Source organism: Comamonas testosteroni ATCC 11996, assembly GCF_000241525.1.
GTDB classification, from domain to species: Bacteria; Pseudomonadota; Gammaproteobacteria; order Burkholderiales; family Burkholderiaceae_C; genus Comamonas; species Comamonas testosteroni.
This window is the reverse complement of record NZ_AHIL01000049.1, coordinates 57,313-113,327: the sequence shown is the minus strand read 5'-3', so window position 1 is coordinate 113,327 and position 56,015 is coordinate 57,313. Positions and strand designations below refer to the sequence as shown.

The following is a 56,015-nucleotide window of genomic DNA, read 5'->3' as shown; positions in this document are numbered from 1 at the left end:
AAGGCGGTTGCGACCCCGGGGACCAGATGGCGCGTTATGCGAACTGGTATCAGTGGGGCTACTGGAGTTCCACCGGTCAATGCTTTGACATCGGCATGGCAACGCGCGAGGCGATACAGCACTATCTGCGCACCGGCAATGCGCTGGCGGGAAGTGAAGATGCGCGCAGCGCCGGCAATGGCTCGCTGATGCGGCTGGCCCCGGTGGCCATGGCGTATGCCCATGACGAGCAAGAGGTGCAGGAGCGGGCGGCGCTGAGCTCTCGCACCACGCATGCGGCTGCCGAGTGTCTGGATGCCTGCCGTCTGTTCGCCGTGGCACTGAGCCGCGCCCTGCGGGGCGCAGACAAGGCGCAGGTGCTGGATCTGGCTGCGTTGCCGTTTGGCAGCCCGCGCATCGCCGAGATTGCACAAGGCAGCTGGCGCAGCAAAAGCCGCGAACAGATCCAGAGTTCGGGCTATGTGGTGCATAGTCTGGAAGCTGCTTTGTGGTGTTTTGACAGGCTCGATAGCTTTGAAGCCGTCGTGCTGGAGGCAGCCAACCTGGGTGACGATGCCGACACCACTGCGGCCATTGCTGGCCAGATTGCGGGTGCGTTCTGGGGGCGCAGCGGCATTCCTGCGCACTGGCTGGAAAGACTGCATCAGCAGGCCGATATTCGCGCGCTGGCGCAATCGATTTATGCGCTGAATCAGGGGCTGGCCCGATAGATCTTGCGTGACCATGCGCCCTTCGCGGGACCTGTTCACACCTTGCAAGTAGGTCGCAGGCCCTTGGTTGTTGCAGCGCAGGTCGCGAGAGCCGTACCGGGTCTGCGCGGTCTGCGGGTGCCTGTGGTCGTGGCCGTGGTGAACATCCAGGCCTCCAAAAAAGCTTGCCCGCCAGCCAGGAAAGTCCGGCGCAGCGTGCACCATCCCTGTCAACGCGGCACAATCAAGGCGCTGAGTTGGCGACGGTGCGAGAGCTAGGTCGGCAGCTTCAGCCGAAAGCCGAAATATCCCCCGTAGCCGGAGTCTGTGCTCAACGCCGAAAGAGCCGAGCCTGCTCGGGCTTGCTGGCAATTGCTCCAATGGAGTTCTGGTTCTTACACTCCAGAGATTGCCCCTTCGCTTGCACATTGAACTGGTATCGCAGGCTTTGCCGCTACGCTTGAGGCTTTGGCCTGGCGAAGGCTTGCATGCCACAGCCTTCCGCTTCATCAAGGAGAAAGCATGTCCATGACTGATCGCTCGGCCCAGAGCCGCCGTGTCCGCACCTCGTGTTCCCTGAGCCTGGCGCTGGTCGCTGTGTCCCTGACGTCCGCCCATGCAGCGGATGCGGAAAAGCCTCTGGTGGTGCGCATCGCCCATGGCGGCCCAGTCTCGGGTCCTATCGCCGCCTTGGGCAAGGATGAGGAAAATGGCGTGCGCATGGCGATTGACGAGCTCAACGCCCGCAAGCTGCAACTGGGCGGCCGCCCCGTGCACTGGCAGCTGGAGGCAGGCGATGATGTGGGTGACCCCGGCCAGGCCACGGCGTTGGCACGCCGTTTCTGCGACAAGAAGGTGGCGGCAGTGGTGGGGCATCTTCAGTCGGGCACCACGCTGCCCGCAGCCAAGATCTACAACGACTGCGGCATTCCCAATATCACCCCGGCAGCCACCAATCCCGCGATTACCGAGGCCGGCTATGACGACACCTTCCGTGTCATCGCCAATGACCGGGCCATGGTCAATGCCTTGCTGGACTATGCCGTCAAGCATCAGGGCGTCAAACGCATCGCGATCGTGGATGATCGAACTGCCTATGGACAGGGCATCGTCAAGCTGTTTGAGGCCGCAGCGGCCGAGCGCGACGTGCAGATTGTCGACAAGCAGTACACCAGCGACAAGGCCACGCAGTTTTCGCCCATTCTCACGGCCATCAAAGGCCGTAAACCCGATGCGATCTTCTTCGGCGGCCTCGATGCGCAGGCTGCTCTCATGCTGCGTCAGATGTCGCAGCTGGCCATGAATCAGGTGAAGTTCCTGGGCGGTGATGCGCAATGTTCGGAGCGCCTGCCCGCCATGGCTGACAAGGTGCCGGCGCTCAAGAATGTGGTTTGCGTGATGAGCGGCAGCTCTCTGGGCAATATGCCCGGTGGTCTGCTCTGGAAGCAGAAGTATGACCAGCGCTTTCCCGGCCAGTATCAGGTCTACAGCCCTTACGCTTATGACGCGACCATGGTGCTTGCGAAGGCCATGCTGAGTGCCGATTCAGCTCAGGCCGAGGCCTATCTGCCCCGCTTGCGCCAGACGCGTTACGAGGGGGTGACTGGCACGATTGCCTTTGATTCGCAAGGCGAGTTGCAAAGCCCGCGGGTCACGCTTTATGGCTATGACTCCGGCGAACGCAAGGAACTGGTGATCAGCGGTCATTGAGCGGTATCGGTGTTTCTCAAAGGAATATCCGTCAAGCCATTGACTGTCAGGCGCATATAGCTATGGATTTTGATACTTCCGTGCACGAACACTTCATGCGCGAGGCGCTGGAGCAGGCGCGCTGCGCCGCCGACTGTGGCGAAGTGCCGGTGGGGGCCGTGGTCGTCAAGGACGGGCAGGTCATAGGCCGTGGTCATAACCGCCCGCTCTCGGCCCAGGACCCCACGGCCCATGCCGAGGTGCTGGCCCTGCGCGAAGCAGCTCGGACTCTCGGCAATTACCGGCTTGACGGCTGCACGCTGTATGTGACGCTGGAGCCCTGCACCATGTGCAGCGGCGCCATGCTGCATGCGCGTGTGGACGCCGTGGTCTATGGCGCGCCCGAACCCAGGACCGGCGCCGCCGGATCGGTGCTCGACGTCTTCGGCTACGCCGCCATCAACCACCAGACGCGGGTGCTGCGCGGCGTGCTGGCAGCGCAATGCTCGGCACTGATGGCAGAGTTCTTCCAGCTGCGACGCCTGGAAAAAAAGGCGCAGCAGCCGCACCCGCTCAGGGACTGGGCGCTGCGAAATGCCGATGAGGCGTTTGCCGGCCTGCCCGCCTGGCCCTGGCAGCCGCAGTGGCGCAGCGACCTGCCGGCGTTGCAGGGGCTGCGTCTGGCGGTGGTCGATGAAGGGCCAGAGGATGCCGCACTGACCTGGCTGTGTCTGCATGGCAGCCCGGGCTGGGGCTATGGCTTCCGGCATCTGCTGCCCGATTTGCTCGCTGCCGGTCATCGCGTGGTGGTGCCCGATCTGCCGGGTTTTGGCCGCAGCGACCAGCCCAAGAAGGACAAACGGCACAGCGCGCCTTGGCATTTGCAAATCATCGCCGAGCTGATCGAAGCGCTCAATCTGCGGCGGCTGGTACTGGTCGGGCAGGGCGATGGCGGCCGCCTGGGTCTGGCTGCAGCGCAAGCCCTGCCAGAGCGCTTTGCCGGTGCCTGGCTCATCGATACCTGGCCGCTGAACACGCAGCCGCAGCAGCGTCAGCAATGGTTTGAACAGGCTGCGCGCAAGCCCGGTTGGGATGTGGCCAGTGCCATGGCCGAATTGGACGGGAGCAGCAATGCCGAAGAGGCCTGCGCCTGGAATGCACCGTTTGCGCAGCCTGGCCATCGGGCCGCACTCAAGGCCTGGCCGCGCCTGCAGACCGAGCTGGCTGCGCCGCCCGCCGATCTGCTGCAGCAATGGGCGCAGGCCGACAGGCTGTGGCTGCAGCCCGCAGTCACGCAGCAGCCCGTGTCTGCTGCGCAATGGCAGGCAGCCTGGCTGCAGGCCGTGCCGCAACTGGCGGCGCAGACCAGGGTCTGGCGGCAAACCCAGCCTGGCGCTCCGGTTCCTGCTGCACAGCAGGGCGGCGGTGCAGCGGCTGTGGAATACTTTGCGCCGTAGCCCGATCGGCCAGGCCGGCGGAGCAAGCATCTGAACTAGGACTTATGCAAACAAGAATGCAGCAAGGGCTCGCCTTCTGAGGCAGTCGCCCGGCCTGAACCTGTTTTGCGTAAGTCGTATGGACTTCTGAATCTGCGGATTCACCCACTTTCACGGAGCATGCGGCCGATGGCCGCATGAAAAGGCTTTGGCAACCTCGCGCAAATCCCCAGCATCCACTACAGCACCTCAGCAGCAAGATCCCCACCACCACGTCCACTCTCACGGGCAGGAGCCGGACCAGCAGGCTCATGTGCATGACGAGCACTGCAGCCATGAGCATGGTCACCACGATCATCAGGACCATGTGCACAGCGCCGATGGCAGCTGCTGCGGCCATGATCACAGCCATGGCGGCAAGCATGTCTACATCTATTCGCCCTCGGGGGCGGTGCGCGACAAGGCAGCCTTCAAACGCGGCGTCAAGCAACTGGAGGCCCTGGGCCACGAGGTGGAGATCGATGCCGATGCGCTGGCCAGCAGCCAGCGCTTTGCGGGTGATGACGCCACCCGCCTGGCGGCTATCCATCGTGCCGCCGCCAGTGGGGCAGATGTGGCGCTGATTTCGCGCGGCGGCTACGGTCTCACGCGCATCCTGCCGGGCATCAAGTACAAGACCGTGGCCAAGGCGATTGCGGGTGGCACCAAGTTTGTCGGTCTCAGCGACTTCACGGCTTTTCAGCTGGCCATGCTGGCACAGACCGGCTCGGTCACCTGGGCGGGGCCCGCGCTCAACGCCGACTTCGGCGTGGACAGCAAAAAGACAGGCGAGCCCGTGGACGACATCATGCTGGACTGCTTCGAGGACCTGCTCAGCGGCCAGGGCGAGGGCGCGGGCTGGCAGATGCCCAGGATTGGCGAGCTGCCCAATGGCAAGCCCCAGCTCAAGGACTTCTATGTTCCCGGCGGAGCCACCTTGTGGGGCGGCAATCTGGCGGTGCTGGTGTCCCTGCTGGGCACGCCTTACTTCCCGCAGGTCGATGGCGGCATTCTGTTCATCGAAGACGTGGGCGAGCATCCCTACCGGATCGAGCGCATGCTGACGCAGCTGCTGCTGGCGGGCGTGCTGCAAAAGCAAAAAGCCATCGTCTTTGGCCAGTTCACCGAATTCAAGCTCACCACGCATGACAAGGGCTTCAAGCTGCAGACCGTCATCGACTGGCTGCGCATGCAGCTCAAGCGCCCCGTGCTGCAAGGTCTGCCCTTCGGCCATGTGCCCACCAAGGTGCTGCTGCCCGTGGGCGCGCAGGTGTCGCTGTCCGTGGAAGGGCGGGATGCGCTGATCTACTGGGGACATGTCTGACGGCAGACCGCCGCTGAGGCTGCAGGGGGCGTTGCCAGCATGGCCTGTGCCTTGTGCGGGGTCTAAGAGAACTCTGTTTTGATAGCTATCAACGTAGACTGCATAACGTCTGAGTGTTGATTTTGCTTGTACTTTGGATATCGGGAAGGACGCACGCATGGGCAAGGCTGCACTGCAGTGGAGCGAGGAAATGCTGGCCCGCCTGGGCCAGGAAAAAGACTCGGTGCTGGCCGAGCGCTGGGGCACCTCGGCCAAGACGGTCAACCTCAAGCGCAATGCGCTGGGCATTCCGGCTTTCGGGCATTTCCAGTGGACGCAGCCAGCGCTTGCTTTGTTGGGCCGGGAAGCGGACGCCGAGGTGGCTAAGCAGCTGGGCATCAGCAAGGCCAGCGTGGTGGCCAAGCGCACCGAGCTGGGCATTGCCTCGGTGACGGGCGCTGCTGCCAGCAGCGCTTTTGACTGGAGCGACGAGGCCGTGGCTTTGCTCGGTACCGCGTCCGATGCCAGGGTAGCCGAGCAACTGGGCCTGAGCCGCCTGACGGTCTACAACGCTCGCATCGCCAGAGGGATTGCTGCCGCAGGCCGGGCGGCGGGCAAGAGCCCGGAGCCATGAATCCGACTGCCGCGCCAGTGGCCGATCTTGCGGCAAACCGGCCGCAGACTCTGCTGCGCGCGGTATTGCTGGGCTGGCTGTGGCTGGCGGCCCTGGCCGGCTTTTCCCATCTGCTGACGCGCTTGCCGCCCTGGGGCTGGCTGCTGGCAGTCTTGCTGCTGGTGCTGCTGCCGGCCTGGGGGCATTGGCTGCTTCTGATGCTGCGCAAAAAGCTGCTGCGCATGCAGTTTGCGCCACAAGGGCATATCGGCCGCTGGCTCGGCGGCGGTTGGTGGCCGGCGTGCAAGGCATTGGCACTGGCCTTGCTGCTGTGCACCAGTTCACTCTGGCAGGCCTGGTTTCTGGCGCCCTGGGAATGGGCGCTGCTGGCGCTGGCCCCCTTGCTTTATGCCTTGCTGGCCTGTGGCATGCAGGCGGGATTGAAGCGAGAGTTTTCATCCACGGCCTTTGCCTGGGCCTTCACTCAGCGCGCTGCTACTTGGTTGCTGCTGGTGCTTCTGGGTGGTGGCTGGCTCTATGGCATGGCCAGCCAGCAGGATATGGGACGGACACTGGCGGCCGGCATGGCGCCTGAAGCGCTGAATCTTGCTCTGGCCCAGATTCATGCCGCGCCCTCGGGGCTGGTGCGCTGGGGGCTGGATGCCCTGCTGGCCGTGCAGCTGGCCAGTGGCGCCATGGCCGACCTGCCCCAGTTGCCCGCGCTGCGCCTGTTGCTGCTGGCGCTGTTCGGTCCGGTAGGCGTGCTGCTGTGCCTGGGGCGCGCCATGCAGGGGGCATCGGCTTCTTCGGCCCTCCTGCTGCAGGCCAGGCCTTCGGGGGCAGTGCGCGATGCCGCCTCTTCGCCGGCCGCACCTACGCCGGCCGCACCTTTGCTGGCCCTGGTTGCCGTGCTGGTGCTGGGCATTCTGGTACAGACCACGGCCGCCCTTGACGGTCTGGCCCGTGCGCAGGAGAGCCCGCTGGCGCTCAAGCGCCTGCCCGAGTGCGAGCGCATCGGGCAGCAGCTCTACAGCCTTGGCACGCTGGACGCCACACGCCAGCAGGTTCTGCAACTGCTGGGCCGGGCCCAGGCCGGACAGGCCCTGTGCCAGAGCATCCCGCAGATGAACCGGCAGCTGGATGCCGCCGTCGAGCGCTATCTGGACTGGTATTTCAGTCTGGGGGCGGAGTGGGGACGCATCCTCAGTCTGCTCACGGGCGATGTGAGCCAGTTTCTGCAGAACAAGCTCAGCGAAACCCTGGGAGCCACGCCAGGACTGGAGGGCTGGGTGCAGACTCTGCAAAAGCAGGCACTGACCAGCGGCGCTGCTCTGGCCGAGGGCCAGCAGCGCATCGAGGAAACCCTGGCGCGTCATCATCTGGCCCTGAGTCCCGAGCAATGTCTGGTGCGTGCCGAGGTGGCCAGCCTGCCTGCGCTGGAGTTGTTGGGCGATGCACGCCAGCGGCTGACGGCCAGCGCCCTGGTGGGCACGGGGGGCGGTGCTTTTGCCGCAGCCGTTGCGGGCAAAGCCATGGCCAAGGCCTCGATGAAGGCGGCCAGCAAGGTGCTGGCCAAGGCCGCTGCCAAGCAGGGTCTGGGCAAGGCCGGGGCAGCGGTAGCCGGTGCGGCCGTGGGCTCCGTCGTTCCCGGTGTCGGCACCGCCGTGGGGGCCGTGGCGGGAGCGGTCGCCGGTGTGGTGCTGGGCGTGGGGATTGATTGGGCGGCACTGTATGCCGAAGAACTGCTCACGCGCGATGCCATGCGCGCCGATCTGCGTGCTGCGCTGGGTGAGCAGCTGCAAGGCCTGAGCCGGGCCATGGGCTGTCCCTAGTCGACTCCGCAGTCGGCCCGGCGCTGCGCCAGAAGCCGCGAAAACCTGTGCTGCGGGTGCTGTCTAGGGCTGCATTCCCGCGAGCGCAGGCGTACAGTGAAGTTTCGCTGCAGGAGTTGCATATGCTCAATTACTCCCTCATGAAACCCGAAGGCATCTTGCTGCTGGAGCCCCATGGGCCTCTGACCGAGCAGGATTTCGACGGCGTCAGCCAGGATGTGGACGATTTCCTGGCCGAGCATCCCAAACTGCATGGGGTGATGATCCAGTCCAAGGACTTTCCCGGCTGGGAAAACTGGGCCGGCTTCAGCGCCCATATGGGCTTTGTCAGAGACCATCGCCATCAGGTGGAGCAGATCGCTCTGGTGACCGACAGTCATCTGGCGGGCATGGCCGAGTTCGTTGGCAGGCATTTCACGCATGCCGAGGTCAGGCATTTCCCGTTTACCGAAGATGCCATGGCCATGCAGTGGCTGCATGCGGCCTGAGTCGCCTGTCTGAAGCAGTCCGGCAACTCTGCCGCCGAGCTGCGGCAGAGTTGCCTGGATCATCCTAGCCCTGTTTTCGGTGGCCGGTCGTCGCGGTCGCTGCGGCCGCCGCCTGCTGCGGGGCCTGTGCGTAGCGCTTGAACTCCATGGTGTAGGTGGCGCGGCCCTGAGTCATGGAGCGCAGATGCGTGGCATAGCCGAACATTTCCGATAGCGGCACCTCGGCCCTGATGGTCTTGCCGTCGCCCGCCATGTCGTCCATGCCCTGCACGGCGCCGCGGCGCGAGGACAGATTGCCCATCACGGCGCCTGCGTATTCTTCGGGCGTCTCCACCTCGACGGCCATGATGGGCTCAAGAATCACCGGGTCGGCTCTCTTGCAGGCTTCCTTGAAGCCCAGGATGGCGGCCATGCGGAAGGCCTGCTCCGAGGAGTCAACCTCGTGATAGGAGCCGAAGGTCAGCCGCACCCGCACATCGACCACGGGGTAGCCGGCCAGAACACCAGAGTTCATGGCTTCGCGCAGGCCTTTTTCCACGGCGGGGATGAATTCGCGCGGAATCACTCCACCCTTGATTTCGTCGACGAATTCAAAGCCCTTGCCCGATTCCAGCGGCTCCACGGTCAGCACCACATGGCCGTACTGGCCCTTGCCGCCGGACTGGCGCACGAACCTGCCGTCCACATCGCTGACTTTCTTGCGAATGGTTTCACGGTAGGCCACCTGGGGCTTTCCCACATTGGCGGCCACATTGAATTCGCGTTTCATGCGGTCGACGATGATTTCCAGGTGCAACTCGCCCATGCCGGCAATGATGGTCTGGCCCGATTCCTCGTCGCTGCTGACCCTGAAGGACGGGTCTTCGGCTGCGAGGCGTGCCAGTGCCTGGCCCATTTTTTCCTGATCGGCCTTGCTCCTGGGCTCCACGGCCTGGGCGATCACAGGTTCGGGGAAGGAGATTTTTTCGAGCACGATGGGCGCTTGCGGATCGCACAGCGTCTCGCCTGTGCTCACGTCCTTGAGACCCACGCAGGCCGCAATGTCACCTGCGCGGATTTCGTCGATCTCCTGGCGTGCGTTGGCATGCATCTGCACGATGCGGCCTATGCGCTCCTTTTTGCCCCGGGTCGGGTTGTAGACCAGATCGCCCTTGGCCAGCACGCCCGAGTAAACACGCACAAAGGTCAACTGGCCCACGAAAGGGTCGGTCATGAGCTTGAAGGCCAGGGCGGCGAATTTCTCGTCATCGCTGGCATGGCGTATGAGCGTGGCACTGGCGCTGTCGTCTTCGCTATGCCCTTCGATAGCCGGAACATCGAGCGGCGAAGGCATGAGCTCGACAATCGCGTCAAGCAGACGCTGTACGCCCCGGTTCTTGAAGGCCGAACCGCAGAGCATGGGCTGAATTTCGGTGGCAATGGTGCGCAGCCTCAGGCCGGTGATGATGTCCTCGGTATCGAGGTCGCCGCTGTCCAGGTATTTCTCTGTCAGGGCTTCATTGGCCTCGGCAGCGGCCTCCACCATCTTCTGGCGCCATTCCTGTGCACTGGCCAAAAGCGCTTCAGGGATTTCCTGGTACTCGAATTTCACCCCTTGCGACTCGTCATCCCAGAAGATGGCCTTCATCTTGATGAGATCGACGAGGCCGTGAAAATCGGCCTCGGCCCCGATGGGAATGACGATGGGCACGGGGTGGGCCTTGAGGCGGTCCACCATCATCTGGCGCACACGAAAGAAGTCGGCACCCACGCGGTCCATCTTGTTGACGAAGGCCAGGCGCGGCACCTTGTACTTGTTGGCCTGGCGCCAGACGGTCTCCGACTGCGGCTGCACGCCGCCCACGGAGTCGTAGACCATGACAGCGCCGTCGAGCACGCGCATGGAGCGTTCCACTTCAATCGTGAAGTCCACGTGGCCGGGGGTGTCGATGATGTTGATGCGATGGGCCGGGAAGTTGTGCTCCATGCCCGACCAGAAGGCCGTGGTGGCCGCCGAGGTGATGGTGATGCCGCGTTCCTGTTCCTGCTCCATCCAGTCCATGGTGGCAGCGCCGTCATGGACTTCGCCCAGCTTGTGGTTGACCCCGGTATAGAACAGTATGCGCTCGGTGGTGGTGGTCTTGCCGGCATCGATATGCGCGGAGATGCCGATATTGCGATAGCGCTCTATGGGCGTGTGGCGAGCCATGATGACCTCCCTGAAACACAGTTCTGAAACTGAAGCGCCGGCACCATGGTGGCGGAGCCGGCAAGCAGAGGAAACGCATCGGAAATACTAGAGAGATGGCTACAAGCTCACTGCCAGAGTGGGTATGGCCCGCGGCATAAAACAGAAAAGGCAGGCTAGGGCACAAGGCCTGTAGCCTGGCGGGCACCCGGCTTTACCTACATTGAAGAACAAGGACTTGTGAATATGACAGAGCAGAGCATTCAGACAGCCGCCCACAAGATGGTCTACATCCTGGTGGTGGAGCAAAGCTTGCGTGCCGGCGAGGGCATGAGCGAGAAAGCGCTTGCTGCCGACCTGCAAAGACACGGCATAGGCGAGGGAGAGCGCCAGTCAGCGCTGGACTGGGCCGTTGGCAAGGGCTGGCTGGAGAAAGCCGAAGGCGACGAGGTGCGCCTGACCGAAGCCGGCTTTGACATGAATTTCACGCAGTAGCGGCAGGCGTCGGGCAGTGGTTGCCGCCCCGACGCCGGGCCATCCACCCGGCGTCTATTCCAGATAGACGCCTTTTTCCTTTTTGCGTGCCCGCATGCCAGTGCGCAGGAACAGTTCGCTGCCGCCTTGCACGGCCAGGGGCTGGCCGGGCTTGCCGCCGTCCTGGGCCAGGTGGGCATCGGCGCGCGCATTCCAGTGCTCCAGAAGATCCTGCAGGGCAAGGCGCTCCGCCTCGTTCAGCTGCGGGTGCTGCTCCAGGAACTCCTGCAGATACTGGCGCGCATCCTGCTCCAGCTGCTCGCGCGTGGTCGCCAGCGAGATATAGCTGATGTCATCGTCGCGTCCGCTGGTATGCGTGCCCAGCAGATAGCAGCCAATATAGTCGCCCCGGGGCTGACCCACGGCCGGGTCCTGGCTGAGTTTCTTGAACAGGCTGAAGGGCCACATGCGTTGAATTCCTTGGGGCTGACGCAAACAGGGAAGCTCGACGGGCATTTCCATCGACAGAAAACCATGCCTGATCCGAGTCTGCGTAAGTCGTTTACCTAACACCGGGCCAGAGCCCAAACAGGTATTGTCGCCCATGGCTGGACGCGATCAGCATGTGGATGTTGCGCACCGGACGCATTACAAGAGGCGATATGGGAGACATCACTTTGGCGGCAGAACCTTGCGCCCACCCCTGGCTCAGGCGCACATGGCATCTGGCGGCTGCGGCCTGCGGACTGGTTTTGCTGGCAGGGGCCGCCTTGGCGGTCTATGGCGTGCGGGCCCAGCCGCGCCTGGATGGCAAGCTGGTCCTCGAAGGGCTTGAGCGCAGCGTGTGGGTCAGGCGCGACGAGTCCGATGTCACGCATATCAGCGCTCAGTCGCCGCAGGATGTCTGGCGGGCCCTGGGCTATGTCCATGCGCAGGAGCGTGGCTGGCAGCTGGAGTTCAATCGCCGTCTCATGCAGGGGCGGTTGTCGGAGACTCTGGGCCCGGCCACGCTGGAGCTGGACAAGCTGATGCGTGCTCTCGATATTCATGGCGTGGCGCGTCGCCAGTACGTGGCGCTGCCGCCCTCGGTGCAGGAGGCCTTGCAGGCCTACAGCCAGGGTATCGCCGCCTTCTACGCCAGGCCCTCGCAGGCTGCAGCGCCGGAGTTCCTGCTGCTGGGCACCAGGGCCGGAGCAGGAGGGCCATCGATCTGGGAGCCTGAAGACACCGTGGGCTGGGCGCTGATGATGGCGCTGGACCTGGGCGGCAACTGGGGCAACGAGTTCGCGCGGCTGAATCTGCTGCAGGTCCTGAGCACCGAGCAGCTGTGGCAACTGATGCCGGCCTATCCGGGCGAGCAGCCCGCGACGGCGGTGGATCTGGCCAGCCTGTACCGCCAGCTCGGTGTCTACCGGGAGGCGGATGCCCAGCCCAAGGTCTCGGCACCCGCCGGGCAGATGCAATCAGCCTTGCAGCAATGGGCGGCCTCCATGGCGAGGGATATGGGCACGAATGACGGACTGGGCAGCAATAACTGGGTGGTGGCCGGCAGCAAGACCCGAAGCGGCAAGCCCTTGCTGGCCAACGATCCGCATCTGGGGCTGAGCGCTCCGGCCATCTGGTATTTCGCGCGCCTTCAGTCGCCACAGGGTCGGGCCGGCGACGGCAGCGTCCTGAGCGCGCTGGATGTGACGGGTGCCACCTTGCCGGGCATGCCCTTTGTGGTGCTGGGCCGCACGGCGCAGGTGGCCTGGGGCTTTACCAACACCAACCCCGATGTGCAGGACCTGTATCTGGAGCAGATCAACCCGGCCGATGCCAGCCAGTACCGCACACCCAGTGGTTGGGAAAAATTTGCCGTGCGCGAGGAGGTCTTCAAGGTCAAGGGCCAGGGCGATGTCAGGGTGACGCTGCGCAGCACGCGCCACGGCCCCGTGATCAGCGATGCGCAGCAGCAATACGGCAAGGTCATCAACACCGATCGCTATGCGCTGGCCCTGCGCTGGGCGGCGCTGGACACGGACAACCGCACGGTGGAGGCCGGCCTCAGGGCCAACGGGGCGCAGACCGTGGCCGAGCTGTTCGAGGCGTTTTCCATCTACCACTCGCCCATGCAAAGCATTGTGGCGGCCGATGTGCAGGGGCATATCGGCTTCAAGGCCGCCGGCAGGGTGCCGGTGCGTGCGCCGGGCAATGACTTGCGCGGCGTGGCGCCGGCGCCGGGCTGGGATGCGCGCTATGACTGGCAGGGCTGGCTGGGGTACGAGCAGACGCCGCAGGACGATGGCGGCACGCGGGGCTTTGTGGCTACGGCCAACCAGCGCGTGACGGAAGCGGGCTATGCACATTTCCTGACCCAGGACTGGAGCCTGCCCTATCGCCACCAGCGCATAGAGCAGTTGCTGGCGGCCGGCAGCCAGCACGATGTGGCCAGCATGGCGGCGATCCAGAACGATGTGCAGTCCCTGGCCACCCGGACCTTGCTGCCCGTGCTGCGCAAGGCGCAATCGAGCCACGCCCTGGCAGCGCAGGCGCAGCAACTGCTGGCGGGCTTTGATGGGCAGATGGAGCGGGACAGGCCCGAGCCGCTGATCTTCTCGGTCTGGGTCGACGAGCTGACGCGCGCCCTGGTGATTGCGCGCATCGGCGAGCAGCGCTTTGCCATGACCTACGGCAAGCGGGACTTCCGCGCCGGGCTGGAAGGAATGCTGGCGCGCAATGACGCCTGGTGGTGCGCGCCGCTGAGCTGCGAGCAACAGGCCGGCCAGGCGCTGACCCGCACGCTGGACAAGCTGCAGGCCGCTTACGGCGAGGACCCGCGCCGATGGCGCTGGGGCGCGGCGCACCCGGCGCTCAGCGCGCACAAGCCGCTGGGCTCGGTGGCAGCGCTGGCCGGCGTGTTCAATGTCAGTGTGGCCTCGGACGGTGACACCTATACCGTCAACGTCGGGCAGTACAACGCCAACCCCCAACCATCCGATGCCAAAGGCCCACTGGGCGGGCGCTTTGTCAGCCGCCACGCGCCTTCGCTGCGCGCCATCTACGACCTGGGCGATCCGGAGTCCTCGCAGTTCATCTACCAGACCGGGCAGAGCGGGCTGGCGCTGTCGGGTCGCTATGCCGACATGAGCCGGGAATGGGCCGACGGACGCTACCGCAAGCTGCAGATGCAGCCTCTGCGCTGGCGCCATGTGCTGGAACTGCAGGCCGGAAAGGGCGTGGAAAGCTATTGATAAGTGAGCTTGTAGCGTATGTCATATATTGATTTCAGATATAAATGATTCTGAAAACCAATGTTTACATGTGCTAAAGGCTCCTATAGAGATAGCAAAAACAGCCGCAGTCTCAGCAGTCGCAGTCTTTCAGCGCAAGAAATCCTCGATCAGGCCGGCCACGGCCACTGGCTGGTCGTGGTGCAGCATATGGCCCGCGTCCTGCACGCGGGCGATTTCGCATTGCGGGATGTGGCGAATGCGCTCGTGGTATTGCTCCAGCGTGTAGCGACCCTGGTGCCACTGGCCCAGGCTGTCGTCCGAGGCTTCGACCGACAAGGTGGGCGCGGTGATGGCGGCAAGGCAGGCCAGTGCTTCGTCCACGCGGTAGAGATAGGGGTTGGCGATCTTGTGCGCGGCGTCGCCCAGAATATGCCAGCGGCCCTGGGCATCGGGGGCCGACCAATGGTGAGCCAGCCATAGCGCCTTGTCGCGGGGCAGGCGGCGATTGGTTTTTTGCAGTCGGTTGGCAACGGCCTCCACGGTGTCGTAGGACGCAAGGCCCAGGCCGCCGGCACGCTGCTCGCGCAACTGGTCCATCCACTGGGCCAGACGCCCGGGGGCCTGGCCGGCCGTGGTCGGCGCCATGCCGAAGCCCTCGAGATTGACAAAGCGGCGAATGCGCTCAGGCCGCGCCCCCGCGTACATGCAGGAGATATTGCCCCCCATGCTGTGACCGACCAGGTCAATGGGCCGATCGGGCGAGACCTGCTCCAGCAGCATGTCCAGGTCGGCCAGATAGTCGGTGAAGTAGTAGCTGTCGCAGGGTTCGGCGCCGCGGCTCAGGCCGAAACCGCGCCAGTCGTGGGCCACGATGCGGCGGCCCTGCACAAAGGCGTCGCTGAAGGCGTCGACTACAAACTGGTAGGAGGCAGCCACATCCATCCAGCCATGGGCCAGCACCAGCACAGGCAGATCGGGATCGATTCCGGAAGCCGGCTCGGGCTCCCAGCTGCGCAGGTGGCACTGCATATTTCGCACGGGCAGCATCTGCGAGCGCCACTGGCGGCGCGGCTGATAGGGCGGGATATCGGTGAGCTGGCCGGTCAGCGTGGGGTTGTGCGTTGTCATATTGTCTCCGTTGTTTTGATTATTGCTGCGCTTGCAGCATGGCCCGTCGTGCACGGGACAGCTGTGTCAGCAAAAACAAGGTGTCGGCTCTGATCTTGCCCTGACCTTGTACTCTCAGGCCCTAAACTTGGAAGCATGACTTCTGCTGCATCCACTTCCCGTCTTTCCATGAATCCCGTTGCTCTGGGGCAGAGCGATCTGCGCGTCAGCCCCATCTGTCTGGGCACCATGACATTCGGCGAGCAAGTCGACGAGGCTGAAGCCTGGCGCATCATGGACCGCGGCGTGGAGCGCGGCGTGGATTTCTTCGACACGGCCGAGATGTATGCCGTGCCCGCTCGTGAGGCCACCTGTGGCGCGACGGAATCCATCATCGGCCGCTGGCTCAAGGCCCGCCCCGGCATGCGCGAGCAGATCACGCTGGCCAGCAAGGTGGCCGGCCCCTCGCGCGGCATGCCCTGGATCCGCGAAGGCTCGGGCCTGTCGGCGGATGACATTGTTCGCTCCTGCGACGCAAGCCTTGAGCGCCTGCAGACCGAGGTGATCGACCTCTACCAGATTCACTGGCCCGAGCGTCATGTGCCGGCCTTCGGCACCATGTATTACGACCCGCAGAAGGAAAGCTCGCTCACGCCCATCCACGAACAGTTGCAGGCGCTGGCCGGTCTGGTCAGGCAAGGCAAGATCCGCCACATCGGCCTGTCCAACGAGACGCCTTATGGCGTGCACGAGTTCGTGCGCCTGGCCGAGCAGCACGGACTGCCACGTGTGGCCGCAATCCAGAACCCTTACTGCCTGATCAACCGCAGCTATGAGAACGGGCTGGACGAAACCTGTCACCGCCTCGATGTATCGCTGCTGGCCTATTCGCCGCTGGCTTTCGGCCTGCTGACGGGCAAGTTCGACCAGTTTGCGCCGACCGAGGAGGGCGCGCCCAAGCAGGCACGTATCGCCAGGTATGAATCTGTGCAGAAGCAGCGCTGGGGTCGCCCCGATGCGCTGGCCGCCGCGCGCCGCTACAACACGCTGGCGCGCGAGCATGGCCTCACTCCCACGCAGCTGGCATTGGCCTTTTGCTACACCAAGTGGCAGGTGGCCAGCACCATCATCGGTGTGACTTCGGTGGCCCAGCTCGACGAGGATCTCGATGCCTGGGGAGTTGAGCTGTCTGCCGAGCTGCTGGCCGAAATCGACCGCATCCGCTGGGAGATGCGCGATCCCGCTGTCTGAGCGCTTTATTGAGGGAAAATGGCTGATGACCCATATGGGGCATGCGCTACTAGCTATCAAAATTGAATCATGGCAAAAAAAGACAAAAACGCCCATGTGAGCGAGACTCCGGCCACGCAGATGCTCAGGGCCCACAAGGTGGAGTTCACCGAGCACCCATATGACTACGTGGAGCATGGCGGCACCGAAGAATCAGCGCGTCAGCTGGGGCTGGACGAGCATGCGGTGGTCAAGACCCTGGTGATGCAGGATCAGGATGCCAAGCCGCTGATCGTGCTCATGCATGGCGATTGCAAGGTATCGACGAAGAACCTGGCGCGCCAGATCGGGGCCAAGAGCGTGGAGCCTTGCAAGCCCGAAGTGGCCAACCGCCACAGCGGCTATCTGGTGGGCGGCACCTCGCCGTTTGGCACCAAGCGGAAAATGCCGGTCTATATCGAGGAAACCATACTCGCGCTGCCACGCATCGCCATCAACGGCGGGCGGCGCGGCTATCTGGTGCAACTGGCCCCTGAGGTCTGCACCCGTCTGCTCGATGCCCGGCCGGTGCACTGCGCGCTGGCAGAATAGGGGGCTAGCCAGCCGGGGGCAGACGCCGACCGGCAAAAACGCAAACAACAAGGACTTACGCAAACCAGGATGCACAAGGGACATGACGGTCGACAAACCGCCATGCCTGATCCGGATTGCGCAAGTCGTGACAACAATCGGTGCCGTCGACCTTGGTTGGCGAGCCTAAGGGCCAGTCTCTGGCCGAGGAATTCCTTTGAACGCCCTCTATCCCGTTATTGCCGTCATCGCGGCCTATCTGATTGGTTCGCTGTCTTTCGCCGTCATCGTCAGCCGCGTCATGGGCCTGAACGATCCGCGCACCTATGGCAGCGGCAACCCCGGTGCCACCAATGTGCTGCGCTCGGGCAGCAAGGCGGCTGCGGCCGTCACGCTGCTGCTGGATGCGCTCAAGGGTCTGGTGCCTGTGGTTCTGGTCAAGGCCTTCGGAGAGCCGTTCGGTCTGGGTGACAGCACGGTGGCACTGGCCGGCCTGGCGGCCTTCCTGGGCCATCTGTACCCGGTGTTCTTCGGCTTCAAGGGTGGCAAGGGTGTGGCCACAGCATTGGGCGTGCTGCTGGGCATCAGCGGCTGGCTGGGTCTGGCAACGGCGCTGACCTGGGTCATAGTGGCCGTGTTCTTCCGCTATTCCTCCCTGGCCGCGCTGGTGGCATCGGTGTTTGCGCCCGTGTACTACGTGCTGTGCAGCGGCATTGTCTGGGATGCGGAAACGCCCATCACCGCCGCGATTGTCGTGATGGCGATCCTGCTGGTCTGGCGTCATCGCGAAAACATCCAGCGCCTGATCGCGGGCAAGGAGTCCAGGCTGGGACAGAAAAAGACCGAGAGCTCCAAGCCTGCAGAGGGCGCGGCCCGCAAGAGCAGCAAGAGCAAGCATCGCTAGGACGCGGCTGCTACATTTCGCCGAGGCCGCCTTCAGGCCTTTATCATTCAAGCGCAAGAAGCTCCTGATTAAATAGCAAAAAGATATGGCTTCCAGCCCATCGCAGCGCGACTACAGCGCTCCCTGTCCTGGTTGTGGCGCGCCGGTCCACTTCGCCAGTGCGCAATCGAGTTTTGCCGTCTGCGAGTTCTGTCGCAGCACGGTGCTGCGTGATGGCGAGACGCTCAAGCGCATTGGCTCCATGGCCGAGGTGTTCGAGGACTACAGCCCGCTGCAACTGGGCGCCTCGGGCATGGTCAAGCGCAACGGCAAACCCGAGCCCTTCACCCTCGTGGGCCGCGCGCAGTACAAAAGCGCGGCCGGCAGCTGGTCGGAATGGGTGGCTGCGCTCAGCAACGGCGAGCTGGCCTGGCTGAGCGAGGACAACGGCAGCTTTGTCTTTGCCGTGAACTGGCAGCCGCCGGGCTGGAACGTGACCGAGTTCCAGCAGCGCGAATGGCGCATGGGCCGCGAGCTCAAGGCCGGCACGGAATCCTTCACCGTCACCAGCATTCAGGATGCGCAGCTAATGGCGGCCCAGGGCGAGCTGCCCCAGTTGCCCCAGCTGGGCAAGAGCTTCAAGCTGGTGGAGCTGCGCAGCGACAAGAACCAGATTCTCTCCATCGACTTCAGCGACAAGACGCCGGCCTTCAGCCTGGGGGCGGCCGTGGCGCTGGATGCCTTGCAGATGCAGGGCCTGCGCAGCAGCGCCCAGCAAAAAACCCAGGGGCGCCACTTCAACTGTCCCAAGTGCGGTGCCGTGGTGCCCGTGCGCTTTGACACCACCAAGGCCCTGAGCTGCCCCAGCTGCGGCAGCCTGATCGACATGTCCAAGGGCATGGGGGCGGAGCTGAGCTATGCCGAGCAGCGCAGAAAGGTCAAGCCGCTGATCCCGCTGGGCAGCGAAGGCACGCTCGACGGCCTGAAATGGCAGGTCGTGGGTTTTCAAAGACGCAGCGGGCGTGGCCTGGGCGAGGATGAGGACGACACCTTCACCTGGGACGAGTACCTGCTCTACAACAAGAAGGCGGGCTTTTCGTTCATCGTCGATTCGGAGGACGGCTGGAGCACGGCGCGCGTCATCACGGGCGCCCCCAAGCTCAGCAAGAACGGCGCCACGGCGACCTATCTGCAGCGCAAATACCAGCGCGACTATGCCTATCTGGCCGAGACGGAATATGCCGAGGGCGAGTTCTACTGGCCCGTCTTCAAGGGAGCCAAGTCCAGCAATGTGGACTTTGCCAATGGCGGCAAGCAGTCCACGCTGGCGCTGGAGACCGCCAATCAGGAAACCACCTGGACCCACGGGCAGCGTGCGTCGGCAGAGACCATTGCCAAGGCCTTCGGTACGGCCAAGCTCAAGGACCGCTCCCAGGTCAGCCCGCTGTCGGGCAGCGGCTTCAGCTGGGGCACGATTCTGTTCTGGCTGTTCCTGCTGCTGTTCATCCTGCCGTTTCTGCGTGCCTGCATGTCCAGCCCCAACTGCGATCCGCGCACCGACCCCAACTGCAGCTACAGCCGCTCCAGCAGCGGCTCCTATGGCGGCTATACCTCCGGCGGAAGCCACAAATAACGCCCCTATCTCATTCGAGGAGAGAGATCATGTTTGACTGGTTCAACCCCCAGAACTTCTTCGGCTCCATCATCTACGCCCTGGTGGGCGTGGTGGTGTTCTGGCTGTGCTTCATCATCATCGACAAGATCACGCCCGTGGACATGTGGGCCGAGATCGTGGAGAAGCACAACAAGGCGCTGGCCATGGTGGTGGCGGCCATGTGCCTGGGCATCAGCATCATTGTCGCTGCGGCGATTCACTAACACCCCCTGAGGCGCTTTGCCTGGGCGGCCCCGCGCCTTCCCCCTCTCTCGCTACGCGGGAGGGGGACGACCGCATCGCTGCGCGGCGGCGCTTGCTGGCTGTCCCTCGTTTGCCGCGCGCCCCGGGTCTGAGCTTCAGAGCCCAATGGGAAGTGCTGATTCCTGAGGAGTGCAGGCCGATGGTTTGCTGAACTAGATAGAAAGTACCTTTGATGACTTCGATGGTGGCCGAGCAGGACAGCGCTGGCCAGGGGCCTCGGCCCATTGATGTGGCGCTGCTGGCCAGCGTGTTCGTGATTGCGGCCTGCGGTCTGCTCTATGAGCTGGCAGCAGGCGCGCTGGCGTCCTATCTGCTTGGCGATTCGGTGCTGCAGTTCTCCACCATCATCGGCACCTATCTGTTTGCCATGGGCATAGGCTCGTGGCTGTCACGCTATTTCGAAGATCAGCTGCCTGCGCATTTTCTGCGTGTGGAGCTGATGGTGGCGCTGGTCGGCGGAGCCTTGCCGGCCGTACTGTTTCTGGCCAATGCCTATGCGCCGGGCGCGTTCCGCTTTCTGCTCTATGGCATGGTGATGGTGGTGGGCACGCTGGTGGGGCTGGAGATCCCGCTGGTGATGCGCATCTTGAAGCGCAATGCTTCGCTCAAGGATCTGGTCTCCAAGGTGCTGACCTTCGACTATCTGGGGGCTCTGGCCGTTTCGCTGGCGTTTCCCATCGTGCTGGTGCCCAAGCTGGGGCTGGTGCGCACCGGTCTGCTGTTCGGTTTCATGAATGCGGCCATCGCGGTCTGGGCCCTGGTGCTGTTCAAGCATGAACTGCGCAATCTGCGTGCCCATGCCTGGGCCTGCGCGCTGGTGCTGCTTGCGCTGGGCGGCGGCATCGCGGGCGCGGATCAGCTGACCCGGCTGGCCGACGACCATTTCTACCAGGATCGCATCGTGCTGAGCAGCAGCTCGCCCTACCAACGCATTGTGGTGACACAGGGACGTCAGGGCGCGCGCCTGTACCTGAACGGCAATCTGCAGTTTGCCCAGAGCGACGAGTACCGCTATCACGAAGCGCTGGTCCACCCCGCCATGGCCGCACATGGCGCACCGAAGAAGGTGGCGGTGCTGGGTGGCGGCGACGGCATGGCCGTGCGCGAGGTGCTCAAGTACCCCGGCGTGGAGTCCGTGGTGCTGGTGGAGCTGGACCCGGCCATGACCGATCTGTTCAAGAGCAATGCCATGATGACGGCGCTCAATGGCAATGCGCTCAACGACGCCCGTGTGAGCATCGTCAATACCGATGCGTTTCACTGGCTGCAGCAAAGCACGGAGACTTTCGATGTGATCGTGGTGGATTTTCCCGATCCCACCAACTTCGCCATCGGCAAGCTGTTCACCAACAGTTTTTATTCGCTGCTGGACAAGCGTCTGGCGGCCAGCGGCTACGCCGTGATTCAGACCACCTCGCCGCTGATCGCGCGCCAGAGCTTCTGGACCGTGGTGCAGACCGTGGAGTCCGTGGGCCTGACGGCCAAGCCCTATCACGTGCATGTGCCCAGTTTTGGCGAATGGGGCTTTGTGCTGGCCAGCCACCGTCCCTGGCGCGAACCCGGGGCCTTGCCCGCTGGCATGCGTTTTCTGACCCTGCCCACGCTGCGCCTGATGTTTGACTTCCCTCTCGATATGGCGCGTGTGCCGACGGAGGTGAATCGCCTGTCCAATCAGGTGCTGGTCAACACCTATGAGCGCGAGTGGGGCAAGGTGGAGCATTGATGCGGGCCGATCTGAAGCGGCGCGACTGGCTCGCGCTGGCGGCCGCCGGCGCTTTGGGTGCTGCGGGCCTGACCGGCTGCAAGCAGCCAGCGCCCAGGCTGGAGGATCTGCCGGGCGGCTTCAGTGGCGTGGCGCTGGAGCGCGGTCATGGCCTGCGCCCTTTCTGGCAGCGCCTGGAGCAGGGGCTGGAGCTGCCCGCACCTGCCGTGGTGCACCGGGCGCCGGTCGTGATTGCGGGCGGGGGCATGGCCGGGCTGGCAGCGGCGCGCGCGCTGGAACTGGCTGGTGTTCAGGGCGCAGCCTTGCTCGATACCCAGGCTGCCATGGGAGGCAACAGCCAGGCTGGGCAAGTCAAGGGCATTGCCTGCCCGCTGGGCGCACACTATCTGCCCGTGCCCGGCGACGATGCCCATGAGGTGCAGGACTGGCTGGAGGAGCTGGGCGTGCGCCAGCGCTTGGCGGGCCGCTGGCGCTACGACGAGCGCTATCTTTGCCACAGCCCGCAGGAGCGCCTGTACTGGCAGGGCGGCTGGCATGAGGGACTGCTGCCCGTGCAGGGCGTGAGCCAGCGCACGCTGGAGCAATATGCACTGTTTGAAAAGCAGGTCGAGGCAGCGGCTCGGGCGGCGGCCTTTGCCATGCCATCGATCCGTGTCTGGCAGCGCGAAGCGGGTCTACCTGCCTCTCATGCGGTGCTCGATGCACAGCGTTTCGACCAATGGCTGGCGACGCAGGGCCTTGATGACGAGCGTCTGCTCTGGTATCTGGACTACAGCTGCCGGGATGATTTCGGTGCCGGTCTGAGCCGCGTCTCGGCCTGGGCGGGGATTCACTATTTCGCCAGCCGCCATGGTTTCCACGCGCCGCGTCCGCAGTCCGAGCATGAGAGCGAAGCGGACGGCGAGCAGGTGCTGACCTGGCCGCAGGGCAATGGCTGGCTGGCGCAGCAACTGGTGGCGGGGCTGAAAGCCACGCAGCTGCAGACCGATTGCAGCGTGCTCGCCGTCACCGAGGACGCGGGTGGCGTGCAGGTCGATGTCTATCACCACGGTCGCCAGCAGCATGAACGCTGGCTGGCGCGCCATTGCGTGGTGGCGCTGCCCAGCTTTGTGGCCGCAAGAGTGCTGCGCAATGCGCCCGATTTTCTGCGTGCCGTGACGGCCCGCCTGGACTGGGCGCCCTGGCTGGTGGCGAATATCCATATCGACCGGCCGCTGGCCGACTACCCTGGCGCCGAGCCCGCCTGGGACAATGTGCTCTACCGCGACGGCAATGCAGGAGGCCTGGGCTATGTGGATGCGGGCAATCAGCGGCTGGACCGCATACGCCGCCAGCCAACGGTGCTGAGTTACTACCAGGCGCTGGGTGACTGGGCCGATGGGCGCAGGCAATTGATGCAGCAGCCGTTTGCCTTCTGGCGCGAGCGCATCGTGAACACGCTGAGCGAGCCGCACCCAGACTTGCTGCAGCATGCCACACGCATGGAAATCACTCGCTATGGCCATGCGATGGCGATTCCGCGCCCTGGTGATCAGCAGGTATTGAGCGAAATAGCCGTCAAGTTCAGTTCCAGCAAGCGTAATCTGCTATTGAATGGGGAGCGAGTGCAGAGCCTGCCCACGCCTGCGACGGCGCGGCTGAGCTTTGCGCATTCGGACTGGGCCGGCTATTCGGTGCTGGAAGAGGCGTTCACGCGTGGCCACCATGCAGGCCTGATCACTGCACAAGGCGTTTAGAAAGGGTCAGCGTCTGCTGCCTGGCAGCTTCACCATGCGGTACAGCTTGGCATTGCCGCGTGCACTGTGAATGCCCAGCTGTGCCATGGAGCGCAGGTCCAGGTCCAGCGTCAGCGACGAACGTGCCAGCGCGGAGGTGATGGCCGGCCTGCGCCCGTCCAGATGCAAGATGGGTGGGTACATGCTGTGGCCGTCACGGTCGATCACGCTGGCAATCTCGGGTTCTTCCAGACTCTTTCCGCAGCGCAGCACCACGGCCACCTCGCCGTTGCCCAGCTGTACATAGGTGCCGGGCGGGTACAGGCCCACGACATCGATCAAGGCCTGCATGACCTCATCGGCGTATTGGCCACCCTGCTGCAGCACTTGCAAAGACTCGGTGGCCGAACGGCCGCTACGGGTCTTGCGCGGGCTGATCAGGGCCGCATAACGGTCTACCGTGCCCAGAATGCGCACCAGACGCTCCAGCGGCTGCAACTGTGCCAGCGGCGCGGGCTGCAGCACCACATGGTGGTATTGCACGGTGTCCAGCCAGAGCGGGTCACGCACCATCAGCCTCTCCAGCATCAGGCGGCCCTCTGCGGGGTGCTGCTTGACGGCTTCGGCCTGCTGGCCGCTCAGCGGCGTGCGTTGCTCGGCCAGCTGGTTTTGCAGCGCGGTCATGCCGATGTTCATGGTCAGAGCGGCCCGGATCAGCGTGTCGCGCTCCGGTTGAGGCAGCTCAAGCTCCTTGGCAAGGATATGGCACAGGCCCGCGCAGACCACGGCGTGAGACGGGCTGTAGCCCACTGTTGTCGAGCTGGCACGCTGAAACATGAGATACAGCGCGGCATCGCTGTCCTGCGTGATGAGGTCCTGCAACCATAGATCGAGCTGGTGCAGCTTGATGGCAAAGCCGGGAATGCGCAGCGGCTCGGTCAGCAAAACCGCGAGTGCGGCCTCCAGATCCGACCATAGGCCCAGCAGGTCTTCATAGGGGTCGTCGTAGCGTGCTTGCATGGGCGTGAGGCGGGTTCAGTTCTTTTCGAGAACCATCTCATTGCCCTTGCGGGTCATCTGAAACCGGGTCAGCAGACTGTTGCCCAGCAGCACATAGGGCATGGACTGGGGGGCAACGACGGCCTCTATGCCGTAGACCTCCATGTCGCCCAGTTTGACGCTCTCGAGCTTGATGCGCCAGCCCTGGGCAGTGCCGTTGGCCGTGCGCATCAGGACCGGGACACCCTGCTCGTAGGGCAGGCCCATGCGATCGGCATCGGCTCGGCCTATGGCAATGGTGCTGGCGCCGGTGTCCACCATGTACTGCATGGTTTTGCCATTGATATAGCCACGATCGACGAAATGGCCGCGCGAGTCGGCGATCAGGACCAGCCGGCCCGAGCGCGCGGCACCACCGATGCCGCCCCGGCTGCCTACGCTGACCGGAGCTGCTCCCAGGTGCACAGTCTGGCGCTGGCCCTTGATATCCACCACAGCGGAGTCGCCGCTGATCTGCAGCAGGCGCACGTCCTTGTGGCTTTCGTTGACGGCCAGCGCCTTGGGGGCGCTGCCATCAATGACCAGCAAGGCCTTGCTGCCCAGCACGCCGGTCAGGGCCACGGACTGTCCAAAGGCGCCGCTGGAGGCCAAAGCGACTGAAAGCATGAGCCCCATGCGACGCAGGTGAGAAGCGCCAGGCAAGAGCCTGCACTGGCCGCGTCGCCCTGCGGCAACGGCCTCGTCTCCATCCCGCAAGGCGAGACAAGGGGAAGCAGCGGAGCTGCGCAGGGGGGGCTTCATTCAATCGCGGAAGTTATTGAACGACAGAGGGTGGTCGGCCAGATCCTTGCGGATCAATGCCATGGCCGCCTGCAGATCGTCACGCTTGGCTCCGGTGATGCGGACCTTCTCTTCCTGAATGGCAGCCTGCACCTTGAGTTTGCTTTCCTTCATCAGCTTCTGGATCTTCTTGGCCAGCTCGGACTCGATGCCGTTCTTGACCTTGATGAGCTGCTTGACCTTGTCGCCGCCAATCTTCTGTGCCTTCTGGATGTCCAGGAAGCGCACGTCCACATTGCGCTTGGTCAGCTTGTTGCGCAGCAGGTCTTCGACTTGCTGCAGCTGGAACTCGGCATCGCCGTAAATGGTGATTTCCTTGTCCTTGAGTTCGACGGCGGCCGATGTGCCCTTGAAGTCGAAACGGGTGCCAATTTCCTTGGTGGCGTTGTCAACGGCGTTCTTCACTTCGACGAAATCGGCTTCGCAAACAGTGTCAAAAGAAGGCATGTGTAATTCCTATCAGTATCAGAGCGGTAAACAGCCACAGTGCGCCGGCCGTGATGTGCTGCTTGCCAGCAGCAGAGCAGGCGCAGTGCGACAATTGGATGGATGTTAGTCGAGAAAAATGTTCCCCTGCAGCATTGCAACACCTTTGGCATTGCCGCGCGCGCCGAAACACTGGTGCGCATTCGTAGCCAGGACGATATCCGCCAGTTCCTCGCCGACCCGCTATGGGGAAGGCAGCCTGTGTTCGTCCTTGGCGGTGGCAGCAATGTGGTGCTCACGGGCGACGTGGCCCCCGTGGTGCTCAAGATGGAAATTATGGGCATGAGGCTGCTGCGCGAAACCGACAAGCACTGGATTGTCGAGATCGGCGCCGGTGAGCGTTGGCACGATATGGTGGCATGGACGCTGGCCCAGGGCTATACAGGCCTTGAGAACATGGCCCTGATTCCAGGCACGGTAGGCGCGGCCCCGGTGCAGAACATCGGCGCGTACGGGCTGGAGCTGCAGGATCGTTTCGACTCCCTGGACGCGATCGATCTGGTCACCGGCGAACAGTTCAGCCTCAATGCTGCGCAATGTGCCTTCGGTTACCGTGACTCGGTGTTCAAGCATGCACCCGCTCAGCCCAAGTACTGGCCCGTGACGGGCTCGACGGCTGTCCCTCGCGGCCTGGGCCTCAAGGGGCGGGCGGTGATCACCCGGGTGCGTCTGGCGCTGCCCAAGAGCTGGCAACCGGATCTGGGCTATCTCGATCTGCAGCGCAAGCAGGCGGAAAAAGGCATAGAGCAGCCGAGCGCGCAGCAGATCTTTGAATGGGTCTGCGAGATCCGCCGTGCCAAGCTGCCGGACCCCGAAGTCATCGGCAATGCGGGCAGCTTTTTCAAGAACCCCACGGTGACGACCGAGCAATGCGCGGACATCATCGCGCGCGAGCCCAAGATCGTTCACTATCCCATGGATGACGGCTCCATCAAGCTGGCGGCCGGCTGGCTGATCGATGCCTGCGGCTGGAAAGGCAAGACCATGGGCCGGGCGGGTGTCTACGACAAGCAGGCGCTGGTACTGGTCAATCGAGGAGATCGCCACAGCACCGACGCCAGTGTGACCGGCGGCGAGGTGATGACACTGGCCGGGGCAATCCAGACCAGTGTCTACGAACGCTTTGGCATTCGCCTGGAACCCGAGCCTGTGGTGATCTGAGTTTGTGGCGGTCTCAACGAAAAATGGAGCCTCCCGGCTCCATCTTTTGTTGGCAAAAGCGCTTATTTCCAGAATGCCGGGCGCAGCAAAATGCCTGAAATACGGTAAGGAGCCTTGGGCTCGACCGCCAGTTCCATGGGCACAAAGCCCTTGGTGCAACTCAGCAGCACGCTGGTGGCCAGAGGTGTGGAGCTTTCCATGCGGCCGACCGTCTGGCAGCTGCCGACGCCGGTGCGCACGGAGTCCAGGGCTTTCTGCACGGTGTCGATGGGAGAGTTCTTGAGGAACTCTTCGTTGAAATTGCTGGCGGCCAGCTTGGACTTGCCGTCCATGGCAGCGACAACTGCCTGCAGGCGCTTGCGCAATGCGGCGTCTGCGGCAGCGGCGTCCACGTTGGCAGGGACTGCCTGAGCTGCAGGTGCTGCCTGAGCTGCCTGCGGAGCAGCAGCCTTGGTGGCATCGGTCGCAGCAGCATCGGGCTGGGCCTGTGCTGCAGTCATGAAGCCGGCAGCAGCCAGCAGGGCGGTCAGACAAACAGCATTGCGTGTTTTGGTGGTAATCATCCGTTGAGCCTTTCGTCAAACAACGACAGGCACTGTAAACCTTCTGCAAGCTTGATTTCGATAGACGGCAAACTGTTTTTTGTGAATAAATGGCAAAGACCTGATGCTGGCTGTGACGGTGGTGCGACTTTGTTGCAGCGCAGACAAGCTTGTTTGTCAGGGTTACTGCTTGCCGATGAGGCTTGTGCACTGCCTAAAATCTGTTGCACTGCAATAGCTCAATTGACGACGGGGCCGATCCCCAGAACATAAAGGACTTGCGATGCAAGAAAACAAAGAGGGCAAAGAGGGTGATGTCCAGGTGGGGAATCAGCGAATCATCAAGAAGTACCCCAATCGTCGCCTCTACGACACCAATACCTCTTCATACATCACGCTGGCCGAGGTCAAGCAACTGGTCATGGATAGCGAGCCGGTGCTCATCAGGGATGCCAAGACCAATGAAGACCTGACGCGTTCCATCCTGCTGCAGATCATTCTGGAGGAAGAAGCGGGCGGGGCCCCCATGTTCTCCGAGGCCATGCTGGCCAACATCATCCGCTTCTATGGTCATGCCATGCAGGGCTTCATGGGGAGCTACATCGAAAAGAATGTGCAGATGTTCACAGACTTCCAGAGCAAGCTGGCGGGCCAGCCCCAGGGGATGAACCCCGAGGCCTGGAAGCAGTTCATGAGCATGCAGCCTCAAGCCATGCAGGGCTTGATGGGCAGCTATATGGAGCAGTCCCAGAACATGTTCACCCAGATGCAGGAGCAGATGCAAAAGCAGACAGAGCAGATGCTGGGTGTGTTTGGCATCAAGCGCTGAACGAAATCTGCTTTTCCCGAGCGGGCCAATGGCCCGCTTTTTTTGTGTCTGTTGCTGGCGTTTGCCTGCGCTAGTCCTAATTGACGATGCTTGCGCTTGCCAACGGTCGAACAATGATTTCGTTGCTTCGCAATTGCGAGTCGGCAAGGAAGAAGAACGATAAGAGAAGTTCAATGACAGGTAGATGCATGGCAGATGCATCCAAGGAGACTAGGCATGAAGTTAGGAGTGGGCCCCCGTTCGCTGGTGGTCTTGGCTGCAGGTGTATTGTTTGCGGGGGCAGGTTGGGCCAAGGCGACGCCCGATGAACTGGCCAGGCTGGGCAAGTCGCTAACCTGCACGGGGGGAGAAAAAGCGGGCTCAACCAGTGGTGTGCCCGAGTTCACAGGGAAATGGCTGGGTACACCACCCGGCATTCAATACAACCCGCATGCTGGCCAGCACCCGGTAGACCCCTATGCCGGTGAAAAGCCGTTGCTCACCATCACGGCTGAGAATATGGCGCAGTATGCCGAGCGCCTGAGCGAGGGCCAGAAGGCCATGTTTGCCAAATACCCCAGGACCTATCGCATTCCGGTCTATCAGGGGCATCGCGACTTCCGCTTTTCGGATGCCGTCTGCGCGGCGGCCCGAAAGAACGCCCAGGATGCGGTGATGAACGCAGACGGTCAGGGCACAACGGGTGCGGTCAAAGGAGCGCTGCCCTTCCCGTTCCCCAGAAACGGACTTGAGCTGGCCTTCAACAATCTCTTGCCTTCGCGTGCTTTCACCGAACACACGCTGCGTGACAACGCCAATGTGCTGGCCGATGGCAGCATCGTCTGGGGTCGTGCCGACAATCGCGCCTTCAGTCAGGTCAACGACCCGGCCAACGCAGGTCAACCCCTGAGCAGTCCCATGTCCCAGGGCATGAATGCAGTCAAGCTGCCCGAGCGTGAGAAGGGCGGCGTCAGCGTGGTGTCCGAGCCGGTTGAATTTGGCAAGGAAAAGCGCCTGGGCTGGAGCTATGACCCCGGCACACGTCGTGTGCGCCAGATTCCCGAATACGGTTTCGATCAGCCTCTATCGGGCACCAGCGGCAAGCTGACGATTGACTCCGATCGCCTGTTCAACGGCTCGCCCGAGCGCTACAACTGGAAGTCGCTGGGCAAGAGGGAAGTCTATGTGCCGGCCAATGCCTACAAGATTCACGGCAGCAACGTGAAGTATGCCGATCTGCTCAAACCCGGTCATGAAAACCCCGACTACATGCGCTACGAGCTGCGCCGTGTCTGGGTGCTGGAGGCTTCGCTCAAGGATGGCTATCGCCACATGTTCGGCAAGCGCGTGCTGTTCCTCGATGAAGATACCGGTCAGGCGCTGATGAGCGATTACTACGATGCCCGTGGCCAGTTGTGGCTGCAGGCGGTGGTCAATCATTACTACGCCTTCGACGCCCGGATCTGGCATGCGGGCACCAGCTTCTATCACGACCTGAACTCCGGCGGCTATGTGGCCTACAACCTGTTCCAGGAACGCCCCCAGGGGCCCGTCTTGAACAAGGGCAATATGACTGCGGCCATGTTTACGCCCGAAGCGGCGCGTAACGCAGGCAACTAAAAAATGAATGCGGCAAACAGCCTGTGGCGTACTTTGTGTGGCTGTGGGCTTTTGCCATTCAAGCAAGGAGGCGCTTGCGCCTCCTTTTTTATGTGGCCGTAGCAATGCCCTGTTCAGGGCTTGTACAAAATCAAGAGGAGACAGAGGATGACAAATCGTTTGCAGGGTAAGGTGGCGCTGGTCACTGGTGGTGCCAGCGGTGTGGGTCTTGAGGTGGTGAAGCTGCTTCTTGGCGAAGGCGCCAAGGTCGCATTCAGCGATATCAATGAAGCGGCGGGGCAGCAACTGGCGGCTGAACTGGGCGAACGCTCCATGTTTGTCCGCCATGACGTGAGCAGCGAGGCGGACTGGACGCTTGTGATGGCGGCGGTGCAGCGGCGTCTGGGCACGCTCAATGTGCTGGTCAACAATGCCGGCATCCTGCTGCCTGGTGACATGGAAACAGGGCGTCTGGAGGATTTCAGCCGCCTGCTCAAGATCAACACCGAGTCAGTCTTCATTGGTTGCCAGCAGGGCATTGCGGCGATGAAGGAGACAGGAGGCTCCATCATCAATATGGCCTCGGTATCGAGCTGGCTGCCCATAGAGCAATACGCCGGCTATAGCGCCAGCAAGGCCGCCGTGTCGGCACTGACCCGCGCCGCTGCACTGAGCTGTCGAAAGCAAGGCTATGCGATTCGCGTCAATTCCATTCATCCCGATGGCATCTATACGCCCATGATGCAGGCTTCGCTGCCAAAGGGCGTGAGCAAGGAAATGGTCTTGCATGACCCCAAGCTCAACCGTGCCGGCCGCGCCTATATGCCCGAGCGTATCGCGCAGCTGGTGTTGTTCCTGGCCAGCGACGAGTCCAGTGTCATGAGCGGTAGCGAGCTGCATGCAGATAACTCGATTCTGGGCATGGGGCTATAGATGAAAGCTTGAATCCGACCGCCCCCGAAAGGCCTTGAAGCGTTTCAAGGCCTTTGCCGTTTTCTGAGTAGGATGATGCAGGCAATGGACTTAAGCGGTAACGATGCGGTCGTTCAAGTTCGGTTGGGTTTTGAGAGGATGCCTTCATGAAATTGGGTTACACAATCATCTACGTCCCGGATGTCTCGGCATCGCTGGAATTCTTTGGCCGGGCATTCGGCATACAACAGCGTTTTCTGCATGAATCCGGAACCTATGGCGAGCTCGAGACAGGGCAGACCACGCTGGCATTTGCCGCCCATGAGCTGGGCGCGTTGAATTTTCCTGGAGGTCATGTCGAAGCACACAGCTCTGCCAAGCCATTGGGATTTGAAATCGCGCTGGTCACGGAGGATGTCTTGCAGGCCCATCGGAACGCGCTGAGCGCAGGCGCCATCGAGATGGCCGCTCCGACGGCCAAACCCTGGGGGCAGATGGTGTCTTATCTGCGTTGCCCCGACGGCACCGTGGTGGAGCTTTGTACGCCCATGGCTGCCTGAGCCAAAGAGATGCTTGCCCGCAAGGGCGCAAGGTCGGGGCAGGGTCTCACGCACTGTTTGCAATATCGCGAACATGCGGCACAAGTTGCACGCTGGCAGAGTTTGAGCAGGCAGATCTCTATGCTGCCCGGTCTGAGCGAGCCTTGAGCAGCAATGCTGTCCCGAAGCAAGAGACACTGCGCGGGCGCATGGCGGCTCTGTGACGATGGTCCAGGACGAGCCCATCGGCAGTCATTTCCATGCTGAGGCGGTTCAGTATGGTTTTGATAGCTGTCAACGCTTTATGGACAAGGTATTGCTTCTATATACTCACATTTTTTTTGTGAACAGGGGAAGCAATGCTTGCGCGATGGTCTGGTGCTTTGGTTCTGTCGGCTTGGCTGTCAGTTTGGGGTTGTGCGCAGGCTCAGCCCAGCGAAACGGTCAATGCCGCGAAGACAGGTGATGTCGGGGCACAGTACGAGTTGGGAAAGGCCTATCTTTACGGCAATGGCGTGGAAAAGAATGCCGACGATGCCATGCGCTGGCTGCGCCTGGCCGCCGAGCACAATCATGCTCCGTCTCAGTATCTGCTGGGTCTGGTCTATGTACTGGGTGCCGAGGGTGTGAAAAAGGATCCTGAGGCAGGCCTGGCATACATTCATCAGGCTGCAAACGCTGGAAATCTTGATGCGCAGAACCTGCTTGGAACTATTTATCTAAAAGGCGAAGCAGTTGAAAAGGACGCCGCAAGAGGTGTCGCATGGCTGGAGCGCGCTGCACAGCGGGGCTCTGCAGCGGCACAAAATGGCCTGGGCTTTGTCTACCGCAAAGGCGAGCTGGTTGCCCAGGATCAGCAGGCCTCGTTTCGCTGGTATCTGAAGGCGGCCCAGCAAGCCGATGTGCTTGCTCAGTTCACGGTGGCCGAGATGTATTACCTTGGCGAAGGCGTGGAGAAGAACCATGCCGAAGCCGCGAAATGGCTGGCCCCGCTGGCAGACAAGGGCGTGCAGAAGGCCCAGTTACTGCTGGGAAAGATTTGCTTCGAAGGCCAGGGCGTGGACCCCGACTACAAGCGGGCCGTGCTGCTGCTGCATGCTGTTGCCATCCGTGGCTCGGGCGAGGCTTACTATGAATTGGGCCGTCTGTTCGAACAGGGAGAGGGCGAGTATCGCAATGAAAAGGAAGCGATTGCCTATTACACCCAGGCGCTGAAGTACCAGCATGCAGCGGCAGCGCAGCGGCTGGAGCAACTCTCCGCTTCGTCGCCCAAGTCCGCGGAGTTTGCGCAGTCCATGGAATACATGGAGAACCTGAACTCGGCTCTCAAGGGCAATGTTCTGGCCCAGTACAACGTCGGTGTCTTTCAATATCTGGGCAAGGGCTTTGCGCAACCCAACTACACCGAGGCCGCCAAGTGGTTCACCATGGCAGCCAATCAAGGCTATGCCAAGGCCCAGTACAACCTGGGCACCTTGTATGAAAACGGTGAGGGTGTGGGCAAGAGCCTGGTTCAGGCGCTGAAGTGGTACCGTCTGGCCGCCGAGCAGCAAGATGCCCCGGCCCAGTACGCGCTGGGAACTTTGTACCGGGACGGTCTGGGTGTGAAGAAGAATGCCAAGCAGGCTCGTGAGTGGTTGCAGCGCGCCGCAGAGCAAGGCTATGCACCGGCAAAAAAGGCTTTGGCACAGCTCTGACCTGACAAGCGGGGACCGTTTTCGCGGTCCCCGGCTGACCCGGGCGAGGGTGAAGGCGGCTAGACCGGCTCCGAGATCTCGATCAGGTTCAGGTCGGGGTCACGCACATAGATGGAGCGGATCTTCGATGTGGCTCCGGTGCGCATCACGGGGCCTTCGGCGATGGGAGTCGACAACTGCTGCAGACGCGCGATAACTTCGTCCAGCGGCACCGAGGCCAGAAAGCACAGATCCAGAGCTCCGGGTACCGGCGTATGAGCCTTGGGTTCGAACTCGCGCCCTTTCACATGCAGATTGATCTTCTGCTGGCCGAACACAAAGGCCTTGCGCTCCACGGGCGGGGTGCCGCCGATGAAGGATTCCAGCCGCATGCCGAGGACTTCGGTGTAAAAGCGTATGCATTGCGCTTCATTGGCCGTGGTGAGAACCAGGTGGTCGAGGTGACTGATCATGACTAGGCTACTGTCTGGTTGTGAAAGCGAGTGTGAGGGCACGCGATCTCGCGTTGCAGGGGGATGGCATGGCAATGGTGCAGCTGGAGGCAGGCATTGCCGTTAAGGCTGCAGTCCGGGTCGATTTTGTCAGGCTGTCGCCGTTGCATCCTGGCGCATGATTCCCTGCAAAAACGCCTGTTCTGCAAGCTGTGCCAGCGGGGCGCGAGGGATGCGACCGCGGCGCTCTCCATCGATGAGCGCGATCACGGTTCCCAGCCATAACTCGGTCAGCGTTGCGGCACTGAAATCGATGCGGAACACGCCTTCCTGTTGGCCGCGCAGGAAAAAGGCATCGACCTTGGGTTCCCAGATCGCATTTTCCTCCATGGGTTTTTCGACTTCGTTCCAGTAATAGGTCAGGAACAGCGTGAATTCGCGATGTTCAAGATGCTTGGCATTGAGGCGCTTGAGTGCTTCGAGCACCGGGCCTTCCTCGATACGGGCTTCGTCCAGAGCCTCGTCCAGCGTGCGCAGGCTTTGCTCCAGCAGGCGCTTGATCAGCAGATCGCGCGTGGGGCAGAAGCGATAGAGGGTGGCCTTGCTGATGCCTATGGCCTTGGCCAGTTCCTGAAGCGTGGCGCGCGGGTGGTTGACCAGGGCCAGGGCCAAGGGGGGGAGGATTGCTGTGTTGTCGTGAGGGGCTGTCGTCATTCCTGGCTCCGGTTGGGGCGGATACGGATGAACCTATTTTGATTCAAGCGGCGAGCCTAAAAGCTTGGGATAGGAACTTTACTTGGTATCAAAATGCCATGAATCAATATAGGTCTTAATGAATCAAATTTGATTCAAAAAATATTTTCATGCATCATGCGCTTCTTTCAAGATTTGACAAGACTCAAAAGCCATGAAGAAGAAAAGCCAGAATGTGCGTGCCTGGCCGGCCCTGGCCGCATTGGCGGCCGCAATGATGTTGGGCGGCTGCATCAAGTCGGAAGCGGGCGGCCCGCCTCAGGAATTGCCGCTGGTGGATGTGGTGACCGTCAAGCCCAGGGCGCTGAGCCTCAGCGCTGAACTGCCCGGGCGCATAGAGCCCGTGCGTGTGGCGGAGGTGCGTGCGCGTGTGCCGGGCATCGTGCTGAGCCGCAACTTCAAAGAGGGCTCCGATGTGAAGGCCGGTGAGGTGCTGTTCAACATCGACCCAGCACCGCTGCGCGCGGCGCTGTCGCGGGCCCGGGGCGAATTGGCGCGAGCCGAGGCAGCGCTTTCCGAGGCTCAGTCCGTGGTGCGTCGTTACGAGCCGCTGGTGGCGCAGGAAGCCGTAAGCCGCCAGGATTTCGACAGCGCCAAGGCCGCTCTGCACAGTGCCATGGCCACGCGCCAATCTGCTCATGCCGAAGTAGAGGCGGCACGCCTGAACCTGGACTATGCGACGGTGAGGGCCCCGATTGCGGGCCGCATCGGCCGTGCGCTGGTGACGGAGGGCGCACTGGTCGGCCAGGGGGAGGCCACACCGATGGCTGTGATACAGCAGCTCGACCCCATTTATGCCGATTTCCGCCAGACCGCAGCGCTGGCCACGCGCTTGCGTTCACAGCAGAAGGCGGAGCAGTCGCACAGGAGTGCTCCCGTGACGCTGGTGGCGGATGGCCTGGACGAGAAGCGCCAGGGACGCATGCTGTTTTCGGATGTGACGGTGGATCGCGGCACCGGCCAGCTTGCGCTGCGTGGTGAATTCCCCAACAAGGATGGCTTGCTGTTGCCCGGCATGTATGTGCGTGTGAACTTGGGGCTGGGTGAGGATCCCGCGGCCATTCTCGTTCCTCAGCGTGCGGTGCAGCGCGGCAGTGATGGGCTGGCCCATGTGCTGGTGCTCGACGAGCACAACATTGTGCAGTCCCAGAAGGTGGGCACCGGCGCCATGTACGGATCCGAGTGGCATATCACCGAGGGCCTGAAGGAAAACGCCAGGGTGTTGGTCGGAGGCCTTGCGGCAGCCGTGCCCGGCACCAAGGTGCAGATCAGAGCGGCCGCTGCAAATGTCGCCGACGTCGTCAAGGACGCGGAAGTTACGGAAAAGAAATGAGCACTATGCGCTGGTCCTGCAAGCGCTGAATGCCAAAAAGACAAGCCTTATTCAAGGATAGATAATGTCCCGGTTTTTTATTGATCGCCCCAAGCTGGCCTGGGTGGTCGCGATCTTCATCCTGCTTGCCGGCCTGCTGGCAATCCCGGCATTGCCCGTGGCGCAGTTTCCCAATGTGGCTCCGCCGCAGATCTCCATCTCGGCAACCTATCCGGGGGCATCGGCCACCACGGTGATGGAGTCGGTGACCAGCGTCATCGAGGAGGAGCTCAACGGCACCAAGGGTCTGCTGTACTTCGACTCGTCCAGCGGTGCCACGGGCCTGGCCGAAATCACGGCCACCTTCGCGCCTGGTACCGATCCCGCACTGGCTCAGGTCGAGGTGCAGAACCGCATCAAAAAGGCCGAAGCCAGACTGCCCGCATCGGTGATGCAGATGGGTCTGCAGGTCGAGCAGGCCAGCGCCAACTTCCTGCTGATCTATTCGCTGACCTACAAGGGCGACGATAGCGGCAAGAACGAGGTCCGCCTCTCCGACTATGCGGTGCGCAACATCAATAACGAGATCCGCCGCGTGCCCGGTGTGGGCAAGGTGCAGTACTTTGGCGCCGATGTCGCCATGCGGGTCTGGGTCGATCCGCAGAAGCTGCTGGGCTACGGCCTGTCTGTGGCGGACGTGAATGCTGCCATTGCCGCGCAGAATGCCCAGGTGCCGGCGGGCAGCTTCGGCAGCCAGCCCGGATCGTCCGAGCAGGAACTCAGCGCCACGATTGCCGTCAAGGGAACGCTGAGTTCGCCCGAAGAGTTCGGTCAGATCGTGTTGCAGGCCAGGGCCGATGGCTCGGCCGTGCACCTGGCCGATGTGGCGCGTCTCGAGGTCGGCCAGCTCGATTACAGCTTCGCCTCGCGCGAGGACGGCCACAAAGGAGTGGCGGCCGCCGTGCAACTGGCACCTGGTGCCAATGCTATGCAGACCGCCAAGGCGGTCAAGGCGAGGCTAGCCGAGCTGTCGCAGAACTTCCCGGACGATATTCAGTACGCCGTGCCCTATGACACCTCGCGCTTTGTGGAAGTCGCCATCGGCAAGGTGATCCAGACCCTGGTCGAGGCCGTGGTGCTGGTGTTCCTGGTGATGTGGCTGTTTCTGCAGAACCTGCGCTATACGCTGATTCCCACCATCGTGGTCCCGGTGTGTCTGGCCGGCACCCTGGCCGTGATGTATGCGCTGGGCTTCTCGGTCAATATGATGACCATGTTCGGCATGGTGCTGGCCATCGGCATTCTGGTCGACGATGCCATCGTGGTGGTGGAGAACGTCGAGCGTCTCATGGCCGAGGAGGGCCTCTCGCCGCTGGCCGCCACGGTGAAGGCCATGCAGCAGGTCTCGGGGGCCATCGTCGGCATCACGCTGGTGCTGGTGGCCGTGTTCCTGCCCTTGGCCTTCATGAGCGGCTCGGTGGGCGTGATCTACCGTCAGTTCTCGCTGTCGCTGGCGGTCTCCATCCTGTTCTCGGGCCTGCTGGCGCTGACATTCACGCCAGCGCTGTGCGCCACGCTGCTCAAGCCTGTTGCCGAGGATCACCACGAGGAGAAGAAAGGCCTATTCGGTTGGTTCAACCGCCACTTTGCCAAGCTGACCGAGCGCTTTTCGCTGCTCAACCAGCGTCTGGTCAGGCGCACAGGCCGCTATATGCTGATCTATGCAGCCATCGTGGGCGGGCTGGGCTTTGCCTACACGCGCATGCCCGAGTCCTTTGTGCCTTATGAAGACATGGGCTACTACATCGTCAGCGTGCAACTGCCCCCTGGTGCGACCGAAGCACGCACCGAGGCCGTGGTGCGCGACATGGAAGCCTATGTGCAAAGCCGCCCTGCCACGGCCCAGGCCGAGTTCCTCATGGGTTACAGCTTCTCGGGCATGGGGCAGAACGCGGCCATGGCCTTCGTCACGCTCAAGGACTGGTCCTTGCGCGGCAAGGGTCAGGCGTCGTGGGACGAGGTCCAGGCCTTCAATCAGCGCTTCGGCAGTCTGTCCGACGGTGCTGCCATGGCGGTGGACCCGCCACCCATTGACGGCCTGGGCAATTCCGGCGGCTTTGCGCTGCGTCTGCAGGACCGCGCCAATCTGGGCCGCGAGGCTCTGGTTGCCGCGCGCGACGAGTTGCTGAAGAAGGCCAATGCCTCGCCAGTGATCGCCTACGCAATGATGGAGAACCTCGAAGATGCGCCGCAGCTGCGTCTGGACATAGACCGGCGCAAGGCCCAGGCCCAGGGCGTGAGCTTCGCCAGCATCAGTGCCGTGCTGTCCACGGCCTATGGCTCGGCCGTGATCAACGAGTTTCCGAATGCCGGACGCCTGCAGCGCGTGGTGGTGCAGGCCGACACGGCCGCGCGCATGACGCCCGAAGCCCTGCTGCGCCTGTATGTGCCCAATGCCCAGGGAGAGCAGGTGCCGCTGGCCTCGTTTGCCAGTGTGGAATGGGAGCAGGGGCCGGTGCAGATCTCGCGCTACAACGGCTATCCGGCCTTCCGCATCGCGGGCGACGCCAAGCCCGGCCACACCACGGGTGAGGCCATGGCCGAGCTCGAACGCATTCTGGGCGAGATGCCGCGCGGCATAGGCTACGAGTGGACGGCGCTGTCCTATCAGGAAAAGGCCGCTGGCGCACAGGCCCCCAAGCTGTTCGCACTGGCGATCTTGGTGGTGTTCCTGCTGCTCGTGGCCCTGTACGAAAGCTGGAGCATTCCAGCAGCCGTGATGCTGATCGTGCCCATAGGCGCGCTGGGATCGGTGCTGGCCACTTCGTCGCTGGGACTCTCGAACGACGTGTATTTCAAGGTTGGTCTGATCACCATCATCGGCCTGGCGGCCAAGAACGCCATCCTGATCGTGGAGTTCGCCAAGGATCTGCACGAGCGCGGCCATTCGCTGACGGAGGCCGCATTGCAGGCAGCCCGTTTGCGCTTCCGCCCCATCGTGATGACGTCGCTGGCCTTCATCCTCGGGGTGGTGCCGCTGGCACTTGCCACCGGGGCGGGGGCCTCCAGCCAGGCCGCCATCGGCGTCGGCGTGATCGGCGGCATGCTCAGTGCCACCTTGCTGGGCGTGCTGTTCGTGCCCATCTTCTTTGTCTTCGTGCTCTCGCTGCGGCGCAAGCGCCGCGTAGTGCCGGAGGAAAAAAACACAGACTCCGAAGGAGAACCCGCATGAACGGGCGAAACCCCATGCGTACCGCGGCGCTGACGCTGATTGCCGCAGTGCTCTCCGGCTGCTCTTTTGCGCCGACCTATGACAGGCCTGCTGCGCCCATTCCCGGCACCTGGAGCGCGGCATCATCGGCCTCGGCTGCATCGGTGCAGAGCTTGCACTGGAAGGATTTCGTGATCGATGAGCGCCTGCGCTCGCGTATCGAAACGGCACTGGCCAACAACCGCGATCTGCGTCAGACGCTGCTCAATGTTCAGACCGCACGCGCGGCCTATCGCGTGCAGCGTGCGGACCAACTGCCCGGTCTGGAGGCACAGGCCGGCGGCAACCGCCAGCGCCTGCCTGCCGACCTGAGCGGCACAGGAGCGGCCAGGGTGCAGAGCAACTATCAGGCAGGTGTCGGGCTGATGGCTTTCGAGCTCGACCTATTCGGCCGTGTGAGCTCGCTGTCCGAGGCCGCGCTCATGGAGTATCTGGCCACCGAAGAGGCTGCGCGCAGCGTGCAGATCAGTCTGATCGCAGAAGTGATTCAGGCCTCGCTGGCGCAGGACAGCGCACGGCAGCGCCATACCCTGGCGCAGCGTACCTTGCAGGCGCGCGAGAAGGAATGGCAGCTGATGAGCGAGCGCAGAAAGACCGGCACGGCAAGCCGTCTGGATGAGCAGGAGGCGCAAGGACAGCTTGAGCTGGCGCGCGCCGAAGTCGAGCGCTTCGAGCGCGAGCTGCGCCAGACTGCGAACGCACTGGACTGGCTGGTGGGCGATGGCGCGGTGCAGGCTGTCGTGGATTTGAATGTCAAACCCATGGTGCAGGAGATTGGAGCCGGTCTGCCGTCCGAGCTGCTGGAGCGGCGCCCCGATATCCGCGCCGCCGAATATCAGCTGCGTGCGCGCAATGCAAGCATTGGCGCGGCGCGGGCCGCGTTCTTTCCGCGCATCTCGCTCACGGGCTCCTATGGTTCGGCAAGCTCCGAGCTTTCCGATCTGTTCGCCGGCGGTCAGCGCTCCTGGTCCTTCATGCCGCAGCTGAGCCTGCCGATTTTTGATGGCGGCCGCAACCGCGCCAATCTGGAAATCGCGCAGCTGCGCAAGGACATGGCGGTTGCCAGCTACGAGCGCAGCATCCAGACGGCGTTCCGTGAGGTCAGCGATGCACTGGCCTCCGTGGAGACGCTGAGGCGCGAGGAGCTTGCCCGCCAGCGCCTGGTGCAGACCAGCGCGAATACGCTCAAGCTGGCCGAGCTGCGCTATCGCGCCGGGGTGGACAGTCATCTGCGCTATCTGGATGCCCAGCGCACGGACTATGCGCAGCAGATGGCACTGATCGAGGTCAGCGCGCAGCGGCAGATGGCCCTGGCCACGCTGTTCAAGGCCTTGGGCGGCGGCTGGGGCCCAGCGGCTGGTTGAGTGTTGCAGGGCTTGCCGCCCGTCAACCCGCTTCACGCGAGCTCGCCAAGCGAGAGAGGCCGCCGGGAGCAATCCGGCGCTGCAGGCGAAAGAGCCAGGACCTAGTCCTGGCTCTTTTTTTTGCGCGTGGGCGGCAGCAGGACCGCTTGTTGACTTGCAAGACCATGCAGTCCCTCGCACTCGCCGGTACCAGGCTGGATGTGCTTGGTGCTAATGCTGCACCGTGAATTCAAATTGCATCCACGGTCGAATACGCCAAAAAGAAAAAAGGCCTTGAATTTCTTCAAGGCCTTTTATCATTTGGCGGAGCAGGCGGGATTCGAACCCGCGGTGGGCTATTAACCCACACACGCTTTCCAGGCGTGCGACTTAAACCACTCATCCACCGCTCCACAGCGATCCCAAAATACTTCATTTCTGAAGTAAAAAACCAAGTGTGGTCGACTTGATTTTAAAATCTGGCGGAGCAGGCGGGATTCGAACCCGCGGTGGGCTATTAACCCACACACGCTTTCCAGGCGTGCGACTTAAACCACTCATCCACCGCTCCGTGTGATGAAGCCGCTATTCTAACCAGAAATTTCGACCTCAAAATGAAAGTGCAGAAAGTTCTTTTCTGCGTGCAGCGTGAAGCGATCAGGCTCAGGCGTTCTTGCCCACCTGAACCATCTTCATGGCGGAAGCAATCAGGCCGGAGACCTCGGTCATGTTTGCAGGAATGACCAAAGTGGTGTTGGAGTCCGCAGCCACCTTGCTGTAGGCCTCCACGGCACTTTCAGCCACCTTGAGCTGAACGGCCTGCTCGCCGCCGGGCTGGCGAATGGCTGTGGCCACGCGCTCCAGCGCCTGTCCGGTGGCTTCGGCCACGGTGGTGATGGCGGCAGCTTCACCTTGCGCCTTGTTGATGGCGGCTTGCTTCTCGCCCTCGGAGCGGGCGATGAAAGCTTCGCGCTCGCCAGTGGCGATGTTGATCTGTTCCTGGCGTCGACCTTCGGAAGCGGCGATCAAGGCACGCTTTTCGCGTTCTGCCGTGATCTGGGCCTGCATGGCGCGCAGAATTTCAGCGGGCGGTGTCAGATCCTTGATTTCGTAGCGCAGCACCTTCACGCCCCAGTTCAGCGCAGCCTCGTCGATGGCATTGACGACCTGGGCATTGATCATGTCGCGCTCTTCAAAGGTCTTGTCCAGCTCCAGCTTGCCGATCACGCTGCGCAGCGAGGTCTGGGCGAGCTGGGTGACGGCCATGATGTAGTTGGACGAACCATAGCTGGCGCGCATGGGGTCGGTGACCTGGAAGTAGAGAATGCCGTCCACGGTCAGCTGCGTGTTGTCGCGCGTGATGCAGACCTGGCTGGGCACGTCCAGGGGAATTTCCTTGAGGCTGTGCTTGTAGGCGATGCGATCCACGAACGGGATCAGAAAGTTCAGGCCGGGTGTAAGCGTGCCTGCGTATTTGCCCAGACGCTCCTTGACCCATGCATGCTGCTGGGGAACCACCTTGATCGAGCGGACGATGAAGATGACGGCAATGATGGCGATGGCGAGAGGGACTGCGTAATCCATATTGTCTCCAGCCCTTGTGGGGCGTTGGTGTGAAGAAAGAGAGCGAAGCGTTCCAGCGCCCAGCATAACCATGCCGGGGCCGGTCGATGATCAGATCTTGTCAACCAGAAGGCGGTTGCCGATGACTTCGGCCACGCGATGTGGGCCTGGAATGGGCAGGGCGCCCTGGCGTCCCATGACGGTCCAGGTGGCTCCGCGATAGCGGACCTGGGCAGTGCCGTCGGTGTTCCACTGTTCGATGACCACTGTTTCGCCCACATCCAGGTTGACATCGCGATTGCTGGACGCGGGCTGTCTGCGCGGGCTGCGCTTGCGCAGCAGATAGCAGACGAGGACGGCACCGGAGCCCAGCAGGGCCGCAGCGACGATCTGGCTGCTGGTGCCCAGGCCGAAATGAGCGCAAAGCGCTCCGGCAATGGCACCCAGAGCCAGCATGAGGAGATAGAAAGTACCGGTCAACAGCTCCGCAATGACCAGCAAACCGACAAGCAACCACCACGCGGTGGAGTGATCCATACCTGAGCTCCTGTTAAGGCCTGTATTTAGTGCACCACATTCTGGGTTAAAAACAGCCTGTTTCAAAGCCGCAATAAGGATATTCCTTACACTTCGCGGCTGTTTCGTTTTTTAGGCCTGATTGGTACGGAGGCTGTTCATGAAGTTTCGCTTTCCCATCGTCATCATCGACGAGGACTATCGTTCCGAGAACACCTCGGGACTGGGCATCCGCGCCCTGGCTCAAGCCATTGAAGAAGAGGGCTTTGAAGTCCTGGGCGTGACCAGTTATGGCGATCTGTCGCAGTTCGCCCAGCAGCAAAGCCGGGCCAGTGCCTTTATTTTGTCGATCGACGACGAGGAATTCCAGCTCGGCGGCGACAGGGACCCCATCATTCACAGCCTGCGCGACTTCATCGGTGAAGTGCGCCGCAAGAATGAGGAGGTGCCCATCTATATCTACGGCGAGACCAAGACCAGCCGTCACCTGCCCAACGACATTCTGCGTGAGCTGCATGGCTTCATTCACATGTTCGAGGACACGCCCGAGTTCGTGGCCAAGCACATCATCCGCGAAGCCAAGAGCTATCTGGAGAGCGTGCAGCCTCCGTTCTTCAAGGCGCTGCTGGACTACGCCGAAGACGGCTCCTACAGCTGGCACTGCCCCGGTCACTCGGGTGGCGTGGCCTTTCTCAAGAGCCCCGTGGGCCAGATGTATCACCAGTTCTACGGTGAGAACATGCTGCGCGCCGACGTCTGCAATGCCGTGGAAGAGCTGGGCCAGCTGCTGGACCACAACGGCGCCATCGGCGAGTCCGAGCGCAATGCCGCGCGCATCTTCAATGCCGATCACTGCTACTTTGTGACCAATGGCACATCGACCTCCAACAAGATCGTCTGGCACCACACCGTGGCACCCGGCGATGTGGTGGTGGTGGATCGCAACTGCCACAAGTCCATCCTGCACTCGATCATCATGACGGGTGCGATTCCGGTGTTTCTCAAGCCCACGCGCAATCACTTCGGCATCATCGGTCCGATTCCGCAAAGCGAGTTCAGCGTGGAGTCGATTCAGGCCAAGATTGCCGCCAATCCGCTGCTCAAGGGCGTGGATGCCAAGGTCGTCAAGCCTCGCGTGCTGACGCTGACACAGTCCACCTACGACGGCGTGCTCTACAACACCGAGACCATCAAGAGCATGCTGGACGGCTATGTGGCCAATCTGCACTTCGATGAAGCCTGGCTGCCCCACGCTGCCTTCCACCCCTTCTATGGCAGCTATCACGCCATGGGCAAGAAGCGCAAGCGTCCGATGCACTCGGTGGTCTATGCCACCCAGTCCATCCACAAGCTGCTGGCCGGCATCAGCCAGGCCTCGCATGTGCTGGTGCAGGACAGCCAGACCGAGAAGCTGGATCACCCGCTGTTCAACGAGGCGTATCTGATGCACACCTCGACCAGCCCCCAGTACAGCATCATCGCCAGCTGCGACGTGGCTGCCGCCATGATGGAGCCGCCCGGCGGCACGGCGCTGGTGGAAGAGTCGATTGTCGAGGCGCTGGACTTCCGCCGTGCCATGCGCAAGGTGGAAGACGAGTTCGGCGACGACGACTGGTGGTTCGAGGTCTGGGGCCCTGAAGCCCTGGCCGAAGAAGGCGTGGGCACAGCCCAGGACTGGATCATCCGCGGCACGGATGCGTCGACCAAGACCCGCTCCAAGAAGAACGGCAAGGAGTTCGACAACTGGCACGGCTTTGGCGATCTGGCCGACGGCTTCAACATGCTGGACCCCATCAAGTCCACCATCGTCACGCCCGGCCTGGACCTGGACGGCGACTTTGCCGACACCGGCATTCCCGCGTCCATCGTCACCAAGTACCTGGCCGAGCATGGCGTGGTGGTCGAGAAGACCGGCCTGTATTCCTTCTTCATCATGTTCACCATCGGCATCACCAAGGGCCGCTGGAACACCATGCTGACCGCGCTGCAGCAGTTCAAGGACGACTACGACCGCAACCAGCCGCTGGCGCGCATCCTGCCCGAGTTCTGCCAGCAGCATCGCCGCTACGAGCGCATGGGCCTCAAGGACCTGTGCCAGCACGTGCACGAGCTGTATGCCAAGTACGATATTGCACGCCTGACGACCGAGATGTATCTGTCGGATCTCAAGCCTGCGATGAAGCCCTCGGATGCCTATGCGCATATCGCGCAGCGCAAGACCGAGCGTGTGGAAATCGACCACCTGGTCGGCCGCACCACCGTGGGTCTGGTCACGCCTTACCCACCCGGAATTCCGCTGCTGATTCCCGGTGAAGTCTTCAACAAGAAGATCGTGGACTACCTGGTGTTCGCGCGCGAATTCGCCAAGGAGTGCCCAGGCTTCGAGACCGATATCCACGGTCTGGTGGAGCTGGAAGACGAAAACGGCGAAGTCCGCTACTACGCGGACTGCGTGGCCGAGCAAAGCGTCAAGGCTGTGGCAGTGAAGAAGACGGCTGCGGTGAAGAAGCCCGCTGCCAAGAAGCTCGTTGCCAAGAAGACGGCAGTCAAGAAGACGGCTGCGGCGCCCGGAGCCACGACCGTTGCCAAGACGCCTGCCACAAAGGCGGCAACAAAACCGGCAACAAAGGCCGCAGCCAAGTCCACCGCAAAGCCTGCAGTGAAGGCTGCGGCCAAAACTGCAAGGAAGGCTGCATAAGCCTTGGCTTTTGCAAGGTCGGGGCGATCCCGGCCTTTTGCACATCAGCCCGGAGTGCCTGCACTTCGGGCTTTTTCATATCCCTGCTATGCATTCATTCCTGAAACCGGCTGGCGCCATGCCTCTGTGGAAGCTGTTGGCGGCAGCCAGCCTGGGCTGGGCCTTGTTCATGCTCTGGGGCTGCCTCAATGAGACGGGCAGCAGCGGTGGGCTGATTCTCAGGCTGTTCCCGTTTCTGAGTGGCTTCGAGCACACGGACAAGCTGGTGCATGCCGGCTTGCATGCTGTGCTGGCGGTTTTGCTCTGCTGCGCGGGGCTGGCGCGTGCGCATGCTATCGGCTTGCGCTGGGCAGCCGGGCAAGCACTGGCCGTGGTGCTGTTGTGCGCCGGCTACGGCGGCGTGATCGAGCTGCTGCAGGCCGGCTTCTCCACCACGCGGTCAGCCGAGTGGCTCGATGCGCTGGCCAATGCCGCGGGCGCGAGCCTGGCTGTGCTGTTCATTGAGGGGCTGCGCTGCATGAATCAAAAATAGTAGCTGCTTGCGCTTTACCTATATTGTTTTCAGGTATTAAACAATCTGAAATATAGGTAGTTGTTGCGCAAGTAGCTCCTGTTTTTGATGTCTATTCCAGAGTGATTTTCGCGTCGCGGATCAGCGCAGCCCAGCTGGCCTGCTCCTTTTGCAAATAGGCCTGGGCATCCTGCAGGCTGCCGCCCATGGGTGTGCTGCCTTCGGACTGCAACTGCTTGAGCACTGCAGGGTCCTGCAAGCCGGTGTTCACGGCGGAGTTGATCTTCTGCGCCAGCGCGGCGGGCGTGTTTCTGGGGGCCACGATCAGCTTCCAGTCCACGGCTTCAAAGCCGGGGAAGCCGGACTCGGCCACGGTGGGGACCTGGGGCAGGATGGCAAGACGCTTGGCCGAGGTCACGGCCAGGGCGCGCAGGCGCTGGCCCTTGATCATGGGGTAGACCGCCTGAGGCGTGCCGAACATATAGTGGGTCTGCTTGCCCAGCAGATCGGTCACGGCCGGCGCGGCGCCCTTGTAGGGCACGTTGAGCACATCGATCTTGGCCTTGTAGGAAAGCATTTCCCCTGCCAGATGGCCGACGGTGCCCGTGGACGCCAGGCCTTGCTTGATGGCTCCGGGCTGGGCCTTGGCTGCGGCGATCAGGTCATGCAGCGATTTCCAGGGTGAATCGGTGGGCACGACCAGTACCACGGGCTGCGAGGCCACCAGCGCCACGGCAAGCAGATCGGTCTTGGCGTTGAAAGGCATGCTGGGCAGCAGCGATGGATTGATGGCCAGATTGGCGGTCTGTCCCATGCCGAAGGTATAGCCGTCGGCCGGTGCCTTGGCGACGGCATCAAGTCCGATATTGCCGCCCGCACCGGGCTTGTTGTCCACCACGATGACCCAGCGATTCGCGGTCGCCATGCGCTCGCTGATCTGGCGCGTCACCGTGTCGGTGCCGCCGCCAGGCGTGAAGGGCACGACCATGCGTATCGACTTGGCGGGCCATTCGCCGGGCTGGGCTGCAGCATTGCCTGCGGCAAGCGTCATGACCATCAGCGTGCATGCTGCCATCGCCTGGCGGCGGCTCGGGTGTCGGGAAGAAGGGCTGTGTGGCATGGTTTTGTCTCCTGAAATCTGGAAATTGGGGTAAAGAATCCCCGCAGGGCGCGCCTGGGCGTCCTGTTCTGGGGTGCGTGAAATCGGGCGGGGCGATGGCCCCGCAGGGCCGCTCAGTCGGGCAGGCCCTGTGCCAGCGCCTGGGCCTGATCCCGGCTGTAGCCCAGCGCCGTCAGAATCTCCAGGCTGTGCTCGCCCAGTCTGGGGGGCGAGAGGCGCACCTGCAGGTGCTTGCCGTCCAGGGTCAGCGGCAGCAGCACGGTCTTGCTGTCGCGGCCGTCCGGCAAGGTGATGGGGGCCAGCGCTCCGGTGGCGTTCAGGTGCGGGTCCTCGAGCAGATCGTGCGGGCGGGCGATGGGCGCAAACGGCAGGCCCTTGTCCTCGAAGACCTGGGCGATATGCGCGGCGCTGTATCCGGCCATGGTTTCGCGCAGCAGCGGCATCAGCCAGCTGCGGGCCTGCACGCGGTCGTTGTTGCTGCCAAGGCGCGGATCGTCACGCAGCTGCTCCAGGCCGAAGGCGTTGCAGAACTCGCGCCATGCGCCGTCGCTGACCACGGCCAGAAAGATCTGCTCGCCGCCCTGGACTTCGAACACGTCGTAGATCGCCCAGGCCGAGATGCGCGCGGGCATGGGGGCTGCGGGCTTGCCGGTCACCGCGTACTGCATCATGTGCTGGGCGATCAGGAACACATTGTTCTCGAACAGTGCGCTTTGCACTTCCTGGCCCTTGCCGGTCTTTTCGCGCTGGGCCAGGGCTGCCATGGCTCCCATGGCGCCGAACATGCCGCCCATGATGTCGTTGACACTGGTGCCCGCGCGCAGCGGGTCGCCGGGCCGGCCTGTCATATAGGCCAGGCCCCCCATCATCTGCACCACCTCGTCAAGTGCCGTGCGGTGCTCGTAGGGGCCGGGCAGAAAGCCCTTGTGGCTGACATAGATGAGGCGTGGAAACTGCTGCTTGAGGCTTTCGTAGTCGAGACCCAGCTTGGTCATGGTGCCGGGCTTGAAGTTCTCGGTCACCACATCGGCCGTGGCGATCAGCCGCAGCGCGGCTTCCTTGCCTTCGGGGGTCTGCAGATCCAGCGTCAGGCTTTTCTTGTTGCGGTTGAACAGCGGGAAAAAGCCCGAGCCCGAGCCCAGCAGCTTGCGCGTGGCATCGCCGTTGCGGCCGTGGCCCACGGGCTCGACCTTGATGACTTCGGCGCCCAGGTCGGCCAGCATCAGGCCGCAGCTGGGGCCCATGACCATATGGGTGAATTCCACCACGCGGATGCCGGCATAGGGCAGGGGAGCTGCGCCGGTGTCGGCGGATTCGGTTGAGGAGTACATATTCATCTCTTGTGGTGCTCGGCTCGTCGGTGAGCCGAAGCGTGATCAGTAACGGTGAGGCACAAAGCCCTTGGGCAGGCCTGCGGGTGGCAGCATGCCGTACAGCGCCTCTCCCGGCAGACCGGCGGCCAGCGTTTCTCGCGCTGCAAGCAATCGCTCAATATCAATGCCGGTGCGCAGTCCCATGGCTTCGAACATGAAGACCAGATCTTCGGTCACCACATTGCCCGAAGCGCCGGGGGCATAGGGGCAGCCGCCCAGCCCGGCCTGGGAAGCGTCGAAAGTGCGCACACCTGCCTCATAGGCGGCCAGGCAGTTGGCCAGACCCAGGCCTCTGGTGTTGTGCATATGTGCGGCGCCGGCCCTGTCGCCGAGTTCGCTGCGCAGGCGAGTGAACAGGCGCTTGACCTGGGCCGGGTTGGCCATGCCTGTGGTGTCCGACAGCCCCGATTCGTCGGCTCCGGCGGCCACGCAGGCTGCAGCCAGGGCGATCACCTCGTCCTCGGGCACCAGGCCCTGCAAGGTGCAGCCGAAAGCGGTGGAGATGCCGGCCTCGATATGCACGGCAGGGGCCATCTCGTCGCGAAGCCTGGCGATGGCGCGTACTTCCTCCACCATCTGTGCAGGCGTCTTGCGCACATTGGCCATGGAGTGCGCGGGGCTGGCCGATACGGGCAGCGTGATCTTGTGCGCGCCGGCGCGCATGGCGGCTTCGGCTCCCTTGAGGTTGGGCACCAGGGCCATGATGGTGACGCCGGGGTGGGTGACGGCGTGGCGCACGACCTCGGCGGCATCGGCCATCTGCGGCAGCAGCTTGGGCGAGACAAAGGAGCCGACCTCGATCTCCTGCACGCCCGCAGCCACCAGGGCGTCGATCCAGGCGTATTTATGGGCCGTGCTCATGGTGGCCGAGACCGACTGCAGGCCGTCGCGGGGGCCGACTTCGCTGATCAGGAGATCGAAGCGGTGGGGGAATGACATGGTTGCCTCACTTGGATTTCATACTTGCATTGCAGCTGGCACAATGCTTTAATGTCGTTCTATCTAATAGAACTTAATTCTTTCTATTGAAATATTGCCTTGCGTCCTGATGCCCTGTCAAGCTGAGGGGCAGGAGTTTTTATGCCGCGTAAATCCCTGAATGAATCCGTAGCCGACGAGAATGCCGCGCCTGGCGGTGTGGCCGCAGTGGACCGCGCCCTCAGCGTGCTAGGCGCATTCCAGGATGGCGATGCCGCGCTGAGCCTGGCCGAGCTGGCCGAGCGCACGCGCCTTTACAAGAGCACGGTGCTGCGATTGCTGGCCTCTCTGGAGCATGGCGGCTGGGTTCAGCGCCAGGATGACGGGCGCTATGCGGTGGGCTCGGCCGTGGCCAGGCTGCATGCGGTTTACGAACAGAGCTTCTCGCTGGACAAGCTGGTCATGCCGGTGCTGCGCGCACTGGTTCAGGCCACAGGCGAGAGCGCTGCCTACCATGTGCGCCAGGGGCGCGAGCGCCTGTGCCTGTACCGCGTGGATTCGCCGCATCCGGTACGCGACCATGCGCGTGCCGGCGATCTGCTGCCCCTGGACAAAGGCGCTGGCGGGCGCGTGCTGGTCGCTTTCGATCCTGAGCTGGGCGACTGGGTGAAGAAGCAGCGCAGCCACTATGCGCGTGTACGGGCCGATGGCTACGAAGCGCTGGTGGGCGACAGGCATAGCGAGATCGCCGGCATCTCGGCCCCGGTGTTCCGCCGCAGCGGCGAGCTGGCCGCTGCCCTGACGCTGACCATGCCAGCGCATCGCTATGACGAGCGCTATGTCAAAAACGTATTGCAGGCCGCGCGCGACCTGGGGGCGCAACTGCCGTAGCCACTGATGTCGCGGGATTCAAACGCATGGCGGGGGGGCAGTCTGCGAGGACGCCTGAATCACGGGCCTGCCGGCTCGGGCTGAAAGCCGGGCTCGCTGCGCACGCGCAAGAAGCGGGCAAAGCGCGGCAGGCCGCTTTTTTCGTGCAGGCCCTGGTAGCGGTAGGTGACCCAGCTGCCGAGCGCAGGCGGGGTTTTGCGCATCTGCGCTGTCAGTCCGGAGCCCAGTGAAAACTGCTTGCCGTCCGGGGTCTGCACCAGCAGCGCACCCGTCATGCCCTGCCATTGCCCGCGTCCGCTTTTGTAGCCTATGATCCGGGCTTCGGCATCATCGAAGGGCTTGAGCTTGAGCAGGTCGTCGCTGCGGCCCGGGCGATAGGGCGCGCTGCCTTTGTGCAGCATCAAGCCCTCGCCGCCGCCTTTGACGACCGTGTGCAGCCATTGCTGCAACTCGGCTTCCGAGCCCAGCTTGCGCTGCTCCACCATCTGCAGCCAGTCCTGGGAAATGACCCCGACGGTGCGCTGCAGCAGCGGCAGGCGCTGGTCAAAGCTGCCCGGAGCTGCGGGAAGATCAAACACCATGAATCTCATCTGGCGCCAGGCCCGATCGTCCGGGATGGCCTGTGCCGTGGTGGACTGGGCATGGGCAAACCGGCCGCGTCCGGCCCAGAGCTCGCCATCCATGGGGGTGGCCGGCCAATCCCGAACAAACCACTCTGGCGTCGCGATCCGCTGCCCGCCACGGCTGACGAGCTGGTGGCCGTTCCAGTAGCCGCGTACGCCGTCCAGTTTTTCGCTGACCCAGTAGTCCTGCAGCGGCAGGCCGCTGCGCCAGACCTGGGCCAGCATCAGCGAAGGCGGCTGGGCCGTGGTCTGGGCCCGCACGGCAGCAAAGCCCATGCAGAGGCAGGCGCAGACCAGACAGAGAATGCATTCCCGAAGGGATCGGTGCCGTGGTTCAGGCATGGCTATCTCCCGGTAAAGATGCAACTCATGCTAGAGCGCGGAGCCTGTGCTGTCGATGCGGGTACGAACCCATATCAAAGAACATAGCTATCAGCGGCTTATCTATAGGGATTGTGGTGATTCCAATGAAAAAGCCGCTGCAGCCAGGCAGCGGCTTTTGTCAAAGCGGCAGGGCCTTCAGTCGCGGCTGATGACGGCGCAGGCGATGCGCGCGCCGGCATTGCCCGTGGGCTGGGTGGTGTAGTCGTCGGGCTGGGCATGGACGATCACTGCCCGGCCTATGACATTGCCAGGGCCGGCCAGCAAGGTGATGTCTGCCGACTGTACGTTGGCGGTGGCCACGCCGTTGGAGTCGGCCTTCAGGCTTGGCAGATCGCCCATATGGTGCTGGGTCGAGTCATATTTGCCATGCGGATTGCCCAGCGGGTTGAAGTGGCCGGCAGCGGCATTGCCGTTGTCGCCGCAGTCGCCCTTGTCGTGGATGTGAAAGCCGTGCTCGGAATTGGGCTTGAGGCCGTGAATCACGGCATTGATCACGACCTGCTGGCCACTCTTCTGGGTGAATTTCACATCGCCGCTGACCTTGCTGCCCGAAGTGGCCTGCAATCTGGCGATGGCCTGGGCGGGCTGGGGCTCGGGGGTGCTGCACGCCGTCAGGGCAGCAGCGGATGCGGTCAGGATGAGAAAACGATATGGCATGTAAGCTCCTCTTGAATATTCGTCAGAACCATAGAGAAAACACTGTGAACCATAGCGTCAGTGCCTTGCCGCGCTTGTAGGGCAAGGGCCAAGATCTCGGCAGCGGTCCCCAAAAACAAAGCCCCGCCGGCTGCTGAAGCCTGCGGGGCTGGTGTCGTCAAAAGCCTGGGGCTCAGACCTGGTCGGCCGACAGGCCTGCGGTCTGGCTGAAGCCGCCGTCCACATAGGTGATCTCGGCGGTCACGCCGGAGGCCAGGTCGGACAGCAGGAAGGCAGCGACATTGCCCACGTCTTCAATGGTCACGTTGCGGCGCAGGGGCGCAGCATCGGCCACGCGGCCCAGCAGCTTGCCGAAGTCCTTGATGCCCGAGGCCGCCAGGGTCTTGATGGGGCCGGCGGAGATGCCGTTGGCGCGGATGGCGCGGCCGTCGGCAGTGCGGCCCACGGCTTCGGCCAGGTAGCGCACGGAAGCTTCCAGCGATGCCTTGGCCAGGCCCATGGTGTTGTAGTTGGGGATGGAGCGCAGAGCGCCCAGATAGGACAGCGTCAGCAGCGAGGACTTGTCGTTCAGGTAAGGCAGGGCCGCCTTGGCCATGGCGGGGAAGCTGTAGGCGCTGATATCGTGGGCGATCTTGAAGTTCTCGCGGCTCAGGCCGTCGAGGAAGTTGCCGGCAATGGCTTCACGGGGGGCAAAACCGATGGAGTGCACAAAGCCGTCGAACTTGCCCCAGGTGGCGCCCAGGTCGGCGAACAGCTTTTCGATCTGGGCGTCGTCGCCCACGTCGCAGTCGAACACCAGCTTGGAGTCGAAGTCGGCAGCAAATTCGGTAATGCGGTCCTTGAAGCGTTCACCCACATAGCTGAAAGCCAGTTCTGCGCCTTGCTCGTGGCAGGCCTTGGCAATGCCGTAGGCAATGGAACGGTTGGACAGAACGCCCGTGATCAGCAGCTTTTTACCGGCGAGAAAACCCATTGTTGTTCTCCAAAGAAAATTGAAAGAGATGATGGCTGCATCTGTGGCAGACGCGCCATCTTTGAAAACGTATCTGTACGAACTGGGTGCGAATCAGTCGGGGTAGGGCAGAATTGTCGCATGCGCCATTGGATGATTTGCTCAGCCCTGATTGTCAGCAGCCAAGTTGCCACACCTGCCCTGGCAGCACATGGCTATGCGCTCTGGGGTCAGCCCAAGTATGCGGCCGACTTCAAGCACTTTGACTATGTGAACCCTCAAGCGCCCAAGGGCGGCGAGCTGCGCATGGTCAGCAATCTGCGCTATTCGACCTTCGACAAGTACAACCCCTTCACGATCAAGGGCTCGCCGCCCGCCTATCTGGCGGACATGCTGTTCGAGACCTTGCTGACTCCCAGTCTCGACGAGACGGCGACGGGCTACGGCCTGCTGGCCGAGGATGTGGAGGTGGCGGCCGACGGCCTGTCCGCGACCTTCAAACTGCGCAAACAGGCGCGCTTTCACAACGGCAAGCCGGTGCTGGCTCAGGATGTGAAGCACAGCTACGAGACGCTGCTGAGCAAATATGTCTCGCCCGGCTACAAGACGCTGTTTGCCGAGGTGGCCGGCTGTGACGTGATCGACGAGCGCACGGTGCGCTTTCGCTTCAAGAAGCCCAATCGTGACCTGCCGCTGACCGTGGGCACCCTGCTGCCGGTGTTCAGCCGCGACTGGGGGCTGGGCGCCGATGGCAAGCCCAAGGCCTTTGACCAGGTGGTGATGGACACGCCGATCGGCAGCGGGCCCTACAAGATCGGTCCGGTCAAGTTCGGCAAGGACATCAGCTATGTGCGCGACGCGGGCTACTGGGGGGCAGCCTTGCCGGTGCGTGTCGGCCTGGCCAACTTCGACCGCATCACCATCAAGATCTACAAGGACGGAACGGCGCGGCTGGAGGCGCTCAAGGCCGGCGAGTTCGATCTCATGCGCATCAATAGCGCGGGTGACTGGGCCAGGCGGTTGACGGGGCGGCGCTTTGCCTCGGGCGAGCTGGTCAAGGGCGCATTCGAGAATAAGCTGCCCTCAGGTTTTCAGAGCTTTTTCCTGAACCTGCGCCGCGAGCAGCTCAAGGATGTGCGCGTGCGCGAGGCCTTGGGTCTGGCCTATGACTACGAGTGGATGAACCGCCAGATGTTCTACGGCGCCTACCAGCGCGTGCACGGGTTGTTCGGCAACACGGCGTGCGAGACCCGGGGCGAACCCACCGAGGCGGAGCTGGCCCTGCTCACCCCTTTCAAGACCAGCCTGCCGCCCGCCACGCTGGGGCCCATGGCCCAGCCGCCACGCACCGATACGGGCGACGGCCTGCGCGGCAATCTGCGCCGCGCGCAGAAGCTGCTGGCCGATGCAGGCTGGACGGTCAGGGGCGGAGCCTTGCGCAACGCCAGCGGCGAGCCCATGGTGCTGGAGTATCTGGACAGCAGTGAGAGCGGCGTCAAGATCGTCAGCAGCTGGATGCGCAATCTGGAAAAGCTGGGCATCACGCTCAAGGTGCGCAATGTGGACTACGCGCTCTATCAGCAGCGCATGGACAAATACGACTTCGACATCGTGACGCTGAACGTGCCCGGTACGCACAACCCGGGTCAGGAATATGCCGAGCTGTTTGGCAGCGCCGCCGCCGATGTGGAGGGAGCCTCGAACTATGTCGGCCTCAAGAGCAAGGCGGTGGATGCCATCATCGCCCAGATGGCTGCGGCCAAGTCCGAGCAGCAGATGCTGCCCGCCTGCCATGCGCTGGAGCGCATCATCGTGCACGGCCATTACCTTATCCCGCAGTACTACTCGGGCACGCACCGCATGGTCTATGACGCCTGGAGGCTGGCGCTGCCGGGGCAGATTCCGGCCTATTCGCCGGGCGAGCTATGGGCGGTCTATGCCTGGTGGGCCAAGTGAAGTCGCCCCCACGCTCCACCGTTGCACGGGTTGCTGTCCCCCGAGGGGGCTGGCCTTGCTTGGGGCGGCCCGGCGCTGCGGCTGAAAACAAGGGTTGATCGAAGATGTTTGCCTATATTCTCAAACGTATTTTGCTGATGATCCCCACGCTGCTGGGCGTGCTGCTGCTGACCTTTGTGGTCATCCAGTTTGTGCCCGGCGGCCCGGTGGAGCAGTATCTGGCCGAGGCCAAGGCTGGCGCTGGACATGGAGCCGAAGGCGCTTCCATGAGCTATCGCGGCGGCCAGGGCGTGGATCCCAAGCGCCTGGAGGAGATCAAGGCGCTGTACGGCTTTGACAAGCCGCCGGTCGAACGGTTCGTGCAGATGCTGGGCCAGTTTGCGCGCTTCGATCTGGGTACCAGCTTTTTTCAGAACAAAAGCGTCTGGGCGCTGGTCAAGGAAAAGCTGCCGGTCTCCATCAGCCTGGGCCTGTGGACGTTTTTCATCAGCTATCTGGTGGCTGTGCCGCTGGGCGTGGCCAAGGCCGTGCGAGCGGGCTCACGCTTCGATCTGGCGACCACCATTGTGATTCTCATCGGCTATGCCATCCCTGGCTTTGTGCTGGGTGTGGCGCTGCTGGTCATCTTTGGCGGGCAGCTGCAGTGGTTTCCGCTGCGCGGGCTGACATCGGCCAATTTCGACGAGCTCAGCACCATGGGCAAGGTGGCGGACTATCTCTGGCATATCGCGCTGCCCGTGACGGCCATGGTGGCCGGCAGCTTTGCCGTGACAGCCATGCTGACCAAGAACTCGTTTCTTGAGGAGATCCGCAAGCAGTATGTGCTGACGGCCCGCGCCAAGGGCCTGTCCGAGCGCCAGGTGCTCTACAAGCATGTGTTTCGCAATGCGCTGATTCCCATCGTTACGGGCTTTCCCTCGGCTTTCATCGGTGCCTTCTTTGCCGGGGCGCTGCTGATCGAGACCCTGTTCTCGCTCGACGGTCTGGGTCTGCTCAGCTACGAAAGCGTGATCCGGCGCGACTTTCCCGTGGTGCTGGGCACGCTTTATCTGTTCACGCTGATCGGCCTGGTGACCAAGCTCATCAGCGATCTTTGCTATGTCTGGGTGGACCCCCGGGTCAAGTTTGACTGATTTATGCAAGATAAGCCTCAAACCAATGCCCCGCAAGCGCAAGAAGCTATGAATACAGGAGTAGAGCGCGCGCCGGCGGCGCCTGCTGCCCAATCCGAATCCCCAGGGCGTCGGGCCTGGAGGCGTTTCAAATCCAACCGGCTGGGCTTTGTCAGCCTGCTGATCTTCTCGGTGCTGGTGGTGCTCAGCCTGTTTGCCGAGTTGCTGTCCAACGACAAGCCGCTCATCGTGCGCTATGAGGGGCAGACCTATCTGCCGCTGCTGCACGATTACCCGGAAACCACGTTTGGCGGCGATTTCCATACGCCTACCGACTATCTGGACCCCTTCATCCGGCAAAAGCTCGGTGAGGGCGATAACTGGGCGATCTTCCCGCTCAACCGCTATGGCAAGTCCACCATCAACTACTTTGCCAAGTCTCCCAACCCTTCTGCACCGTCGGCGGACAACTGGCTGGGCACCGATGACCGGGGGCGCGATCTGCTGGCGCAGCTCATCTACGGTTTTCGCGTCAGCGTGCTGTTCGGCCTGGCGTTGACGGCCGTGGGCGTGCTGCTGGGCGTGCTGGCGGGGGCGGTGCAGGGCTTCTTTGGCGGCAGGACGGATCTGGCCTTTCAGCGCCTGACGGAAATCTGGGGCTCCATGCCCGAGCTCTACCTGCTCATCATCTTCAGTGCGCTGTTTGCGCCCAGTGTCTCGCTGCTGCTGATCCTGCTGAGCCTGTTTGGCTGGATGGGGCTGGCCGACTATGTGCGCGCCGAGTTTCTGCGCAACCGCCAGCTCGACTATGTGAAATCCGCCCAGGCGCTGGGTGCCAGCAATCGCTCCATCATCTTTCGCCACATCCTGCCCAACAGCATGACGCCGGTGATCACTTTTCTGCCATTCCGCATGAGCGGGGCCATCCTGGCGCTGACCTCGCTGGATTTCCTGGGC

48 protein-coding genes and 2 tRNA genes (2 of these 50 only partly in view) are annotated in these 56,015 nt (G+C 62.8%); 31 read left to right on the top strand and 19 right to left on the bottom strand.

The genetic code is table 11. The features are described from left to right. From CTATCC11996_RS21875 to CTATCC11996_RS21845, 7 genes are all read left to right on the top strand, one after another. A protein-coding gene (locus CTATCC11996_RS21875) for an ADP-ribosylglycohydrolase family protein (protein ID WP_395939631.1) crosses the window boundary here: on the top strand, window positions 1-710 show its 3' portion. Its footprint begins 268 nt before the window's first position; only the last 710 of its 978 coding nucleotides appear in the window; its start codon lies beyond the left edge, outside the window; it ends in the stop codon at window positions 708-710. A 501-nt stretch (window positions 711-1,211) separates the two neighbouring features. Beyond that, window positions 1,212-2,399 (top strand): branched-chain amino acid ABC transporter substrate-binding protein, encoded by a 1,188-nt coding sequence (locus CTATCC11996_RS21870; protein WP_003080592.1) that lies wholly within the window; start codon window positions 1,212-1,214, stop codon window positions 2,397-2,399. Window positions 2,400-2,461: 62 nt separating this feature from the next. Next, window positions 2,462-3,835: a tRNA adenosine(34) deaminase TadA gene (gene tadA / locus CTATCC11996_RS21865; RefSeq protein WP_003080590.1), complete on the top strand. Its 1,374-nt coding sequence runs from the start codon at window positions 2,462-2,464 to the stop codon at window positions 3,833-3,835. Window positions 3,836-4,127: 292 nt separating this feature from the next. Continuing rightward, complete coding sequence (locus tag CTATCC11996_RS21860; RefSeq protein WP_003080588.1) at window positions 4,128-5,177, top strand: LD-carboxypeptidase; 1,050 nt, start codon at window positions 4,128-4,130, stop codon at window positions 5,175-5,177. A 157-nt stretch (window positions 5,178-5,334) separates the two neighbouring features. Further along, the gene (locus tag CTATCC11996_RS21855) at window positions 5,335-5,790 is read left to right on the top strand and encodes a hypothetical protein (protein ID WP_003080586.1); all 456 of its coding nucleotides are present in this window, start codon (window positions 5,335-5,337) and stop codon (window positions 5,788-5,790) included. Then, entirely contained in the window at window positions 5,787-7,601 is a 1,815-nt protein-coding gene (locus tag CTATCC11996_RS21850) for a hypothetical protein (protein ID WP_003080584.1), read from the top strand. The genes CTATCC11996_RS21855 and CTATCC11996_RS21850 overlap by 4 nt, the downstream gene beginning before the upstream one ends. Before the next feature lie 122 nt (window positions 7,602-7,723). Beyond that, window positions 7,724-8,089, top strand: a complete 366-nt coding sequence (locus CTATCC11996_RS21845; RefSeq protein ID WP_003080582.1) for a SpoIIAA family protein — start codon at window positions 7,724-7,726, stop codon at window positions 8,087-8,089. A gap of 64 nt (window positions 8,090-8,153) precedes the next feature. On the opposite strand, the gene fusA is transcribed toward CTATCC11996_RS21845, so the two are convergent. Next, the gene (gene fusA / locus CTATCC11996_RS21840; RefSeq protein WP_003080579.1) at window positions 8,154-10,277 is read right to left on the bottom strand and encodes an elongation factor G; all 2,124 of its coding nucleotides are present in this window, start codon (window positions 10,275-10,277) and stop codon (window positions 8,154-8,156) included. Between the two features lie 225 nt (window positions 10,278-10,502). Between fusA and CTATCC11996_RS21835 the strand changes: the two genes are divergently transcribed. Continuing rightward, window positions 10,503-10,751 carry a hypothetical protein gene (locus tag CTATCC11996_RS21835; RefSeq protein WP_003080577.1) on the top strand — a complete coding sequence of 83 codons (249 nt, stop codon included), beginning with the start codon at window positions 10,503-10,505 and terminating at the stop codon, window positions 10,749-10,751. Window positions 10,752-10,805: 54 nt separating this feature from the next. Here the strand turns inward: CTATCC11996_RS21835 and CTATCC11996_RS21830 are convergent, their stop codons facing one another. Continuing rightward, a complete protein-coding gene (locus tag CTATCC11996_RS21830; protein ID WP_003080574.1) occupies window positions 10,806-11,198 on the bottom strand; it encodes a hypothetical protein in 393 nt (130 codons plus the stop codon). 194 nt (window positions 11,199-11,392) lie between these two features. Here CTATCC11996_RS21830 and CTATCC11996_RS21825 point away from each other — a divergent pair, with 194 nt between their 5' ends. Beyond that, entirely contained in the window at window positions 11,393-13,963 is a 2,571-nt protein-coding gene (locus CTATCC11996_RS21825; protein WP_003080572.1) for a penicillin acylase family protein, read from the top strand. 129 nt (window positions 13,964-14,092) lie between these two features. Here the strand turns inward: CTATCC11996_RS21825 and CTATCC11996_RS21820 are convergent, their stop codons facing one another. Continuing rightward, entirely contained in the window at window positions 14,093-15,073 is a 981-nt protein-coding gene (locus CTATCC11996_RS21820; protein WP_003080570.1) for an alpha/beta fold hydrolase, read from the bottom strand. Between the two features lie 168 nt (window positions 15,074-15,241). Here CTATCC11996_RS21820 and CTATCC11996_RS21815 point away from each other — a divergent pair, with 168 nt between their 5' ends. The 7 genes from CTATCC11996_RS21815 (at window position 15,242) to CTATCC11996_RS21785 (ending at window position 23,112) form a co-directional block, all read left to right on the top strand. Further along, window positions 15,242-16,303 (top strand): aldo/keto reductase, encoded by a 1,062-nt coding sequence (locus CTATCC11996_RS21815; RefSeq protein WP_003080567.1) that lies wholly within the window; start codon window positions 15,242-15,244, stop codon window positions 16,301-16,303. A gap of 69 nt (window positions 16,304-16,372) precedes the next feature. Further along, window positions 16,373-16,873, top strand: a complete 501-nt coding sequence (ybaK, locus tag CTATCC11996_RS21810; RefSeq protein WP_003080565.1) for a Cys-tRNA(Pro) deacylase — start codon at window positions 16,373-16,375, stop codon at window positions 16,871-16,873. Between the two features lie 196 nt (window positions 16,874-17,069). Further along, the gene (plsY, locus tag CTATCC11996_RS21805) at window positions 17,070-17,756 is read left to right on the top strand and encodes a glycerol-3-phosphate 1-O-acyltransferase PlsY (protein ID WP_003080563.1); all 687 of its coding nucleotides are present in this window, start codon (window positions 17,070-17,072) and stop codon (window positions 17,754-17,756) included. Window positions 17,757-17,841: 85 nt separating this feature from the next. Next, complete coding sequence (locus CTATCC11996_RS21800; protein WP_003080561.1) at window positions 17,842-19,368, top strand: DUF4178 domain-containing protein; 1,527 nt, start codon at window positions 17,842-17,844, stop codon at window positions 19,366-19,368. Between the two features lie 29 nt (window positions 19,369-19,397). After that, a complete protein-coding gene (locus CTATCC11996_RS21795) occupies window positions 19,398-19,613 on the top strand; it encodes a DUF350 domain-containing protein (protein ID WP_003056416.1) in 216 nt (71 codons plus the stop codon). A 212-nt stretch (window positions 19,614-19,825) separates the two neighbouring features. Beyond that, window positions 19,826-21,376, top strand: a complete 1,551-nt coding sequence (locus CTATCC11996_RS21790) for a polyamine aminopropyltransferase (protein WP_003080558.1) — start codon at window positions 19,826-19,828, stop codon at window positions 21,374-21,376. Beyond that, the gene (locus CTATCC11996_RS21785) at window positions 21,376-23,112 is read left to right on the top strand and encodes an FAD-dependent oxidoreductase (protein ID WP_003080557.1); all 1,737 of its coding nucleotides are present in this window, start codon (window positions 21,376-21,378) and stop codon (window positions 23,110-23,112) included. The genes CTATCC11996_RS21790 and CTATCC11996_RS21785 overlap by 1 nt, the downstream gene beginning before the upstream one ends. A gap of 6 nt (window positions 23,113-23,118) precedes the next feature. On the opposite strand, the gene CTATCC11996_RS21780 is transcribed toward CTATCC11996_RS21785, so the two are convergent. The 3 genes from CTATCC11996_RS21780 to CTATCC11996_RS21770 all read right to left on the bottom strand — a co-directional run bounded on the left by CTATCC11996_RS21780 (window position 23,119) and on the right by CTATCC11996_RS21770 (window position 25,377). Further along, entirely contained in the window at window positions 23,119-24,111 is a 993-nt protein-coding gene (locus tag CTATCC11996_RS21780) for an HD-GYP domain-containing protein (protein ID WP_003080556.1), read from the bottom strand. Between the two features lie 15 nt (window positions 24,112-24,126). Continuing rightward, window positions 24,127-24,756 carry a retropepsin-like aspartic protease family protein gene (locus CTATCC11996_RS21775; RefSeq protein ID WP_236597853.1) on the bottom strand — a complete coding sequence of 210 codons (630 nt, stop codon included), beginning with the start codon at window positions 24,754-24,756 and terminating at the stop codon, window positions 24,127-24,129. Window positions 24,757-24,891: 135 nt separating this feature from the next. Further along, window positions 24,892-25,377, bottom strand: coding sequence for a YajQ family cyclic di-GMP-binding protein (locus tag CTATCC11996_RS21770; protein ID WP_003063225.1), 486 nt, complete (start codon window positions 25,375-25,377; stop codon window positions 24,892-24,894). Window positions 25,378-25,479: 102 nt separating this feature from the next. Between CTATCC11996_RS21770 and murB the strand changes: the two genes are divergently transcribed. Beyond that, complete coding sequence (gene murB, locus CTATCC11996_RS21765; RefSeq protein WP_003080551.1) at window positions 25,480-26,577, top strand: UDP-N-acetylmuramate dehydrogenase; 1,098 nt, start codon at window positions 25,480-25,482, stop codon at window positions 26,575-26,577. Between the two features lie 62 nt (window positions 26,578-26,639). On the opposite strand, the gene CTATCC11996_RS21760 is transcribed toward murB, so the two are convergent. Then, complete coding sequence (locus CTATCC11996_RS21760) at window positions 26,640-27,140, bottom strand: hypothetical protein (RefSeq protein WP_003080548.1); 501 nt, start codon at window positions 27,138-27,140, stop codon at window positions 26,640-26,642. 262 nt (window positions 27,141-27,402) lie between these two features. Between CTATCC11996_RS21760 and phaR the strand changes: the two genes are divergently transcribed. From phaR to CTATCC11996_RS21735, 5 genes are all read left to right on the top strand, one after another. After that, window positions 27,403-27,948, top strand: coding sequence for a polyhydroxyalkanoate synthesis repressor PhaR (gene phaR, locus CTATCC11996_RS21755; RefSeq protein WP_003080546.1), 546 nt, complete (start codon window positions 27,403-27,405; stop codon window positions 27,946-27,948). Window positions 27,949-28,164: 216 nt separating this feature from the next. Beyond that, window positions 28,165-29,547, top strand: coding sequence for a DUF1329 domain-containing protein (locus tag CTATCC11996_RS21750; RefSeq protein WP_003080544.1), 1,383 nt, complete (start codon window positions 28,165-28,167; stop codon window positions 29,545-29,547). A 147-nt stretch (window positions 29,548-29,694) separates the two neighbouring features. Next, a complete protein-coding gene (locus CTATCC11996_RS21745) occupies window positions 29,695-30,459 on the top strand; it encodes an SDR family oxidoreductase (RefSeq protein ID WP_003080542.1) in 765 nt (254 codons plus the stop codon). Between the two features lie 146 nt (window positions 30,460-30,605). Then, the gene (locus CTATCC11996_RS21740; RefSeq protein ID WP_003080539.1) at window positions 30,606-30,998 is read left to right on the top strand and encodes a VOC family protein; all 393 of its coding nucleotides are present in this window, start codon (window positions 30,606-30,608) and stop codon (window positions 30,996-30,998) included. A 338-nt stretch (window positions 30,999-31,336) separates the two neighbouring features. Beyond that, window positions 31,337-32,674, top strand: coding sequence for a tetratricopeptide repeat protein (locus CTATCC11996_RS21735; protein ID WP_172590539.1), 1,338 nt, complete (start codon window positions 31,337-31,339; stop codon window positions 32,672-32,674). A gap of 59 nt (window positions 32,675-32,733) precedes the next feature. Here CTATCC11996_RS21735 and CTATCC11996_RS21730 read toward each other — a convergent pair whose 3' ends face one another. Both CTATCC11996_RS21730 and CTATCC11996_RS21725 read right to left on the bottom strand, forming a co-directional pair. Then, window positions 32,734-33,126, bottom strand: a complete 393-nt coding sequence (locus CTATCC11996_RS21730; protein WP_003080533.1) for a VOC family protein — start codon at window positions 33,124-33,126, stop codon at window positions 32,734-32,736. Between the two features lie 129 nt (window positions 33,127-33,255). Further along, entirely contained in the window at window positions 33,256-33,819 is a 564-nt protein-coding gene (locus CTATCC11996_RS21725) for a TetR/AcrR family transcriptional regulator (RefSeq protein WP_034349998.1), read from the bottom strand. 193 nt (window positions 33,820-34,012) lie between these two features. Here CTATCC11996_RS21725 and CTATCC11996_RS21720 point away from each other — a divergent pair, with 193 nt between their 5' ends. The 3 genes from CTATCC11996_RS21720 to CTATCC11996_RS21710 all read left to right on the top strand — a co-directional run bounded on the left by CTATCC11996_RS21720 (window position 34,013) and on the right by CTATCC11996_RS21710 (window position 39,805). Then, complete coding sequence (locus tag CTATCC11996_RS21720) at window positions 34,013-35,191, top strand: efflux RND transporter periplasmic adaptor subunit (protein WP_003080529.1); 1,179 nt, start codon at window positions 34,013-34,015, stop codon at window positions 35,189-35,191. Between the two features lie 64 nt (window positions 35,192-35,255). After that, window positions 35,256-38,402, top strand: a complete 3,147-nt coding sequence (locus tag CTATCC11996_RS21715) for an efflux RND transporter permease subunit (protein WP_003080527.1) — start codon at window positions 35,256-35,258, stop codon at window positions 38,400-38,402. Then, entirely contained in the window at window positions 38,399-39,805 is a 1,407-nt protein-coding gene (locus tag CTATCC11996_RS21710; protein WP_003080525.1) for an efflux transporter outer membrane subunit, read from the top strand. Before CTATCC11996_RS21715 ends, CTATCC11996_RS21710 begins: the two co-directional genes overlap by 4 nt. Before the next feature lie 301 nt (window positions 39,806-40,106). Here CTATCC11996_RS21710 and CTATCC11996_RS21705 read toward each other — a convergent pair. The 4 genes from CTATCC11996_RS21705 to CTATCC11996_RS21690 all read right to left on the bottom strand — a co-directional run bounded on the left by CTATCC11996_RS21705 (window position 40,107) and on the right by CTATCC11996_RS21690 (window position 41,884). After that, a tRNA-Ser gene (locus CTATCC11996_RS21705) sits at window positions 40,107-40,197 on the bottom strand. Between the two features lie 67 nt (window positions 40,198-40,264). Next, a tRNA-Ser gene (locus tag CTATCC11996_RS21700) sits at window positions 40,265-40,355 on the bottom strand. 92 nt (window positions 40,356-40,447) lie between these two features. Beyond that, entirely contained in the window at window positions 40,448-41,368 is a 921-nt protein-coding gene (locus tag CTATCC11996_RS21695) for an SPFH domain-containing protein (protein WP_003080523.1), read from the bottom strand. A 90-nt stretch (window positions 41,369-41,458) separates the two neighbouring features. Next, window positions 41,459-41,884 (bottom strand): NfeD family protein, encoded by a 426-nt coding sequence (locus tag CTATCC11996_RS21690; protein WP_003063189.1) that lies wholly within the window; start codon window positions 41,882-41,884, stop codon window positions 41,459-41,461. Between the two features lie 139 nt (window positions 41,885-42,023). Between CTATCC11996_RS21690 and CTATCC11996_RS21685 the strand changes: the two genes are divergently transcribed. Together CTATCC11996_RS21685 and CTATCC11996_RS21680 are read left to right on the top strand one after the other, a co-directional pair. Further along, the gene (locus tag CTATCC11996_RS21685) at window positions 42,024-44,561 is read left to right on the top strand and encodes an arginine/lysine/ornithine decarboxylase (protein ID WP_003080520.1); all 2,538 of its coding nucleotides are present in this window, start codon (window positions 42,024-42,026) and stop codon (window positions 44,559-44,561) included. 118 nt (window positions 44,562-44,679) lie between these two features. Beyond that, window positions 44,680-45,093 (top strand): VanZ family protein, encoded by a 414-nt coding sequence (locus CTATCC11996_RS21680; protein ID WP_003080518.1) that lies wholly within the window; start codon window positions 44,680-44,682, stop codon window positions 45,091-45,093. Window positions 45,094-45,184: 91 nt separating this feature from the next. On the opposite strand, the gene CTATCC11996_RS21675 is transcribed toward CTATCC11996_RS21680, so the two are convergent. The 3 genes from CTATCC11996_RS21675 to CTATCC11996_RS21665 all read right to left on the bottom strand — a co-directional run bounded on the left by CTATCC11996_RS21675 (window position 45,185) and on the right by CTATCC11996_RS21665 (window position 48,504). Further along, window positions 45,185-46,129: a Bug family tripartite tricarboxylate transporter substrate binding protein gene (locus tag CTATCC11996_RS21675; RefSeq protein WP_003080515.1), complete on the bottom strand. Its 945-nt coding sequence runs from the start codon at window positions 46,127-46,129 to the stop codon at window positions 45,185-45,187. A gap of 176 nt (window positions 46,130-46,305) precedes the next feature. Next, on the bottom strand, window positions 46,306-47,523 hold the full coding sequence (locus CTATCC11996_RS21670) for a CaiB/BaiF CoA transferase family protein (protein WP_003080514.1): 1,218 nt from the start codon (window positions 47,521-47,523) through the stop codon (window positions 46,306-46,308). A gap of 45 nt (window positions 47,524-47,568) precedes the next feature. Next, the gene (locus CTATCC11996_RS21665) at window positions 47,569-48,504 is read right to left on the bottom strand and encodes a hydroxymethylglutaryl-CoA lyase (RefSeq protein ID WP_003080513.1); all 936 of its coding nucleotides are present in this window, start codon (window positions 48,502-48,504) and stop codon (window positions 47,569-47,571) included. A 141-nt stretch (window positions 48,505-48,645) separates the two neighbouring features. Here CTATCC11996_RS21665 and CTATCC11996_RS21660 point away from each other — a divergent pair, with 141 nt between their 5' ends. Beyond that, window positions 48,646-49,374: an IclR family transcriptional regulator gene (locus CTATCC11996_RS21660; protein WP_003080511.1), complete on the top strand. Its 729-nt coding sequence runs from the start codon at window positions 48,646-48,648 to the stop codon at window positions 49,372-49,374. A 59-nt stretch (window positions 49,375-49,433) separates the two neighbouring features. Here CTATCC11996_RS21660 and CTATCC11996_RS21655 read toward each other — a convergent pair whose 3' ends face one another. The 3 genes from CTATCC11996_RS21655 to fabI form a co-directional block, all read right to left on the bottom strand. Beyond that, on the bottom strand, window positions 49,434-50,339 hold the full coding sequence (locus CTATCC11996_RS21655; RefSeq protein WP_080569927.1) for a DNA ligase: 906 nt from the start codon (window positions 50,337-50,339) through the stop codon (window positions 49,434-49,436). 177 nt (window positions 50,340-50,516) lie between these two features. Further along, on the bottom strand, window positions 50,517-51,038 hold the full coding sequence (locus tag CTATCC11996_RS21650) for a superoxide dismutase family protein (RefSeq protein ID WP_003080507.1): 522 nt from the start codon (window positions 51,036-51,038) through the stop codon (window positions 50,517-50,519). 172 nt (window positions 51,039-51,210) lie between these two features. Further along, the gene (fabI, locus tag CTATCC11996_RS21645) at window positions 51,211-52,011 is read right to left on the bottom strand and encodes an enoyl-ACP reductase FabI (protein ID WP_003063172.1); all 801 of its coding nucleotides are present in this window, start codon (window positions 52,009-52,011) and stop codon (window positions 51,211-51,213) included. Window positions 52,012-52,131: 120 nt separating this feature from the next. Here fabI and CTATCC11996_RS21640 point away from each other — a divergent pair, with 120 nt between their 5' ends. The 3 genes from CTATCC11996_RS21640 to CTATCC11996_RS21630 form a co-directional block, all read left to right on the top strand. Continuing rightward, a complete protein-coding gene (locus CTATCC11996_RS21640; protein WP_003080504.1) occupies window positions 52,132-53,946 on the top strand; it encodes an extracellular solute-binding protein in 1,815 nt (604 codons plus the stop codon). Between the two features lie 104 nt (window positions 53,947-54,050). Beyond that, window positions 54,051-55,079 carry a microcin C ABC transporter permease YejB gene (locus CTATCC11996_RS21635; RefSeq protein ID WP_003080503.1) on the top strand — a complete coding sequence of 343 codons (1,029 nt, stop codon included), beginning with the start codon at window positions 54,051-54,053 and terminating at the stop codon, window positions 55,077-55,079. 48 nt (window positions 55,080-55,127) lie between these two features. Continuing rightward, a protein-coding gene (locus CTATCC11996_RS21630) for an ABC transporter permease (protein WP_003080501.1) crosses the window boundary here: on the top strand, window positions 55,128-56,015 show its 5' portion. It continues 213 nt past the right edge of the window; the window shows 888 of its 1,101 coding nt (coding positions 1-888); the start codon lies at window positions 55,128-55,130; its stop codon lies beyond the right edge, outside the window.

Bases quoted from the DNA above. Each gene is read 5' to 3' on its own strand.
- CTATCC11996_RS21835 (WP_003080577.1), top strand. From the start codon at position 10,503: ATGACAGAGCAGAGCATTCAGACAGCCGCCCACAAGATGGTCTACATC.
- CTATCC11996_RS21690 (WP_003063189.1), bottom strand. From the start codon at position 41,884: ATGGATCACTCCACCGCGTGGTGGTTGCTTGTCGGTTTGCTGGTCATT.
- CTATCC11996_RS21790 (WP_003080558.1), top strand. From the start codon at position 19,826: ATGACTTCGATGGTGGCCGAGCAGGACAGCGCTGGCCAGGGGCCTCGG.
- CTATCC11996_RS21855 (WP_003080586.1), top strand. From the start codon at position 5,335: ATGGGCAAGGCTGCACTGCAGTGGAGCGAGGAAATGCTGGCCCGCCTG.
- CTATCC11996_RS21710 (WP_003080525.1), top strand. From the start codon at position 38,399: ATGAACGGGCGAAACCCCATGCGTACCGCGGCGCTGACGCTGATTGCC.
- fusA (WP_003080579.1), bottom strand. From the start codon at position 10,277: ATGGCTCGCCACACGCCCATAGAGCGCTATCGCAATATCGGCATCTCC.
- CTATCC11996_RS21745 (WP_003080542.1), top strand. From the start codon at position 29,695: ATGACAAATCGTTTGCAGGGTAAGGTGGCGCTGGTCACTGGTGGTGCC.
- CTATCC11996_RS21670 (WP_003080514.1), bottom strand. From the start codon at position 47,523: ATGTACTCCTCAACCGAATCCGCCGACACCGGCGCAGCTCCCCTGCCC.
- CTATCC11996_RS21815 (WP_003080567.1), top strand. From the start codon at position 15,242: ATGAATCCCGTTGCTCTGGGGCAGAGCGATCTGCGCGTCAGCCCCATC.
- tadA (WP_003080590.1), top strand. From the start codon at position 2,462: ATGGATTTTGATACTTCCGTGCACGAACACTTCATGCGCGAGGCGCTG.
- CTATCC11996_RS21760 (WP_003080548.1), bottom strand. From the start codon at position 27,140: ATGATTACCACCAAAACACGCAATGCTGTTTGTCTGACCGCCCTGCTG.
- CTATCC11996_RS21830 (WP_003080574.1), bottom strand. From the start codon at position 11,198: ATGTGGCCCTTCAGCCTGTTCAAGAAACTCAGCCAGGACCCGGCCGTG.
- CTATCC11996_RS21795 (WP_003056416.1), top strand. From the start codon at position 19,398: ATGTTTGACTGGTTCAACCCCCAGAACTTCTTCGGCTCCATCATCTAC.
- murB (WP_003080551.1), top strand. From the start codon at position 25,480: ATGTTAGTCGAGAAAAATGTTCCCCTGCAGCATTGCAACACCTTTGGC.
- CTATCC11996_RS21675 (WP_003080515.1), bottom strand. From the start codon at position 46,129: ATGGTCATGACGCTTGCCGCAGGCAATGCTGCAGCCCAGCCCGGCGAA.
- CTATCC11996_RS21635 (WP_003080503.1), top strand. From the start codon at position 54,051: ATGTTTGCCTATATTCTCAAACGTATTTTGCTGATGATCCCCACGCTG.
- fabI (WP_003063172.1), bottom strand. From the start codon at position 52,011: ATGGGTTTTCTCGCCGGTAAAAAGCTGCTGATCACGGGCGTTCTGTCC.
- CTATCC11996_RS21735 (WP_172590539.1), top strand. From the start codon at position 31,337: ATGCTTGCGCGATGGTCTGGTGCTTTGGTTCTGTCGGCTTGGCTGTCA.
- CTATCC11996_RS21655 (WP_080569927.1), bottom strand. From the start codon at position 50,339: ATGCCTGAACCACGGCACCGATCCCTTCGGGAATGCATTCTCTGTCTG.
- CTATCC11996_RS21685 (WP_003080520.1), top strand. From the start codon at position 42,024: ATGAAGTTTCGCTTTCCCATCGTCATCATCGACGAGGACTATCGTTCC.
- CTATCC11996_RS21640 (WP_003080504.1), top strand. From the start codon at position 52,132: ATGCGCCATTGGATGATTTGCTCAGCCCTGATTGTCAGCAGCCAAGTT.
- CTATCC11996_RS21870 (WP_003080592.1), top strand. From the start codon at position 1,212: ATGTCCATGACTGATCGCTCGGCCCAGAGCCGCCGTGTCCGCACCTCG.
- phaR (WP_003080546.1), top strand. From the start codon at position 27,403: ATGCAAGAAAACAAAGAGGGCAAAGAGGGTGATGTCCAGGTGGGGAAT.
- CTATCC11996_RS21850 (WP_003080584.1), top strand. From the start codon at position 5,787: ATGAATCCGACTGCCGCGCCAGTGGCCGATCTTGCGGCAAACCGGCCG.
- CTATCC11996_RS21780 (WP_003080556.1), bottom strand. From the start codon at position 24,111: ATGCAAGCACGCTACGACGACCCCTATGAAGACCTGCTGGGCCTATGG.
- CTATCC11996_RS21660 (WP_003080511.1), top strand. From the start codon at position 48,646: ATGCCGCGTAAATCCCTGAATGAATCCGTAGCCGACGAGAATGCCGCG.
- CTATCC11996_RS21680 (WP_003080518.1), top strand. From the start codon at position 44,680: ATGCCTCTGTGGAAGCTGTTGGCGGCAGCCAGCCTGGGCTGGGCCTTG.
- CTATCC11996_RS21785 (WP_003080557.1), top strand. From the start codon at position 21,376: ATGCGGGCCGATCTGAAGCGGCGCGACTGGCTCGCGCTGGCGGCCGCC.
- ybaK (WP_003080565.1), top strand. From the start codon at position 16,373: ATGGCAAAAAAAGACAAAAACGCCCATGTGAGCGAGACTCCGGCCACG.
- CTATCC11996_RS21665 (WP_003080513.1), bottom strand. From the start codon at position 48,504: ATGTCATTCCCCCACCGCTTCGATCTCCTGATCAGCGAAGTCGGCCCC.
- CTATCC11996_RS21725 (WP_034349998.1), bottom strand. From the start codon at position 33,819: ATGACGACAGCCCCTCACGACAACACAGCAATCCTCCCCCCCTTGGCC.
- CTATCC11996_RS21650 (WP_003080507.1), bottom strand. From the start codon at position 51,038: ATGCCATATCGTTTTCTCATCCTGACCGCATCCGCTGCTGCCCTGACG.
- CTATCC11996_RS21770 (WP_003063225.1), bottom strand. From the start codon at position 25,377: ATGCCTTCTTTTGACACTGTTTGCGAAGCCGATTTCGTCGAAGTGAAG.
- CTATCC11996_RS21720 (WP_003080529.1), top strand. From the start codon at position 34,013: ATGAAGAAGAAAAGCCAGAATGTGCGTGCCTGGCCGGCCCTGGCCGCA.
- CTATCC11996_RS21800 (WP_003080561.1), top strand. From the start codon at position 17,842: ATGGCTTCCAGCCCATCGCAGCGCGACTACAGCGCTCCCTGTCCTGGT.
- CTATCC11996_RS21730 (WP_003080533.1), bottom strand. From the start codon at position 33,126: ATGATCAGTCACCTCGACCACCTGGTTCTCACCACGGCCAATGAAGCG.
- CTATCC11996_RS21775 (WP_236597853.1), bottom strand. From the start codon at position 24,756: ATGCTTTCAGTCGCTTTGGCCTCCAGCGGCGCCTTTGGACAGTCCGTG.
- CTATCC11996_RS21750 (WP_003080544.1), top strand. From the start codon at position 28,165: ATGAAGTTAGGAGTGGGCCCCCGTTCGCTGGTGGTCTTGGCTGCAGGT.
- CTATCC11996_RS21820 (WP_003080570.1), bottom strand. From the start codon at position 15,073: ATGACAACGCACAACCCCACGCTGACCGGCCAGCTCACCGATATCCCG.
- CTATCC11996_RS21715 (WP_003080527.1), top strand. From the start codon at position 35,256: ATGTCCCGGTTTTTTATTGATCGCCCCAAGCTGGCCTGGGTGGTCGCG.
- CTATCC11996_RS21740 (WP_003080539.1), top strand. From the start codon at position 30,606: ATGAAATTGGGTTACACAATCATCTACGTCCCGGATGTCTCGGCATCG.
- CTATCC11996_RS21845 (WP_003080582.1), top strand. From the start codon at position 7,724: ATGCTCAATTACTCCCTCATGAAACCCGAAGGCATCTTGCTGCTGGAG.
- CTATCC11996_RS21825 (WP_003080572.1), top strand. From the start codon at position 11,393: ATGGGAGACATCACTTTGGCGGCAGAACCTTGCGCCCACCCCTGGCTC.
- CTATCC11996_RS21695 (WP_003080523.1), bottom strand. From the start codon at position 41,368: ATGGATTACGCAGTCCCTCTCGCCATCGCCATCATTGCCGTCATCTTC.